Source organism: Staphylococcus sp. GDX8P114P-2, assembly GCF_017892945.1.
GTDB lineage: Bacteria > Bacillota > Bacilli > Staphylococcales > Staphylococcaceae > Staphylococcus > Staphylococcus arlettae.
Genome location: NZ_JAESMB010000002.1, coordinates 55,999 through 113,669, shown reverse-complemented (window position 1 = coordinate 113,669; position 57,671 = coordinate 55,999). Strand labels below are relative to the sequence as shown.

General features: G+C 33.3%; 56 protein-coding genes, 1 pseudogene and 1 riboswitch (2 of these 58 only partly in view). Of the genes and pseudogenes, 35 read left to right on the top strand and 22 right to left on the bottom strand.

Annotated features, from left to right (window positions below):
• The 4 genes from KA845_RS01200 to KA845_RS01185 form a co-directional block, all read left to right on the top strand.
• Positions 1 to 296: the 3' portion of a DUF805 domain-containing protein gene (locus tag KA845_RS01200; protein WP_100218114.1), read on the top strand. It extends 283 nt beyond the left edge of the window; 296 of the gene's 579 nt are visible here — the last part of the coding sequence; its start codon lies beyond the left edge, outside the window; it ends in the stop codon at positions 294 to 296.
• Positions 297 to 417: 121 nt separating this feature from the next.
• Entirely contained in the window at positions 418 to 1,317 is a 900-nt protein-coding gene (locus tag KA845_RS01195; RefSeq protein WP_103388524.1) for an ABC transporter ATP-binding protein, read from the top strand.
• Positions 1,310 to 2,545: an ABC transporter permease gene (locus KA845_RS01190; protein WP_002510295.1), complete on the top strand. Its 1,236-nt coding sequence runs from the start codon at positions 1,310 to 1,312 to the stop codon at positions 2,543 to 2,545. The genes KA845_RS01195 and KA845_RS01190 overlap by 8 nt, the downstream gene beginning before the upstream one ends.
• Before the next feature lie 316 nt (positions 2,546 to 2,861).
• Complete coding sequence (locus KA845_RS01185) at positions 2,862 to 3,881, top strand: aldose epimerase family protein (protein ID WP_021459706.1); 1,020 nt, start codon at positions 2,862 to 2,864, stop codon at positions 3,879 to 3,881.
• Positions 3,882 to 4,060: 179 nt separating this feature from the next.
• Here the strand turns inward: KA845_RS01185 and KA845_RS01180 are convergent, their stop codons facing one another.
• The gene (locus tag KA845_RS01180) at positions 4,061 to 4,714 is read right to left on the bottom strand and encodes an MOSC domain-containing protein (protein WP_031266797.1); all 654 of its coding nucleotides are present in this window, start codon (positions 4,712 to 4,714) and stop codon (positions 4,061 to 4,063) included.
• Positions 4,715 to 4,912: 198 nt separating this feature from the next.
• Here KA845_RS01180 and KA845_RS01175 point away from each other — a divergent pair, with 198 nt between their 5' ends.
• On the top strand, positions 4,913 to 5,596 hold the full coding sequence (locus KA845_RS01175; RefSeq protein WP_002510292.1) for a ribose 5-phosphate isomerase A: 684 nt from the start codon (positions 4,913 to 4,915) through the stop codon (positions 5,594 to 5,596).
• A 74-nt stretch (positions 5,597 to 5,670) separates the two neighbouring features.
• Here KA845_RS01175 and sdpC read toward each other — a convergent pair whose 3' ends face one another.
• The gene (gene sdpC, locus KA845_RS01170; protein WP_002510291.1) at positions 5,671 to 6,876 is read right to left on the bottom strand and encodes a peptidoglycan release complex CPBP-like subunit SdpC; all 1,206 of its coding nucleotides are present in this window, start codon (positions 6,874 to 6,876) and stop codon (positions 5,671 to 5,673) included.
• A 260-nt stretch (positions 6,877 to 7,136) separates the two neighbouring features.
• Here sdpC and hutG point away from each other — a divergent pair, with 260 nt between their 5' ends.
• The gene (hutG, locus tag KA845_RS01165; protein ID WP_167867844.1) at positions 7,137 to 8,069 is read left to right on the top strand and encodes a formimidoylglutamase; all 933 of its coding nucleotides are present in this window, start codon (positions 7,137 to 7,139) and stop codon (positions 8,067 to 8,069) included.
• Here the strand turns inward: hutG and KA845_RS01160 are convergent.
• Positions 8,059 to 8,934 (bottom strand): LysR family transcriptional regulator, encoded by an 876-nt coding sequence (locus KA845_RS01160; RefSeq protein WP_002510289.1) that lies wholly within the window; start codon positions 8,932 to 8,934, stop codon positions 8,059 to 8,061. The genes hutG and KA845_RS01160 overlap by 11 nt on opposite strands.
• Before the next feature lie 223 nt (positions 8,935 to 9,157).
• On the opposite strand from KA845_RS01160, the gene hutU reads away from it, so the two are divergent.
• The 6 genes from hutU to KA845_RS01130 all read left to right on the top strand — a co-directional run bounded on the left by hutU (position 9,158) and on the right by KA845_RS01130 (position 16,717).
• Positions 9,158 to 10,825, top strand: a complete 1,668-nt coding sequence (gene hutU, locus KA845_RS01155) for a urocanate hydratase (RefSeq protein ID WP_002510288.1) — start codon at positions 9,158 to 9,160, stop codon at positions 10,823 to 10,825.
• Entirely contained in the window at positions 10,818 to 12,056 is a 1,239-nt protein-coding gene (gene hutI / locus KA845_RS01150; protein WP_002510287.1) for an imidazolonepropionase, read from the top strand. The genes hutU and hutI overlap by 8 nt, the downstream gene beginning before the upstream one ends.
• Before the next feature lie 414 nt (positions 12,057 to 12,470).
• Entirely contained in the window at positions 12,471 to 13,592 is a 1,122-nt protein-coding gene (locus KA845_RS01145; protein ID WP_002510286.1) for an amidohydrolase, read from the top strand.
• Between the two features lie 295 nt (positions 13,593 to 13,887).
• Positions 13,888 to 14,499 (top strand): flavin reductase family protein, encoded by a 612-nt coding sequence (locus KA845_RS01140; protein ID WP_021459703.1) that lies wholly within the window; start codon positions 13,888 to 13,890, stop codon positions 14,497 to 14,499.
• Between the two features lie 83 nt (positions 14,500 to 14,582).
• Positions 14,583 to 14,686: riboswitch (SAM riboswitch) on the top strand.
• Between the two features lie 71 nt (positions 14,687 to 14,757).
• Entirely contained in the window at positions 14,758 to 16,059 is a 1,302-nt protein-coding gene (locus KA845_RS01135; RefSeq protein ID WP_002510284.1) for a Na+/H+ antiporter NhaC family protein, read from the top strand.
• A 142-nt stretch (positions 16,060 to 16,201) separates the two neighbouring features.
• Positions 16,202 to 16,717 carry an SRPBCC family protein gene (locus tag KA845_RS01130; protein WP_002510283.1) on the top strand — a complete coding sequence of 172 codons (516 nt, stop codon included), beginning with the start codon at positions 16,202 to 16,204 and terminating at the stop codon, positions 16,715 to 16,717.
• Positions 16,718 to 16,887: 170 nt separating this feature from the next.
• On the opposite strand, the gene KA845_RS01125 is transcribed toward KA845_RS01130, so the two are convergent.
• Positions 16,888 to 17,649, bottom strand: coding sequence for a MurR/RpiR family transcriptional regulator (locus KA845_RS01125; protein ID WP_002510282.1), 762 nt, complete (start codon positions 17,647 to 17,649; stop codon positions 16,888 to 16,890).
• 209 nt (positions 17,650 to 17,858) lie between these two features.
• On the opposite strand from KA845_RS01125, the gene KA845_RS01120 reads away from it, so the two are divergent.
• Entirely contained in the window at positions 17,859 to 19,454 is a 1,596-nt protein-coding gene (locus KA845_RS01120; protein WP_002510281.1) for an alpha-glucoside-specific PTS transporter subunit IIBC, read from the top strand.
• Between the two features lie 253 nt (positions 19,455 to 19,707).
• On the opposite strand, the gene KA845_RS01115 is transcribed toward KA845_RS01120, so the two are convergent.
• Complete coding sequence (locus KA845_RS01115) at positions 19,708 to 20,244, bottom strand: hypothetical protein (RefSeq protein ID WP_002510103.1); 537 nt, start codon at positions 20,242 to 20,244, stop codon at positions 19,708 to 19,710.
• A gap of 242 nt (positions 20,245 to 20,486) precedes the next feature.
• On the opposite strand from KA845_RS01115, the gene KA845_RS01110 reads away from it, so the two are divergent.
• The 3 genes from KA845_RS01110 (at position 20,487) to KA845_RS01100 (ending at position 22,387) form a co-directional block, all read left to right on the top strand.
• Positions 20,487 to 21,401 (top strand): bile acid:sodium symporter family protein, encoded by a 915-nt coding sequence (locus tag KA845_RS01110; protein ID WP_002510102.1) that lies wholly within the window; start codon positions 20,487 to 20,489, stop codon positions 21,399 to 21,401.
• 144 nt (positions 21,402 to 21,545) lie between these two features.
• Positions 21,546 to 22,181, top strand: a complete 636-nt coding sequence (locus KA845_RS01105; protein ID WP_103388522.1) for an HAD-IA family hydrolase — start codon at positions 21,546 to 21,548, stop codon at positions 22,179 to 22,181.
• Positions 22,182 to 22,195: 14 nt separating this feature from the next.
• Positions 22,196 to 22,387: a hypothetical protein gene (locus KA845_RS01100; RefSeq protein WP_002510100.1), complete on the top strand. Its 192-nt coding sequence runs from the start codon at positions 22,196 to 22,198 to the stop codon at positions 22,385 to 22,387.
• Positions 22,388 to 22,517: 130 nt separating this feature from the next.
• On the opposite strand, the gene KA845_RS01095 is transcribed toward KA845_RS01100, so the two are convergent.
• Both KA845_RS01095 and KA845_RS01090 read right to left on the bottom strand, forming a co-directional pair.
• A complete protein-coding gene (locus KA845_RS01095; RefSeq protein WP_002510099.1) occupies positions 22,518 to 22,703 on the bottom strand; it encodes a hypothetical protein in 186 nt (61 codons plus the stop codon).
• Positions 22,700 to 23,059 carry a hypothetical protein gene (locus KA845_RS01090; RefSeq protein WP_002510098.1) on the bottom strand — a complete coding sequence of 120 codons (360 nt, stop codon included), beginning with the start codon at positions 23,057 to 23,059 and terminating at the stop codon, positions 22,700 to 22,702. The genes KA845_RS01095 and KA845_RS01090 overlap by 4 nt, the downstream gene beginning before the upstream one ends.
• A 288-nt stretch (positions 23,060 to 23,347) precedes the next feature.
• On the opposite strand from KA845_RS01090, the gene KA845_RS01085 reads away from it, so the two are divergent.
• The 3 genes from KA845_RS01085 (at position 23,348) to KA845_RS13140 (ending at position 26,679) form a co-directional block, all read left to right on the top strand.
• On the top strand, positions 23,348 to 24,724 hold the full coding sequence (locus tag KA845_RS01085; protein WP_021459699.1) for an amino acid permease: 1,377 nt from the start codon (positions 23,348 to 23,350) through the stop codon (positions 24,722 to 24,724).
• A 227-nt stretch (positions 24,725 to 24,951) separates the two neighbouring features.
• Entirely contained in the window at positions 24,952 to 26,367 is a 1,416-nt protein-coding gene (locus KA845_RS01080; RefSeq protein WP_021459698.1) for an alkaline phosphatase, read from the top strand.
• Between the two features lie 186 nt (positions 26,368 to 26,553).
• Positions 26,554 to 26,679: a transposase gene (locus KA845_RS13140; protein WP_107376767.1), complete on the top strand. Its 126-nt coding sequence runs from the start codon at positions 26,554 to 26,556 to the stop codon at positions 26,677 to 26,679.
• 138 nt (positions 26,680 to 26,817) lie between these two features.
• On the opposite strand, the gene KA845_RS01070 is transcribed toward KA845_RS13140, so the two are convergent.
• The 5 genes from KA845_RS01070 to KA845_RS01050 all read right to left on the bottom strand — a co-directional run bounded on the left by KA845_RS01070 (position 26,818) and on the right by KA845_RS01050 (position 32,388).
• A complete protein-coding gene (locus KA845_RS01070) occupies positions 26,818 to 27,693 on the bottom strand; it encodes a MurR/RpiR family transcriptional regulator (protein WP_002510095.1) in 876 nt (291 codons plus the stop codon).
• Positions 27,694 to 27,695: 2 nt separating this feature from the next.
• A complete protein-coding gene (locus KA845_RS01065; protein ID WP_002510094.1) occupies positions 27,696 to 29,126 on the bottom strand; it encodes a PTS transporter subunit EIIC in 1,431 nt (476 codons plus the stop codon).
• Positions 29,127 to 29,148: 22 nt separating this feature from the next.
• Positions 29,149 to 30,036: an N-acetylmuramic acid 6-phosphate etherase gene (murQ, locus tag KA845_RS01060; RefSeq protein ID WP_002510093.1), complete on the bottom strand. Its 888-nt coding sequence runs from the start codon at positions 30,034 to 30,036 to the stop codon at positions 29,149 to 29,151.
• A complete protein-coding gene (locus tag KA845_RS01055) occupies positions 30,017 to 31,084 on the bottom strand; it encodes a MupG family TIM beta-alpha barrel fold protein (protein ID WP_103388521.1) in 1,068 nt (355 codons plus the stop codon). Before KA845_RS01055 ends, murQ begins: the two co-directional genes overlap by 20 nt.
• Positions 31,085 to 31,692: 608 nt before the next feature.
• Positions 31,693 to 32,388 carry a helix-turn-helix transcriptional regulator gene (locus tag KA845_RS01050; protein ID WP_103388519.1) on the bottom strand — a complete coding sequence of 232 codons (696 nt, stop codon included), beginning with the start codon at positions 32,386 to 32,388 and terminating at the stop codon, positions 31,693 to 31,695.
• 408 nt (positions 32,389 to 32,796) lie between these two features.
• On the opposite strand from KA845_RS01050, the gene KA845_RS01045 reads away from it, so the two are divergent.
• The 7 genes from KA845_RS01045 (at position 32,797) to KA845_RS01015 (ending at position 40,961) form a co-directional block, all read left to right on the top strand.
• On the top strand, positions 32,797 to 33,591 hold the full coding sequence (locus tag KA845_RS01045) for an inositol monophosphatase family protein (protein WP_021459693.1): 795 nt from the start codon (positions 32,797 to 32,799) through the stop codon (positions 33,589 to 33,591).
• 145 nt (positions 33,592 to 33,736) lie between these two features.
• Positions 33,737 to 34,663, top strand: coding sequence for an LCP family glycopolymer transferase (locus tag KA845_RS01040; protein WP_002510088.1), 927 nt, complete (start codon positions 33,737 to 33,739; stop codon positions 34,661 to 34,663).
• A gap of 337 nt (positions 34,664 to 35,000) precedes the next feature.
• Positions 35,001 to 37,955: a formate dehydrogenase subunit alpha gene (gene fdhF, locus KA845_RS01035; protein ID WP_103388518.1), complete on the top strand. Its 2,955-nt coding sequence runs from the start codon at positions 35,001 to 35,003 to the stop codon at positions 37,953 to 37,955.
• Positions 37,955 to 38,422, top strand: coding sequence for a helical membrane plugin domain-containing protein (locus KA845_RS01030; protein ID WP_002510085.1), 468 nt, complete (start codon positions 37,955 to 37,957; stop codon positions 38,420 to 38,422). Before fdhF ends, KA845_RS01030 begins: the two co-directional genes overlap by 1 nt.
• A gap of 288 nt (positions 38,423 to 38,710) precedes the next feature.
• Positions 38,711 to 38,929, top strand: a complete 219-nt coding sequence (locus KA845_RS01025) for a hypothetical protein (RefSeq protein WP_021459691.1) — start codon at positions 38,711 to 38,713, stop codon at positions 38,927 to 38,929.
• A 27-nt stretch (positions 38,930 to 38,956) separates the two neighbouring features.
• Positions 38,957 to 39,733 carry an N-acetylglucosaminidase gene (locus KA845_RS01020; RefSeq protein ID WP_002510083.1) on the top strand — a complete coding sequence of 259 codons (777 nt, stop codon included), beginning with the start codon at positions 38,957 to 38,959 and terminating at the stop codon, positions 39,731 to 39,733.
• Between the two features lie 103 nt (positions 39,734 to 39,836).
• Positions 39,837 to 40,961 (top strand): FAD-dependent monooxygenase, encoded by a 1,125-nt coding sequence (locus tag KA845_RS01015; RefSeq protein WP_021459689.1) that lies wholly within the window; start codon positions 39,837 to 39,839, stop codon positions 40,959 to 40,961.
• Positions 40,962 to 41,019: 58 nt separating this feature from the next.
• Here KA845_RS01015 and KA845_RS01010 read toward each other — a convergent pair whose 3' ends face one another.
• From KA845_RS01010 to KA845_RS00990, 5 genes are all read right to left on the bottom strand, one after another.
• Positions 41,020 to 41,976: a 2-hydroxyacid dehydrogenase family protein gene (locus tag KA845_RS01010; RefSeq protein ID WP_002510080.1), complete on the bottom strand. Its 957-nt coding sequence runs from the start codon at positions 41,974 to 41,976 to the stop codon at positions 41,020 to 41,022.
• A 61-nt stretch (positions 41,977 to 42,037) separates the two neighbouring features.
• Entirely contained in the window at positions 42,038 to 42,352 is a 315-nt protein-coding gene (locus tag KA845_RS01005; RefSeq protein ID WP_021458951.1) for a DMT family transporter, read from the bottom strand.
• Positions 42,352 to 42,675: a DMT family transporter gene (locus KA845_RS01000; protein ID WP_002510078.1), complete on the bottom strand. Its 324-nt coding sequence runs from the start codon at positions 42,673 to 42,675 to the stop codon at positions 42,352 to 42,354. Before KA845_RS01000 ends, KA845_RS01005 begins: the two co-directional genes overlap by 1 nt.
• Positions 42,676 to 43,119: 444 nt before the next feature.
• The gene (locus tag KA845_RS00995; RefSeq protein ID WP_002509324.1) at positions 43,120 to 43,587 is read right to left on the bottom strand and encodes a CHAP domain-containing protein; all 468 of its coding nucleotides are present in this window, start codon (positions 43,585 to 43,587) and stop codon (positions 43,120 to 43,122) included.
• Positions 43,588 to 43,905: 318 nt separating this feature from the next.
• Positions 43,906 to 44,250 carry a DUF4870 domain-containing protein gene (locus tag KA845_RS00990; RefSeq protein ID WP_031266534.1) on the bottom strand — a complete coding sequence of 115 codons (345 nt, stop codon included), beginning with the start codon at positions 44,248 to 44,250 and terminating at the stop codon, positions 43,906 to 43,908.
• 193 nt (positions 44,251 to 44,443) lie between these two features.
• Between KA845_RS00990 and KA845_RS00985 the strand changes: the two genes are divergently transcribed.
• Both KA845_RS00985 and nhaC read left to right on the top strand, forming a co-directional pair.
• Positions 44,444 to 45,514 (top strand): NAD/NADP octopine/nopaline dehydrogenase family protein, encoded by a 1,071-nt coding sequence (locus KA845_RS00985; protein WP_002509322.1) that lies wholly within the window; start codon positions 44,444 to 44,446, stop codon positions 45,512 to 45,514.
• A gap of 33 nt (positions 45,515 to 45,547) precedes the next feature.
• The gene (gene nhaC / locus KA845_RS00980; protein WP_002509321.1) at positions 45,548 to 46,948 is read left to right on the top strand and encodes a Na+/H+ antiporter NhaC; all 1,401 of its coding nucleotides are present in this window, start codon (positions 45,548 to 45,550) and stop codon (positions 46,946 to 46,948) included.
• Positions 46,949 to 47,400: 452 nt separating this feature from the next.
• Here nhaC and KA845_RS00975 read toward each other — a convergent pair whose 3' ends face one another.
• Complete coding sequence (locus KA845_RS00975; protein WP_021458953.1) at positions 47,401 to 48,138, bottom strand: CHAP domain-containing protein; 738 nt, start codon at positions 48,136 to 48,138, stop codon at positions 47,401 to 47,403.
• Positions 48,139 to 48,635: 497 nt separating this feature from the next.
• Between KA845_RS00975 and KA845_RS00970 the strand changes: the two genes are divergently transcribed.
• The 4 genes from KA845_RS00970 (at position 48,636) to KA845_RS00955 (ending at position 51,894) form a co-directional block, all read left to right on the top strand.
• Entirely contained in the window at positions 48,636 to 49,688 is a 1,053-nt protein-coding gene (locus KA845_RS00970) for an LLM class flavin-dependent oxidoreductase (protein ID WP_021458954.1), read from the top strand.
• A gap of 13 nt (positions 49,689 to 49,701) precedes the next feature.
• The gene (locus KA845_RS00965) at positions 49,702 to 50,061 is read left to right on the top strand and encodes a DoxX family protein (protein ID WP_002509318.1); all 360 of its coding nucleotides are present in this window, start codon (positions 49,702 to 49,704) and stop codon (positions 50,059 to 50,061) included.
• A 198-nt stretch (positions 50,062 to 50,259) separates the two neighbouring features.
• Positions 50,260 to 50,610: a transcriptional regulator, SarA/Rot family gene (locus KA845_RS00960; RefSeq protein WP_002509317.1), complete on the top strand. Its 351-nt coding sequence runs from the start codon at positions 50,260 to 50,262 to the stop codon at positions 50,608 to 50,610.
• Positions 50,611 to 50,814: 204 nt separating this feature from the next.
• Positions 50,815 to 51,894 (top strand): PTS sugar transporter subunit IIC, encoded by a 1,080-nt coding sequence (locus tag KA845_RS00955; protein ID WP_103388516.1) that lies wholly within the window; start codon positions 50,815 to 50,817, stop codon positions 51,892 to 51,894.
• 53 nt (positions 51,895 to 51,947) lie between these two features.
• Here the strand turns inward: KA845_RS00955 and KA845_RS00950 are convergent.
• The 4 genes and pseudogenes from KA845_RS00950 to KA845_RS00935 all read right to left on the bottom strand — a co-directional run bounded on the left by KA845_RS00950 (position 51,948) and on the right by KA845_RS00935 (position 54,932).
• A pseudogene (locus tag KA845_RS00950) lies at positions 51,948 to 52,649 on the bottom strand (amino acid ABC transporter permease).
• A gap of 11 nt (positions 52,650 to 52,660) precedes the next feature.
• The gene (locus tag KA845_RS00945) at positions 52,661 to 53,344 is read right to left on the bottom strand and encodes an amino acid ABC transporter permease (RefSeq protein WP_103388514.1); all 684 of its coding nucleotides are present in this window, start codon (positions 53,342 to 53,344) and stop codon (positions 52,661 to 52,663) included.
• A complete protein-coding gene (locus KA845_RS00940) occupies positions 53,344 to 54,186 on the bottom strand; it encodes an amino acid ABC transporter substrate-binding protein (protein ID WP_021458955.1) in 843 nt (280 codons plus the stop codon). The genes KA845_RS00945 and KA845_RS00940 overlap by 1 nt, the downstream gene beginning before the upstream one ends.
• A complete protein-coding gene (locus KA845_RS00935) occupies positions 54,183 to 54,932 on the bottom strand; it encodes an amino acid ABC transporter ATP-binding protein (protein ID WP_103388512.1) in 750 nt (249 codons plus the stop codon). The genes KA845_RS00940 and KA845_RS00935 overlap by 4 nt, the downstream gene beginning before the upstream one ends.
• 147 nt (positions 54,933 to 55,079) lie before the next feature.
• On the opposite strand from KA845_RS00935, the gene KA845_RS00930 reads away from it, so the two are divergent.
• The 3 genes from KA845_RS00930 to KA845_RS00920 all read left to right on the top strand — a co-directional run.
• The gene (locus KA845_RS00930) at positions 55,080 to 56,228 is read left to right on the top strand and encodes an acyl-CoA dehydrogenase family protein (protein ID WP_103388511.1); all 1,149 of its coding nucleotides are present in this window, start codon (positions 55,080 to 55,082) and stop codon (positions 56,226 to 56,228) included.
• A 209-nt stretch (positions 56,229 to 56,437) separates the two neighbouring features.
• Complete coding sequence (locus KA845_RS00925; protein ID WP_103388510.1) at positions 56,438 to 57,349, top strand: ABC transporter substrate-binding protein; 912 nt, start codon at positions 56,438 to 56,440, stop codon at positions 57,347 to 57,349.
• 293 nt (positions 57,350 to 57,642) lie between these two features.
• Positions 57,643 to 57,671: the start of a biotin transporter BioY gene (locus KA845_RS00920; protein ID WP_210127742.1), read on the top strand. The gene runs 523 nt beyond the window's last position; only the first 29 of its 552 coding nucleotides appear in the window; it begins with the start codon at positions 57,643 to 57,645; its stop codon lies beyond the right edge, outside the window.

Here is a 57,671-nt window from a genome sequence, read left to right as displayed (position 1 = left end):
TACAAGTAAGACGTTTTCATGACACGGATAGAACGATGTTCATACCTATTTTAGCGTCAGCACTAGGAATAACATTTTATATATTTGTTAATACTATCAATTTAATGGATCCAAATTTTGAAAACGTATCAAGTTGGGTTCTATTAAGTTTCATGTACATAACGATCCAGATACTAGCTATTTATCAAATAGTAATATGTTGTTTCGATAGCGTTTCGAAAAATAACAAATACGGCGTGTATCCGAAAGATATGATTAAACATGAGGCTAGTGTTTATCATAAGGATGACTACTAACTGGATTAGACAAAAGCATTTATCAACAAAGAATTCACTGTGATAAATGCTTTTTATTGTAAAAGTATAAAAATCAATAAGCTTAACATAGATAATAAAAAATAGAAGGAGTAGTTGCGTAATGACATTGCAAATCAATGGTGTCACAAAAAAATATAAATCGGTCACGGCAGTTAATGATATATCTTTAAAGTTAGAAAAAGGGAAGATGTTAGGATTTTTAGGTAGAAATGGGGCAGGTAAAACTACGACTTTTAGGATGATCTTAGGTTTGACCCCCATTACTGAAGGTTCCATCACTTACAATAATCAAATTATAGATAAAAAATTGTACGATAAAATTGGCTACCTACCTGAAGAACGTGGATTACATCCTAAAATGAAGGTATATGATGAATTGTTTTATCTTGCTACGTTAAAAGGTATGAAATCTCAAAAAATCAAACAAGCTATTGATTATTGGTTAACACGTTTTGATATTGTCCAAAATAAAGATAAGAAGATTGAAGCTTTATCAAAAGGTAATCAACAAAAAATACAATTATTGGCGAGTATGATTCATGAACCTGATTTATTAATATTAGACGAACCTTTTAGTGGGTTAGACCCAGTCAATGTTGAATTATTGAAATCAGCAGTACAAGATATGAACGACAGCGGCACTACTATCATTTATAGTTCACATAGGATGGAGCACGTAGAAGAATTATGTGATGATGTATGCATTATGAACCAAGGTCAATTAGTAGTTGCAGGACCGATTGATGAAGTGAAAAAAAATCATGGCAATAAGCGTGTGATAATAGAAACGGACGCTGAAATGTCTGAGATAGATAGTATTCCAGGTGTTAAAGAAGTTACGAGAACAAAACGAGATATCAAAGTTGAAATTGACAATGAAGCAGTGGCAACAGAAATTTTTGATATTGTAACTTCTTATGGCTTTGTGAAACGGTTTGAAGTGGTGGAACCATCATTAAATGAAATTTTCATTGAAAAAGTAGGTGATTATAATGGATAGATTTTTAGCTACTTTCAAGTTGACTTATATAAATAAAGTTAAAACTAAGTCATTTTTAATTTTTACTGGATTAGTAGTATTGCTTATTTTAGTAGCTGCTAACGCAAATAAAATTATAGATTTTTTCGATGATGGACCAGATGAAATTGGTGTTGCTACAACGAACAGTGACATATATAAAGTAATAAAAGAGCAAGGAGACCATATAAATAATGATGCCAAATTTACTCGAGTCTCTTCAGCAGATTTAAAAAAACAAATCAGGTCAGAAAAACTTAATATGGGTTATGTCATTACCGAAGAGAATAATAAATTGACCGCTAAAATTTTAAGTAAAGATTCTGTAGACCAAGAAGATAAACAAAACTTAGAGACAGTATTGACGACAATCCAAACTCAAATGACTGCGGCCCAACTTAATTTATCACAAGCTGAGTTAAAGGAACTACAAAGTAAAAGTAAAGTTGAATCAGAAATGGTTTCAACAAATAAAGATGATACAAAATTAAGTGAAGCACAAAAATCATTTAATATTATTGTAGTTTATGCTGGGCTTATGCTTATGTTCTTTATTATTATTAATTATGCTAGTCAAATTGCCATGGAGATTGCTACAGAGAAAACATCGCGTGTAATAGAAATGATTATCACTAGTGTTTCGCCCATCACACACATTTTAGCTAAAATTACAGGTGTCATTGCGGTAGCGTTAACTCAAATTGCGATATTTGTCTTAGTAGGTATTCTAGCCTTTTTCGCTTTTGATATGAGTGAGATGTTACAAGGTTTTGAAGTTAAACCTAATGAGTTAACACTTCAAATAGTTATTGTAGGAATTATTAATTTGATTATTGGTATACTATCATATGTCATCTTGGCCGCTATACTAGGCTCTATCACATCTCGTATTGAAGACATTAATCAAGCGTTAATGCCTATGACCTTAATAAGTATGATAGCGTTCTACGTTTCCTTATATAGTGTAATGAACAATGATACGCTATTAACGAAAATAACAAGCTTTATTCCGTTATTTTCACCATTTGTAATGTTTGTGCGTGCTGCTTCACCAGAAGTACAACTTTGGGAAATCGTTGTTAGTATTGTGCTCGCAATTATAGTAACTATTATTTTATTATGGATTGCTATTAAAAGCTATAAGGATTCTGTCCTTAGCTTTGACAAAAGTGCTGCTACGGCAATGAAAAAAGTGTTTGGTAAACGATAATTCAATTTATTAATTTGTAAAAATTTACAAATAGTATAGATTTATTTTGAAATTAATTGTTACAATGTATTTAACTAACAGTAAAGGAATATGAAGCAAAAATTAAGCTTTTACTTAGCATCTCGGTTTAAAGTCATCATTGTGAAATCGTTCAATACAGACGACATGTTTTAGGAAAGGGCATGTAAGTGTGTGTTAAGCTTGCTATAATAAGTATCATGATTTTATTGTTAAACAATTTCTATCTAATTATCGACGTCAACAAGTTGTCTTTAGGCATTGATGCAGGTGTTAGTCTGAAAGGGAGTAATTGAAGATGTTTGCTACAGTTGAAAAACAAAGAAATGGGATAGTACTAATTAATATTGATAATGAAGAAACCAAGATAGTCTTTACTAATTACGGTGCTCGTATAGTATCTTGGAAGTATGACGATAACAGCATTGTGTTAGGAAATATTGTGGAAGCGGATGAATTCTACGAACCTAATCCATTTTTCTTTGGGGCTACAGTGGGACGATACGGTGGCCGCATTGCTAACGCTACATTTGAGTTAGATGGTAAAACATATCATTTAGAGCACAATGATGGTGCTCACAATATTCATGGGGGTACTAACGGTTTAGATTCACGCTTTTTTGATTATCAAATTGAAGAACAAGTTGGTCAGATTAAAATCATTTTTACAACCCAAATTAAAAGTACAGATGATTATTTCCCAGGTGATATTGAATTAAAAGTTATTCATACTTATGATATGGATCATAAATGGACGATAGAATACGAAGCAACAACTACCGAAAAAACACTATTCAATCCTATGAATCATGTGTATTTTAATTTAAATAGAGACAATAATATGATTGATAATCATTATATAAGTAGTAATAAATTAGCAATGTACCCATTAGGTGAAGACAATATAGTTAACAGTACCGATACTATAGATTTGTCTACTATATTTAATAGTAATAAGATTCAATTTAAAGAGCTTTTTACAAGTGAAAATCCTAAAATCAAACAACAAATGGACATGTTTAATGGTGTTGATCATCCTTTTGAAGTTGAAAATGGTGAAATGGCAGTAGAAAATAAACGTTTTGTATTACAAGTAAAGACAGATATGCCGAATATTGTTATTTTTACTTTTAATGATACTAGTAGTTGGGATAGTGACTTCAATATTTATAAAGCACATTCTGGTTTTACATTGGAAACACAATGTATCCCTAATGATATAAATCTTTATGGTGACAAAGCACCGTCTATTATTACACCAGATCAACCATATTACTCTAAGACGTCATATAAAATATTTGAAAAAGCAGACATTTAATAAGTAAATGAGTATTATAAGACACGATTAAAATAAAACACTTTAAAAGAAGCTTGAGCAAAATGTCGCTCGAGCCTCTTTTTTTTATGCAATAAATGATATGTACTTTACATCAGCTTTCATTTAGATAAGTTAGCAGAACGGTAGCATTAATTAATAGTAACAATCGCGCAGTAATTTTATAGTTGTTGAGCTTTGGTTAATAATCGTTGTAATTTGTCGATACGTGCGGTTGTTAAATAAGGGTTTTGAAGTGCATAAGTTAATTTAGAAATATTATTGCGATCATTATACATAAGGTGATTGAGCTCAAAAACAGAAAGCAACGTATCATCAGGAGCTTGCTGAATTAAATGTAAGTTATCATCTGGAGCGACATAGCCCTCTTTTAACACTCTAAAATAAAATCCAGTTCTTCCTGAACTAGACATACGTTTTACTAAATCTGGAATTTGATATTTCGTTTGAATTTTCCAACAAGGTTCTCTTATTTCAGAAACTTCAATGATTGCAGAACCGAGTTGGTATTGATTACCAAAGTAAGTTGTCTTTTCATCCATATGTTTAGCAGTTAAATTTTCTCCAAACATCGCGTAATCTGGTAATTCTGTGATATCATCTTGCCACATTTGATAATTTGATTTACTGAATAAGCATAATGCTTTGTCTGGACCACCATGTCCTTTATAAGCTTGTTCATCGTCGCAAAAACCAGTTGTCGTAAGCCAGCATGTATCTGTGAATACTGTTTTGTTTAAAGCAGATTGCATTTGCTTTTTACCGTATGTGAGGGTTTCGATTTTACCAGTTGAAATGGCATTTAATTCATAAATCATAGTGTAACCTCCTTGTATCGTTACGCTTTATTGTATAGGAAGAAACGGTAAAATCATAGATGAAAAAAATAAACGCTTAAATTGAGTGAGCATCTACTGGAAGTTTTCAGTTGGCTGTTTTTAGTTTATATCTATATCTTTTAAAAATTCTAATGTACAATGATATTAAAAGAATGGTTATAAAGGGGCAACAATATGAATAAAAAACAGTTGAAGATAAGTACATTTAGTGATGCTTTAAGCCAAATTACAGATGGTATGATATTGGGTATTGGTTCTGGTTCAACGATTGAACTCCTTGTACCTAAAATTGCTGAAAAAATTGAGCATGAACAACTGTCAATTACTGGCGTATGTACTTCTAACAAAACTGCATATATTGCAAAAAATTTAGGTATGCATATTATAGATGTAAATGATGTCGACTATATTGATCTCGCTATTGATGGTGCAGATGAAGTGGATCCACAGCTTAATTTGATTAAAGGTGGCGGTGGAGCACTATTTAGGGAAAAAGTAATAGATGCTATGGCAGAGCGATTTATTGTTTTAGCAGATGATTCTAAGTTAGTGGATTATCTTGGTGAAACATTCAAATTACCCGTAGAAGTTGATAAATTTAATTGGTTATTAGTGGCTAAGAAAATAGAGGCTTATGGCCAATTACAAGTGGAAAGACGACTGGCTAATGACATTCCATTTGTTACGGATAATGGTAATTATATATTAGATATAACGCTAAATCATACAATCGATCCATATGAGATGCATGAGTTTTTAATTCACTTAGTAGGTGTATTAGAGACTGGATATTTCTTAGATGTCACAGACCAAGTAATTATTGGCACACAAAATGGTGTAAATATTATTAATAAATAAAGAAAGCATGTGTTTTGAATAGTTGTATCAATAACTATTTCAAAACACATGCTTTTTGTATTGTAACTATGAAATTATCTTCGATTACGTCGTTTACTTTTCAAAAAGAATGATGAACGTTGATTTTGAGTTTCTGTGTTGTCGTTTGTAGGTTCATCATCTGTTGATGTTTGACTTTCATCTTCGTTAAGCGAAGGTTCTATTTCTTCTGATTGATGCAGTTGATGAGATGTTGTTTCAGTATCATTAGCGACATTTTTCGCAATGTTGTTATCTTGGCTAGCAGTAGCTACTGTTGATGAAGTATCGTCATTTTCTTGATGAGTAGAATTCATTTCATCTTGCTCATCATGAACGGTAGACGATGTATCGGCAGAAGCTGGTTCATAGTCATTTGTTGCTTGTTCAGTTTCTGCTGGCGTGTCATTCACATCTAAATGTGACTCGTCATCTAGGTGATCCATATAGTTATTTTCTTCAATTTCATCTAAGTTTCTTTTCGTGAAGAAGTATAATATAACTCGTATAATCATAGTAATTAGTAAGTATACAACACCAACTGCTACAGTTGATAAGGCAATCACTTTCATAGCAAAGACATTGCCTAGCTCTTCATTAAATAAAAATACTAAGCCAAATGACATAACAAAGTGGAACAGTGTAGCAATATAAATTGTTCTACCTTTCGTACCTCTAATTAATTCGCCAATAATCATTGAAAAAGCGAATGTATATAAGAAGTTATATGCAGCGAATGTCATACCGAAACTAAGGTTTAAGTTCCAGATTGAATATAGAATCCCTACAAGAATTGATGCGAAAAAAGTATAAATACGATTTTCTACAATGTTTTGTAAGTAAGAACGGAAGCCAAATTCAATTAACATTGCTGTGATTAATTGTCCGATAATTACAGTAGTTAGAGAAACGGAAAAGTCTTCTGCTTGTAATAAAATAAAACTATCAGCAAGAATATTAAAACTAACCATTGCAACTGCTAAAATAGTTAACGGTAAAATTAATGCTAAAAGGATACGTTCTATTGTTTTTAAACCAATGGTAAATTTTAAACCGCCTAATTGAAGACGTTTATGTTTGAAAATTAATAAACAGAATAGAGCACCGATAAATGGAGCAATAGCTGTTATGTCAAATACGAAAGATTTATAAGGTAAACTACCTTGGAAATCTTTGAGTATAATAGGTAGTACGTATGCAATGATAAAGAACAGGAATACAATCATTGCCCACTGAAAACCTGGTATACGTTTATTATTCATTTATGTAACCTCCATAATAGGTATGAAAAAAATCATTTAATGGTAATTATACAGATTTAGCTGTTAGAAATAAATCATTAATCAAAAATATCATTGAAATGTAATAGTTCTGATGATTTATTCATATAAGTGAAACAATTTGTATTGTAATCAATGCATTAAACGCACATTGTAACGGGTAAAAGAAATTTAGGAATTGAATTCAAAAAAATGTAAGCGTATACTTTAATTGTTCATTTAGTTTTTAAAGGGGGAGAACTATGTATAAGTTACCTGATACTGAGCTTTGGACTGGCAGAACAGATAGTGCAACAAATCAAGAACACTTTAGGCATTTCCAAACAATAAAGTTTGGTGATTTAACACAACAATTAAATATTAATGAAAAACAAGGTGTTGGATTATTAGGTTACGCTGTTGATAAAGGTGTAGAGCTTAACAAAGGTAGAATGGGTGCTAAAGAAGGACCAGATGCTATAAGGAAAGCTTTTGCCAATTTACCTGATCTTAGTCAATGTTCCATTTGTGATTACGGTAATGTTGAGCATCATGAGAGTCAACTAATAAAAACACAACAAGAGTATGGCCATTTAGTTGCAGAATCTAATAGTCGCCATAAGCAAACGTTTCTCTTAGGTGGCGGTCATGATATAGCATATGCGCAATATTTAGGCGTGAGAGAAGCGTATCCAGATGCTTCAATCGGTGTTATTAACATTGATGCGCATTTTGATACAAGGGAAGAGCAGAGTTCTACTTCGGGTACAAGTTTTCGACAAATATTAGAAGAAGATGATAATACTGCATATTTGGTACTTGGTATTCAACAAGGGGGCAATACAGCAGCACTATTTAATTATGCGGATGCTAAAGGTATACAATATGTATATGCCGACGAGTTATTACACCAATTATCACCACCAATTAAAGATAAAATAGAACGTTTTATACATCATCATGATGTCATTATGTTCACAATATGTATGGACGTCATTGATAGTGCCTTTGCACCAGGAGTCAGTGCTACAGCAGTGCTAGGACTTTATCCGAACCTAGTATTAGAAATGGCCAAAAGAATTATACCTAGCGAAAAGGTTTCAACGATTAGTATCGCCGAAACCAATCCTCAATATGATGTTGATAATAGGACAGCAAAATTAACAGCTAACTTTTTCCATCACTTTATTTTATGACGTTCCAATAATCTTTACAGTGATCTACCAACGAAAGCACACGTTCAGAGTGCTTTCGTTTTTTGTAATAATTAATAAAAATTGTGCGCCCAAGTTTTGGTTTAATCTCAATTGCATCTAAATTGTTAGCATTGAATGACTGATAATAAAATCTTGGAATAACAGCGTAACCTAAACCACGATGTACAAAATTTGTAGCAGCTTCAAAACGGTCAGCCTCAATAACGATGTTAGGATGAATATTCATACGCATGAAATAATCATCTAAATGTTTGCGTACTTGTAAACCTTTAGAAGGTAATATTAGTGGTAATGATTTGATAATAATTGTACGTTGTTGTTTAAAAGCATTTTGTGGTGTAAGTAAGACATACGATTCTTCATATAATGGAATAGACTGTATGTCTTCATGAGTGATTTGTTCATTGGTTAAAGCTAAATGTGTTTCAAAATTTAACAAGTGCTCTAATATAATCGCTTGATCATGTACTTCCGAGATTTGATAAGTTTGGTTTGGAAAAGTTGAACGGTGTGTCGTTATGATTTGAGATACCCATTGATTTGTAGATTCCAGAATGGAAAATTTAATTTTAGGGACTTCACTAATATTTAAATCATGCATTTTCTCCATTGTTTGATGGTAGTTTTGTACTAGGTCAACAGCATAGTTATAAAATTGGATACCTTTTTCTGTAATTTTGATATCTTTTGTCGTACGCGTAAATAAATCGTAGCCTAAATCTGCTTCCATTTTTTTGATCGTAGCTGTTAAAGAAGGCTGGCTTATATGTAAAAATTGAGCAGCTTGTGTAAAGTTATTGTATTTTACTATAGCTAGAAAATACTCTAGTTGAATTATTTTCATATACATAACACTCCTAACGTTTATTTATAGTTTTAAGTTATGAATCATTAGTTTATTAATATTGGTTATCTATAAATAATCATAATATACTTAAGTCATAAGGTACATAAATTTTATCTGTTGTAAACACAAAGCATATTAATAAGGGGTTTGCTTTCTGTAGTCGCTGGACATGACTATACATGACAACTGTAATTAAACAGAGGAATGGAGTGGAATAAATATGAGAAAAATCCAAGCTAAAAAAGGGTTAGATATTGAATGTAAAGGTTGGGAACAAGAAGCGGTATTGCGTATGCTGTATAACAATTTAGACCCAGAAGTAGCAGAGCGACCTGAAGATTTAGTTGTCTATGGCGGTATTGGCAAAGCAGCTAGAAATTGGGAAGCATTTGAAGCAATTGAAGAAACATTACGTAATTTAGAAGCGGATGAAACTATGTTAGTCCAATCTGGTAAACCTGTTGCTGTATTCAAGACACATGAAGAAGCACCAAGAGTATTACTGTCAAATTCAGTATTAGTTCCTGAATGGGCGAACTGGGAGCATTTTAATGAATTGGATAAAAAAGGATTAATGATGTATGGACAAATGACAGCTGGTAGTTGGATATATATTGGCTCTCAAGGAATTGTACAAGGAACTTATGAAACGTTTGGTGAGTTAGCGAACCAACATTACAATGGTAAATTAAATGGAACGGTAACACTCACTGCAGGACTAGGTGGCATGGGTGGTGCTCAACCATTAGCAGTAACTATGAATGGTGGTGTCGTAATCGGTGTCGATGTCGATGAATCTAGAATCGATAAGCGAATTGAAACGAAATATTGTGATGTTAAAACGGACAGTTTAGACGAAGCGCTAAAATTAGCTGATGAAGCAAGAACGGCTGGCCAACCATTATCTATTGGTTTAATAGGCAATGCTGTTGATGTTCATAAAGCAATTTTAGATAAAGGTTTTAAAATTGATATTATCACGGACCAAACAAGTGCGCATGACCCATTAAATGGTTATATACCACAAGGGTATTCAATAGAAGAGGCAAAAGCACTTAGACAGAAAGATCCTAAAGAATATGTTAAAAAATCTGAACAATCTATGGCACAGCATGTAGAGTTAATGCTAGCATTTCAACAAAATGGTGCTATTGCATTTGATTATGGTAATAATATAAGACAAGTTGCATTTAATAATGGTGTAAGTAATGCATTTGATTTCCCAGGATTTGTTCCTGCTTATATAAGACCGTTATTTTGTGAAGGTAAAGGGCCATTTAGATTTGCAGCATTAAGTGGAGATCCAAAAGATATTGAACGTGCAGATGAGGAAATGAGAAAATTATTCCCAGATAACGAAAAATTAAATCGTTGGCTAGACTTAGCAACGGAAAAAATTGCGTTCCAAGGGTTACCATCTCGAATTGCATGGTTAGGTTATGGTGAACGTGCAAAAATGGGAGTTGCATTAAATAAATTAGTACGTGATGGCGAGATTTCGGCACCTGTTGTCATTGGTCGTGATCATTTAGACTCTGGTTCAGTAGCTAGTCCTAACAGAGAAACTGAAGGTATGCAAGATGGATCAGATGCAGTTGGTGATTGGGCTATTTTAAATGCACTTGTGAATACTGCTGCAGGCGGTTCTTGGATTTCATTCCACCATGGTGGTGGCGTAGGAATGGGCTATTCTCTACATGCTGGTATGGTCGTAGTCGCAGATGGTTCAGAACGTGCAGAAAAACGTTTAGAACGTGTATTAACAACTGATCCAGGCATGGGTGTTGTGAGACATGCAGATGCTGGATACGACAAGTCTGTAGAAGTGGCAAAAGAGAAAGGTATTCATATTCCAATGATTACAAAAGAGGTGACACATAATGAATGATTTAGTTATTCAAAATATTAAACAGTTAATTTTACCAAAAAAAACAGACAAACCATTAAAAGGGCAAGAGTTAAATGACTTAGAACTCATTGAAAATGGGACAGTTGTAGTTAATGATGGCAAAATTGTTTATTCTGGTCCTTATACTACTGAATATGAAGCGACAGAGACAATTGATGCTAGTGATAAAGTGGTATCACCTGCGCTTGTTGAAGCACATACGCATTTAGTACATGGAGGTTCTCGTGAGCATGAGATGTCTTTAAAAAGACAAGGTGTATCTTACTTAGAAATTTTAGAACAGGGTGGCGGTATTTTAAATACAGTAGATGCCACTAGACAAGCGAGTGAAGCGGAATTATTCTCTAAAGCTGAAAAAAACTTATTAACTATGGTTCAACATGGTGTGCTTACAATTGAAAGTAAAAGTGGATATGGCTTAGATAAAGAAAATGAATTAAAACAATTAAAAGTATCCAATCAATTAGCTGAGAAATATAATTTAACTATGAGACATACATTTTTAGGGCCACATGCAGTGCCTAAAGACGCAACGTCTAATCAAGCATTTTTACAAGAAATGATTGACTTATTACCAGAAGTTAAACCATATGCTGACTTTGCCGATATATTTTGTGAGACAGGCGTCTTTACTATTGATGAGTCTAAAGCATATATGGAAGCAGCTAAGCAACAAGGTTTTAAAGTGAAAATTCATGCAGATGAAATTGATCCATTAGGTGGTTTGGAATTAGCTATTGATGAACAAGCGATTTCTGCAGATCATCTTGTAGCATCTAGCGAAGAAGGCAAAGCAAAATTACGTGATAGTGATACTGTAGCTGTGCTATTACCTGGAACAACGTTTTATTTAGGTAAGGAACAATATGCAGATGCACGTGGCATGATTGACAATAATGGTGCGATTGCTATTGCTACTGATTTTAACCCAGGAAGTTGTGTTACTAACAATTTACAACTTGTCATGGCTATTGCTTCCTTAAAATTAAAGCTTTCTGCAAATGAAATATGGAATGCAGTAACTGTAAATGCGGCTAAAGCCATTGACGTTGATGCCGGAACTATTGATAAAGGTGACAAAGCGAATATTGTCATTTGGGACGCACCTAATCATGAATATGTTCTTTACCATTATGGTATTAATCATGCTTCTAAAGTTATAAAAGACGGCAAAGTTATTGTAGATAATCAATATCAGTTACAAAATTAATATAAAGAGCTATGGGACAAGCATAATCATAGCATGTTATTGAAGCAACGATAAACATGTAAATGATTTATGCCTGTCCTATTTTTAATGTTAAATTTTAAATTCCGCTAACTATGATAATATAAAGAACATAAATTAATTTACATAGTCTCTGTTTAAAACTACGAATGGGAGTAATTTAACGTTTTAACATGTGCTTGTTGGAAAAAATAGCTTAGCTTTTTAACGAGCAAGTTTAAACTATTCGTTATTACTTCTTGCTATAATAGGCTATAGTAAATAAAAGCGATTGATTTAGTCGGTTATTTAATAAAAGTAGTTATGTGTATAAATGGAAAGCTGTTTTAAGGCAGAATAAGAACTATATGTTTCTATAAAATATACACATCGACAATATCAAAGGAGTGAGAAGGGATGACAAGTTTTGATGATTATGTAAAATGGAGACGTCTTTTTCATCAATATCCTGAAGTATCAGATTATGAATATGAAACAACTAAAAAAATTAGAACTATTTTGGAATCATATGATATTAAAATATTAGATTTGCCGTTGGATACAGGTTTAGTTGCTGAAGTCGGACAAGGTGAGCAGTTTATAGCGGTACGTACTGATATAGATGCTTTACCTATAATTGAACAAGTTGAACATGATTTTAAATCGACTGCAGAAGGCGTAATGCATGCTTGTGGTCATGATATTCATATGGCAAGTATTTTAGCCGTAGCAATAAAACTTAAAGCTATGGAAACGCAATTAAATGGTCGTGTACGCATTATTTTTCAACCTGCAGAAGAAATAGCACATGGCGCATATAGTATTACTAATACTGGAGCATTGGAAGGTGTGAAAGCAGTATTAGGTTATCACAATTATCCTTCATTAGCTGTCGGTGAATTTGCTATCAAACAAGGAACGGTGACCTCAGCAGTAGACCGTTTTGAAATAACAATCCATGGTAAAGGTGCACATGCTGCTAAACCTGAACAAGGTAATGATCCAACAATCGTCTTAGGCCAACTCATTACTAGTATTCAATCAATAGTAAGTCGGAATTTATCTGCCTTTGATCAAGGTGTCGTGACTATCGGTGAAGTGTCTTCAGGTAATACATGGAATGTAATTGCTGACAATGCTTATGTACAAGGTACAGTACGTACGTTTGACGCGGAAGTACAACATTTAATAGAACAACGTTTACAACAAATATGTGATGGCCTTGCGCAAACTTTTGATGTGGAAATTGAGCTAACTTATCATAAACTACCGGGAGCAGTGGTAAATGATGAACAACTAACACAGGATGCTATCGATGTGGCTCGTAACGTTGGTTATAACGTCACAATAATGGATAAACCGTTAACTATAGGAGAAGATTTTTCAGGTTTTTCAAACCAGTACCCAAGTGTATTTGCATTTATTGGGTCAGATAGTATGTATGATTTACATCACCCAAAATATGATCCGAACGAAGAAATATTACGATTAGTACCTGATTATTTTGTAGCATTTGTCCAAAAATTATTAAACGAATGAATGGTATAATATGTAATTGCTACCAGCGTTTTGGGGTAAACAAAAGTATAAAAATTTAATAGGCGAGTGTGTTTATGTCTAATATAAATCTAAGAATTAAATTTTCTAATGCTGATTTACTACAACAAGAATAATTAGTACGGGAATACCCCTTGATTTATGGCGGTAAAATGTCTTATCAAGGTTATGAAATTCTATTGGTATACAAATAGATTAAACATAAGAGTAACTTGTATTAGCATTGAATTTTGTTAGTATTTGGAATCGCTTATTATTGAATTAGGAGTATGAACAAATGAAAAGAATTGACCCACAAGGATTAACTAAAAAACAGAATTATAAATTATTAAGTGGTAGTGTCATTCCGAGACCCATTGCTTTTGTCACGACTCAAAGCGAAACCGGCGTAATGAATGCAGCACCATTTAGTTTTTTTAACGTGGTGAATAGTGCGCCCCCAATGATAATGATTTCAACAACGCGAGCAAATGGGAAAAGAAAAGATACCTCAGTAAATATAGAGCAAACCGGACAATTTGTTGTTCATATTACAGATAATAATATTGTAGAAGAAGTAAATAAGACGGCAGCTCCTATTGCTATAGAATTAAATGAATTAGAAAGAACATCATTAAATCTTGTGGATTCTGAAGCAGTAGATGTACCAGGGATTGCACAAGCTAAAGTACGTATGGAGTGTAAGTTGGATAGAATCATCCCACTAGGTGATAAGCTTGAAGGTTCTGATCTTATTATTGGTGAAGTAGTCATGTTTCATATAGCTGATGATGTATATTTTGAAGACAGTAAAATAAACCCTGACACTTTACAAGCTGTTAGTAGATTAGCTGGTAATGATTATGCTCACATAGGTGAAACATTTACGATAATTAGACCAAACAATTAATTTTATAGTTACTCAGTTAATAGTTTAGCTACAAACTGTTGACGTACTATCTAAAATGTTGTAACGTAATAACGAATTTAAATAGCTTATCAAGAGAAGTGGAGGGACTGGCCCTAGGAAGCTTCGGCAACATGGTAATGCGTGTGCCAATTCCAGTAGCAGCAAACATACTGCTAGAAGATAAGATGACAAGGTCTAATGCCGCTCTTTTCTTCAATAAGGAAAGAGCTTTTTTAATATGAAGAAAGTAGGTTAGTTATGAGTAAATTACAACAAGGTAGTTTTTGGGCACTATCGCCATTAATAGTATTTGTACTATTATTTTTAGGCGTTGGTATTATTACAGGTGATTTTACTACGATGCCATTAAATGTAGCAATTGTCATTGCTTCAATTTTTGGTTTGGTACAAAATAGGAAAAAGCCATTTGGTGAAAAAATAGATATTTTTACAAAAGGTGCAGGTCATCCTAATATTATTTTAATGGTGTTGATCTTTATTTTAGCGGGTGCCTTTTCACAAACAACGGAAGATATGGGAGGCGTACAATCTACTGTTAATCTCGGATTAACATTGATACCTGAGAATTTATTAATTGTAGGGTTGTTTGTAATTTCGATGTTTGTATCGATTTCAATGGGGACATCAGTTGGTACTGTTGCAGCCATTGCCCCAGTAGGTTTTGGACTTAGTCAAGCGACAGACATATCTTCAGCAATTACTATGGCTACAGTAGTAGGCGGTGCCATGTTTGGTGATAATTTATCTATGATTTCAGATACTACTATTGCAGCAGTACGTACTCAAAAAACAAAAATGAGCGACAAATTTAAAGTCAATTTTAAAATTGTTCTGCCGGGTGCACTCTTAACTATTATCGCGCTATGGTTTTTGACACAAGGTACACAAGTTGCTGACACAAAAAATTATGATTTTAACTTTATTAAAGTATTGCCTTATCTTATGGTCTTAATTTTAGCGATAGTAGGGGTTAATGTTGTAATTGTGTTAATAGGTGGTACGTTATTATCAGCAATTATAGGTCTGATTGATGGTTCATTTAAGTGGACGAGTTTATTACAATCTATTTCTAAAGGTATTATAGGTATGGAAGATATTGCCATCATTGCATTAATGATTGGTGGACTTGTAGCACTTATCCAACATAATGGCGGCATTGCATGGTTATTGAATTTTGTTCGGAATAGAGTGAAATCAAAGCGTGGGGCAGAGTTAGGTATAGCTGGTTTAGTAAGTACAGCTGATATTTCTACAGCTAATAATACAATTTCAATATTGATGGCAGGCCCATTAGCAAAAGATATTGCTGACGAGTATGATGTGGATCCAAGAAAATCCGCAAGTATTTTAGATATTTTCGCTAGTTGTTTCCAAGGAATCCTACCATATAGTCCACAACTTATTGCTGCTGCAGGTGTAGCAAAAGTATCTCCATTAGAATTGGTGCCATATAGCTTTTATCCAATGCTATTAGGTCTTTGTGGCTTAGTTGCTATTTTCTTAAAACTACCAAAATTAAAACCAAAAACACAAAAGTAGCGATTACTTTGACGTTCTAGTGTTTTGACGATAAAATATATTAGTTAATAACTATAACTACTAATTTTATTTGAAACGTTACAGTTTTGAATTGATGAGTATTACGGTAAGATAAAGGTAAGATTAAAGGTAGGTGACTATTTTGGCCAAGTACAACATTGAGAATGATAATGTGCAAGTACAATTGGAACGATTGTTTAAAGTTGAACCAGAATTGGTATATCAAGCTTGGACTGAGCAACAATTTTTGAAACGTTGGTTTATGACTTCTGAACGGACGAATCAAAGTATAACAATTGATGCGCGTGAAGAAGGTAAATATGAAATTGTTGATGTACGCAAAGGGAAAGCAAATAGAGTCCAAGGGACATTCGTTACCCTTGAACCGCATGACTATATTGAAATGACAATCGGCATGCCAGAACTGAGTGATGGTGAAGATACTATTCAAGTTGAAATATTTGAGCGTGAAGCTGGTATTACACAAATGCTATTTACGTATAGTGCGATAGTTCCTAAAGAGCGACGATTGACGCAATTAGAATATAAGCAAAAGAAAAAAGAATATCATGATTCAACAGCTCATGGTTTCGAAATGTTATTCGATAGGCTACAGGAAACAATTGAAGACTATCGTGAAAATTATAAAAATATTTAAAGAATAAATTAAAATTATAGTGCGCGGAATATAAATACAACAATTTAGTATATATAAATAGGTGACTATATGCTGAACACATTTATATACTAAGTATTAGCAATCTAGTCACCTTGATAATAGACGAAGCAATATGGCAGACAGTAATGTTTGATATCGCTTCGTCTTTTTTATGTGAAATTTTGTTGCACCATACGTTCGTGGTATTTGCGTAGTACAGTTTCAAAAAATATATGATAGCTAATAAAGCTTGAATAATCGGTACCATCTGTTAAATAGAAAGTATTACTAGAAACATAAATATTATAATTGGCTTTTTGTGCTAAATTGTTATCTTTTAACGTTGTGATAGAAAAGAAATATTTTTGTCTCACTTGCAAATAATTGGTGATCTCGGTTAATTGCTGTGATTCACCTGATAAAGAAATAATGAAGAAAATATCTTTATTTGTCGATTTATTTAATATCATTTTAAATTCATGAATATCATGTAAGACTATTACATTTTTATGGATAGTTAATAGTATACGTCGAGCTTCCTGTGCTACGTTCATTTGAGCTAAACCTGTACCATATAAATAAATCGTGTCTGCGTGGTAGATTTTATCTGTAATTAAGTGATAATCCACACGTTCCAAGTATGAGAATGTATTGGATATTTCTTGTTTGAATTGGTCTATGGAATCGGATGGTAACTGTGAGGGATGTTCTGTTTCAAACTTTAAGTATGACTTGAAATCACTATAACCATCGAATCCTAATTTTTTAGTAAACCGGTGTATTGAAGCATTGGAAGCATGCGTACGTGCAGCAAGCTCTTGGATTTTCATAGTTTTACATTCTCGTATATGTGTATTTACATAATGTGCAATTTGTATATCGTTATCGTTTAACTTTTCGAAATTGTTATTTAAGCGTTCGTCTAGTAACAACGCATTCACCTCTTCATAATTGAAAATATTTCCTTCATTTGAAAATATAATCTGATTATACAAAAGATTTCAATTTTAAGTCAAACCCTTGTTTATATGTAAGCGTTTACCTTAAGATGTTGTTAAGACATACAACTTGTATACGGTCAAAGTTGTAAATAACAGTATTTGATTAATGAGATTTAATTTTATGAATTGGGGTGGCAGTAATGAATGCTATAAAACGTTTTGGTAGTGCCATGATTGTACCGGTACTTATGTTTGCTTTCTTTGGTATTGTACTAGGATTTGCTACATTATTTAAAAATCCAGCAATTATGGGAAGTATAGCAGAGGATGGAACAACTTGGTTTAAAATATGGTCAGTGATTGAATCGGGTGGCTGGACAATTTTCAATCATATGGAAATTGTGTTTGTAGTAGGTTTACCTATTTCACTAGCTAAGCGAGCACCGGGACATGCTGCGTTAGCTGCATTAATGGGATATTTAATGTTTAATACTTTTATTAATGCGATTTTAACGCAATGGCCACATACATTTGGTGCCAATTTAGAAAAAGGCGTAGAAAACGTTACAGGATTAAAAGCTATTGCCGGTATTGAAACATTAGATACAAATATTTTAGGTGGTATTATTATTTCCAGTATAGTGACTTGGATACATAATAGATACTACAATAAAAAATTACCTGAAATGCTAGGTGTCTTCCAAGGATTAACGTTTGTAGTAAGTATTTCATTTTTTGTTATGCTTCCTATGGCGTTGCTTACTTGTATTGTATGGCCTACGATTCAAGCTGGTATAACATCATTACAAGGATTTATTGTAGGCTCTGGTTTTATTGGCGTCTGGTTATTCCATTTCCTAGAACGGGTGTTGATTCCAACAGGACTACATCATTTTATTTACGCTCCAATAGAAGTAGGACCAGTAGTAGTAAATCATGGTTTAAAAGCAGAATGGTTTAAACACGTTAATGAATTTGCCAATAGTACTAAACCATTAAAAGAACAGTTTCCATACGGCTTTATGTTACAAGGTAACGGTAAAGTATTCGGATCAATTGGTATAGCGTTGGCAATGTATTCAACTACACCTGCTGAAAACAAGAAGAAAATTGCAGCTTTACTTCTTCCAGCAACATTAACAGCTGTGGTAGTAGGTATTACTGAGCCATTAGAATTCACATTCTTATTTATTGCTCCATATTTATTTGTATTACATGCAATCCTATCAGCATCAATGGATACAATTATGTATGGCTTTGGTTTAGTAGGAAACTTTGGTGGCGGACTTATTGATTTCTTTGCTACAAATTGGATTCCACTAGCACAAAACCATTGGTTAACTTATGTTATCCAAATAATTATTGGTTTAATCTTTACAGGTATATATTTTGTAGTATTTAGATTTTTAATATTGAAATTTAATATACCATTACCAGGTCGTGATAAAGAGAAATCAGAAGTGAAGTTATATAGTAAGCAAGATTACAAAGAAAAACAAGGTGCTAATGATTCTGTTTATGCAGCTACAGGCGATGAATATACTGATAAAGCGAATTACTATTTACAAGGATTGGGTGGCGCAGAGAACATTAAAGATGTCACAAATTGTGCGACGAGATTACGCTTAACAGTGAAAGACCAAGAAAAAGTAGAAGATAATGATTACTTTATTCATAATCAGATGGCACATGGATTAGTAAAAAGTGGTAAAAACGTTCAAGTTATTGTTGGAATGTCAGTACCACAAGTAAGAGAAGCATTTGAAAATATGGTATTTACTGAAGATGAAGCATAATAAAAGTAGAGTGAGACAGAGATCTAATGGTAATAAAAAGTTTTCGTGGTCTCCTCTCCGTCTATAATGACTAAAGTAAAAAGATTAAGTTAAGCATATTTTCAGTTCGGTCATCTATGGGCATTATGAAAAGAGACTGGGACGAATTAATTTCGTCCCAGTCTCTTTTTGTACTTAGTTTTTAGCACGGTTACGTTAAAGTTCAAGTAATTAATGTAACTTTAAATTGATGTTATACAATAAACGTAAATTATTACGATATATGTGATTTCATTTTGTGTGCAACGCGTGGAAAATAAATTGCTTTAAGTATATCAATATTACGGATAGCAATGTGATAAATAATTTTTGAAAATGTATCAGCAGAACAGTGTAAGTTAATGCGATTTTTTGTGAATGTATAGGATAGAGCTTCTGTATTGTCTAACACGTTAATAATATCTATAACTTTATCTTTGATGAATGCATCATTTAAACCATCAATTTGTAATTCAAAGCGCTTTGAAGATAATGGCAATTGAGTTGAATCGAATAATGTATCGAGTTCTGATGAAGTTAAAATTTGAAAGATTGTGTAGTTGTGCAGACTGAGATAAGTGATAACATATGGTAACTGTTGCTTCGGTAAAATAATTTCTACTGTGTAAATTGAGTTATTCTTTTTTATTGAGTGTTGTATGGACTTACAAAAAGTAATCTGGCGCAATAATTTTAATAACTTATTACGTTGTTTGCGCTTTGTTAATTCCCCAATATTTAAGATATAAGTCTCAGTTTTATCTATAAACATCAAAACCCTCCGAACTGAAAAATAATATATGAAGTGTAATTAGCATAATATTTTAATGGAGTTTTATTTTTTACCCATTTCTAATTCTATTAAATTGTACCACTCTTTTTTCTTTCTGACACTAGGTCTTTGGAATGAACAATATAAATCTAAATCTTTGCAATTTTCTGAAAACGTATTGTGCTAAATTCTAAAATGTGATACATTTTTCTTTATTACTATTAAAAGGGAAGTGTTGAATGATGTTAACAAAGGTAAGTAGATTCGCAACCAACACATTCTTGTTCTGGATGTTACTCGCTGCCATTATAGGTTTTGTCTTTCCAGCGCAATTAGCGACAGTGAGTCAATTTGTACCTTATTTATTAGGGATTGTTATGTTGGGGATGGGGTTAACTATTGACCCTAAAGATTTTAAAATTATTTTTCAAGCACCGCGTGCTGTTATTATAGGCGTCATACTGCAGTATACAATTATGCCCATAACTGCATTTGCCATTGCTAAAATATTTAATTTACCACCTGAGATAGCTATCGGCGTCATTTTAGTAGGATGTTGTCCGGGGGGGACTTCGAGTAATGTTATGAGTTATTTAGCGAATGCCAATGTAGCATTATCAGTAGCGATAACAAGTGTCTCTACATTATTAGCACCCATTATCACACCAGCTTTAATCTTTCTATTTGCTAATCAATGGTTAGAGGTTTCATTTGGAAGTATGTTGTGGTCAGTGGTACAAGTAGTATTAATACCTATTATTATTGGTTTTGTTTTACAGAAACTATTTAAGAATCTTGCTACAACTACTGCTACTGCATTACCCATTGTCTCTGTGGTAGCCATTTCGCTTATTTTGGCCTCTGTTGTCGGTGGCAGTAAATCACAAATATTACAAACTGGCTTACTGATTTTTGGAGTAGTTATACTGCATAATATTATTGGCTATGCTTTAGGTTATACATTTGCTAAACTATTTAAATTAGATAGAGCTGATAAAAAGGCAGTATCGATTGAAGTAGGTATGCAAAATTCTGGATTAGCTGTATCTCTGGCAACAGTCCATTTTAATCCGTTAGCAGCAGTACCTGGAGCGGTATTTAGTTTGATACATAATATATCGGGTCCTATTTTAGCTAGATATTGGTCTAAAAAATAACTAAGTGACTTTATACTAAAATAATGTATGTTTGTGAGACGCTTTTTACTTAATAGGGAGAGAGCGTCTTTCGTTTTGCTAGAGTGTTACAAAATAAAATATGATAGACTAAATTAAGAAACATATCATTAAGGAGGTATGACCATGTATAAAGCTGTAGTATTTGATTTTGATGGCACAATTATAGATACTGAGAAACATTTATTTACAATTATTAATAAACACTTATTAGCACATGAATGTACACCTTTATCACTTGATTACTATAGGTCTTCTATAGGCGGTGCAGCTACTGAATTACATGACTACTTAGAGAAGGAATTAGGTAAAGAGGCTAAAGAGGCAATCTACACAGACCACAATCGTACGAGTGTCGATCTACCTATCGATGACGAGATTGAACAACTAATGATCTTTTTAAAACAACATCATATTCCAATGGCAATTGCTACTAGTAGTTATCGCGCGGATATTCAACCAACATTCGATAAGCTAGGTTTAGAGCAGTATATAGATGTGATAGTAGGGCGAGAAGACGTTGCAGAAGTTAAGCCTAATCCTGAATTATATTTAACTGCAGTACAACGTTTAAATTATAACCCTGTGAACTGTTTAGCAATAGAGGATTCCGTTAATGGTGCAACTGCAGCAGTTACAGCTGGATTAGATGTCGTTGTAAATACGAATGATATGACAGTAGCACAAAATTTTAGTTCAGTCCCATTCATCGGTAAAAATGTAACCGCACGTGAAATTATTGCTGATTATTTTACTAAATAAGAAGGTACGTCATTATGAATTTATATATTTTACTTTTGTTTTTAGGAGGTCCATTAATACTTGCTATCGGTAATTTAGTGTTGGGCCCAATTTTTAACAAAACAATACCATTTCATATTCAAGTGAGATCATTTTTTATAGGTTCAGTTGTATATCTATTAGGTGCAACTGCATTGTATTATTTGATATTGCAATATCAGTTTTAATCATAAGCGACCATTGTTAACGAGACAACTAGTATTCAATCGTTGATACAACAGTGACACATAAATAAAAGCAACCCAATTGCTAAATAATTTAGAAATTCGGTCGCTTAATAGACATGTATATTTTTAGTTACTTAAAAAATTGAAAAGCTAACGTTACAATTACTAGGACCAGTAAAATTGCATCTATGCCAATCATAATTGCAAATCTAGGATTTTTTTCACCAGTTTGCTTACTGTTTTTAACTGCTTTGAGGTTAGGAATGAGACTCACAATTAATAAAATGATAATAACGATACCTAAAAAGATACTCACTTCGAATCACCTCCGTTACGCTTTGATTCGATAAAGACCCAAATATAACCAGCAATTACGCCTATAAGCAAGCCTGCTATGATACCAATTTTGATAGCTCCAAACAGACTACTTATTAAAATACTAAGCAACATTGCAATGGGTATGGTTGTACCAAATTTGAACTTTAATTCAGGTGTATGCATCATAGAAAATAATGTGAAGTATAAAATTGCTAGCACACATGTTGCTAATATTGATTTACCTATAAGTGGCGCTACATTGACATTTTGAGAGCCAAAGTAATTCAAAAAGAAAAATAGTAAACCAAAAACGATTGATGTATATATTGTACGGCGTAGTAATTGTTTATTCATAAGGGACTCCTTTAAGTTAAAGCTAAATTGAATTATAACATATCATATTTAAGTGCAAGTGTATTGTGTAATGCGACTGTGCGTTGATTATTACATTTTGTAAGAATCCAATAATTAAAAAAATACATTTTGCAATTATTGTAAAAATATTATAGAATAAATAGCGGGAAATGAAAACGCTTTCATATACAAAAAATATTGTTTAAATTTTTAGAATTTATAGTATAATAGCGACATGCATAGGTGTTGTTTCTCACTTATATTTGAAAGAGATGGGGTTTAAATAAAATGAATGAAGAACATGAATTACATAGGGGGCTAAGTGCACGTCAAATTAGAATGATTGCACTTGGTGGAACTATAGGTGTTGGACTATTTATGGGGGCTACAAGTACAATTAAATGGACGGGACCTTCAGTAATATTTGCATATTTAATTGCAGGTATCTTTTTATTTTTAGTAATGAGAGCTATGGGTGAGATGGTTTATCTATATCCAACTACAGGTTCCTTTGCAAACTTTGCGAGTGATTACATACATCCGGTCGCAGGTTATTTGACTGCTTGGAGTAACATTTTCCAATGGGTAGTCGTCGGGATGAGTGAAGTTATAGCTGTAGGACAATATATGAATTATTGGTTCCCGGATTTACCACAGTGGATTCCTGGAGTCATTGTCGTAGCATTGTTATTATGCGCAAATTTAGTTTCGGTTAAAGCTTTTGGTGAATTTGAGTTTTGGTTTGCAATGATTAAGGTAGTAACAATAATTCTTATGATTATTGCAGGTTTCGGCATTATCTTCTTTGGTTTAGGTAATGGTGGCGAAGCGATTGGCTTATCTAATTTATGGGCTAATGGTGGGTTCTTCCCAAATGGATGGCTTGGATTCTTCTTTGCATTATCTATCGTTATCGGTTCATACCAAGGTGTAGAATTAATTGGTATTACTGCTGGTGAAACAAAAGATCCACAAAAAAATATTAAAAGCGCTGTAAACGGTGTAATTTGGCGTATACTTATTTTCTATGTTGGTGCTATCTTTGTTATTGTAACTGTTTATCCTTGGGATGAACTTGGTAATCTAGGAAGTCCTTTCGTAGCAACATTCGCTAAAGTAGGTATTACTATTGCAGCTGGTTTAATTAACTTTGTTGTATTAACTGCAGCGATGTCAGGTTGTAACTCTGGTATATTCAGTGCTAGTCGTATGGCGTATACATTAGCACAGCGCGGTCAAATGCCTAAGATTTTCTTGAAAGTAATGAAAAATGGTGTGCCTGTTTATACTGTAACAGCAATTGCTATCGGTATTTTAATTGGTGCATTACTTAACGTAATCTTGCCAATGTTTATCGAAGGTGCAGATAGTATTTTTGTTTATGTATATAGTGCATCAATCTTACCAGGTATGGTACCTTGGTTTATGATATTAATCAGCCATTTACGCTTCCGTAAAGGGAACCCTGCTTTATTAGAAGGCCATCCTTTCAAAATGCCTGGAGGCGCGTTATCAAATTATATAACAATGGCATTTTTAATTATTGTACTTATCGGTATGTTATTTAATAAAGAAACAGTTGTTTCAGTAGTAATTGGTATTATTTTCTTAGCGTTTATGACAACTTTCTATTTTGTGAAAGGTTATCATAAACAACAAGATTAAATTTAATAATTTTCTCGTTTGTACTTTAAGACTACTTTAAAGGCGAACTATGAAATTAAAAACAAGTGAGTTGATAAATCGAAGTAATGCTTCGATTTATCGCTCACTTGTTTACATTAAACCGTCTTATTTACACAAACTTAATGTTATCTCAATAGTATCTCAAAAAAAGTTTATTAAAATAAACCATAGATTAACAAATACATATCCTAAAGGAGTTTTTTAGCATGAATATGTGGAAGAAAATTGCGACATTATCGTTAGCGACTTCTATAGCTGCTAGTTCTATTGGAACGTCTTCAATCTCTCAAGCGTCAAGTAAAGAATCAGCAAAAAACAAAGACGAAGTATCATACGTTGGGAACACTAAAAATCCTAAAAACGTGATTTTCCTAGTGGGCGATGGCATGGGACCTTCGTATAATGCAGCATATCGTTATTTTGCAGATGACCCAAATACAAAAGAGATGGACAAAACAGCTTTTGATGAACATTTAGTCGGTACACAACGTACAAATCCCAATGATCCAAAAGAAAATGTTACTGACTCCGCAGCAGGTGCTACAGCATTCAGTTCTGGTCATAAAACATTTAATGGTGCTATTGGAGTAGATGCCAATAAGCAAAAAGTTAAAACTGTATTAGAACAGGCTAAAGAAAATGGTAAATCAACTGGATTGGTGTCAACTGCTGAAATTACAGATGCTACACCGGCAGCTTATGCTTCTCACGTAGATGATCGTGATAAAAAAGACGAAATCGCACAACAATTTTATAATGATAAAATAAATGGTGAACATAAAGTAGATGTCTTACTAGGTGGTGGCTCAGAATACTTTGGTAAAGATAACGGTGATTTAACTAAGAAATTTAAAAAAGATGGTTATGATATTGTTAAAAACAAAAATGACTTGAAGAACTCTAAAGGAGATCAAGTATTAGGATTGTTTGCTAAAAATGATATGCCATTAAACATAGATGCACCTAATAAAAATCCAGAACTTGTAGATATGGAAAAAAGTGCATTAGACCGTTTATCTAAAAATGATAAAGGTTTCTTCTTAATGGTTGAAGGTGCTTCAATTGATAAAGCAGGACATCCTAATGATGTTACAGGTGTAATGTCAGAAATGGGCGGATTTGAAAAAGCATTTAAACATGCAACCGAATATGCCAAATCTAACCCTGATACACTTGTCGTAGCTACAGCTGACCACTCTACTGGTGGCATGTCAATCGCTAAGGGCGAAGATTATGAATGGAATCCAGATGCGATTCATAGTATGAAGCATTCTGGTAAATATATGACAGAACAAATTGCAGATGGTAAAAATCCAGAAAAAGTAATTAATGAAGGTTACGGCTTCGATATTTCTAAAGATAACATGTCGGATATTAAAGAAGAAGCTGAAAATATGAAAGGGTTAAAAGAAGACGATTCTGAATACGAAGATCAATTACAAAAATTACAGGACGCGATTCAAAAACCTATCAATGATAAATCTAATACTGGTTGGACAACTTATGGGCATACTGGTGAAGATGTAAATACCTATGCAATGGGTCAAGGTTCAGAAAAATTCAAAGGTAATATTGATAATACAGACAATGCCAAAAATATTTTTGAATTCTTCCAACAATAAACAATGAAGTAATAAAAGCAAAGTGCTAATTACAGCACTTTGCTTTTATTTTGTTGGCAGTTTTTTGTGCACGCTTTCCGCGATCACTGCCTTAGCCTGTAGTCTTCGGCTAGTGCTATTCCCGCAGGAGTCCGCCCAAATCACTGCCAATAATATATAAATTATGCACTCCAACAATAGAAAAAAATCAGTGATGCAAAAAAGCAACATGGTCGGAAAGGGAAACGATACAGAGGAATTATAAAAGTTTCCATGGATACTACACTAATTTGTGGAATCATGAATCTTAAAAAATGGCAATGTGGTTATTAAAAGGAGTGGTAATGCTCTGAAAGACTACTGGTATTTAATAAAATCATCCAATAGATATAAATAGAGGAACCTTAGTCACGTTCACCTAAAGTTTGTCTACATTTTGAAAGCAAAGTGCTTATTACAGCACTTTGCTTTTTAATGTTTGAATTTAATTTTTGAGATATGTTTATGATAATTATTAAGTGCCATTTTTGACTGTGTTATAGCATCTAAAACTTCATTATAATTCAAAGCGATAAAGCGATAATATAATATATCTACAGTGAATAATTGGGCAAATAATGAAGTAGTAGCAGCCATACGTAATTCATTTTCATCGGTTGTACCATAGATGATTGTAAAATTAGCATGTGAAGCAATGTAATTATTATAAGAGCTTGTTATTGTAATAATATTAATATGATAATCATTGGCGACTTTAATCATTGCTTGTAACTCACTATGATTACCTTGATTGGTAATAAAAATAATACAGTCTTGTTCACCGTGTGTTGCGAGTGTAGTCATAAACAAATGTGTTTCTTTAATTAATCTGACCGGCAATCCAATTCGCGAAAACTTTTGAAACAAATCTTCTGCTGTAATGGAAGAAGCACCATAACCAAACAAAAAGATTGTCTTAGCATGTTTTAATGCATAGCAGACTTGATCAACGATATTGGCGTTAATATGTTGTGCTGCAGCGTGCATTGTACTTGTTGCGCGCGAAATCATTTTATTGGTGAGTGTTTCTACTGATTCTCCAGCTTTCAGTTCGATATGATGATTACTCATATTATCAGTAGGTAAGTATCTAGAAATAGCAATTTTTAAGTCTTGAAACCCCTGAGTAGACATTTTCTTACTAAATCTTACGATGGAAGCGGTGCTTGTATTTACAGTTTCCGCTAAATCTTGTACTGACATGGAAATAATGTGTTGCGGTGATTGTAAAATATAGTCTGCAATTTTCTTCTCGCTTTTGGTTAATTCAAAATATTTGTTATCGATTTGATGGAAAATATTTGTCATAATTAATCACCTAAATGGTCAGATTCTCGCATAGCTTTTGTCGTTCCGAGTAAATAAGTGAAAACAAATCCACCTAAATAAGCAGCGAGTAAACCAGCTATATAGCCTAAATACATGTGATCAGAAATGAGTGGTAATAATGAGATACCACTAGGTCCAATAGCGGTAGAACCAATATGTCCGATGCCACCTATGACAGCACCACCAATACCGCCTCCTATACATGCTGTAAAGAAAGGTCTACCTAGTGGTAATGTAACACCATATATTAAAGGTTCTCCGATACCTAAAAATCCAACTGGTAGTGCACCTTTCAATGTATTGCGTAATGTTTGATTTTTGCGACATCTTACCCATAATGCTAAGGCAGCACCTACTTGACCGGCACCAGCCATTGCTGCTATTGGTAATAAATAAGTTGCGCCAGTTTGGTTAATCATTTCAATATGAATAGGGGTGAAGATATGATGTAAACCGAGCATCACAAGTGGTAGGAAAAAGGCACCTATGATAAATCCACTGAAAATACCACCTATACCAATAATCCAATTAATAACAAAAACTAAACCAGATGAAATAAAGCCAGCCAGTGGCATTATGATAAAGATTGTTAATAGACCAATAATAAATAATGTAACAGTTGGTGTCACTATAATATCGACTGCATTTGGTACGATTTTATGCAATCTTTTTTCTACTATACTGAGTAACCATACAGCGAAGATAACTCCAATAATACCACCTTGTCCTGCTTGTAGTGGCTCTCCGGTAAAAATGTTAGTAATCATATTTTTATCGGTTAGTCCTGTTAGCAATGTAGTACCACCGATTACACCACCAAGACCAGGAGTTGCGCCAAATTCTTTTGCTGCATTAATACCGGTGAATATCGCTAAGTAAGCTAACATACCATCTTTAATGACATTGAAAACTGTCACAAGTTGTGTTATCCAATCACCTGAAATTTGACCAGCTTGCATTAAATTACTTAGAACAGCGGCTATACCACCAATTAAACCTGCCCCAATAAATGCTGGTATTAAAGGTATAAATATATTAGCAATAGTTTTGAGGAGTTTGTTGAATTTACCACGCTTTTGTTTTTGTTGATATGATTCCTTATTGATCTTTGCTTTTGCTTCAGCTGCAGCTTTATAATCGTGCGGTATCGTGTCACCTAATGGCACACCACTCTTAGCTGCCATTTCGTTAGCTACTTTATTTACGGTTCCTGGACCGACAATGACTTGGATGCGGTCATCATGAACAACTCCCATTACACCATCAATTGCTTTTAAATTATCGAATTCTACTTTACTTTCGTCATGAACTTTTATACGTATGCGCGTCATACAATTAATTATGTTGTCTATATTTTCCATACCACCGACGTTATCAATAATTGAATGCGCTAATTTTTTTTCATTTGCCATACTATCACCCGCTTTGTTTAATTTATGATTGTATTGCTTGTTTAATTACACCGTTATGTGCACTTAATTTCGCTTCAGCTGCAGATTTATCTATATTACATAAATGCATTACTACTGCTACTTTTAAATTTTGATTAGCTTTGTCGTATAGTTGCTGTGCTTGTGTTGAATTAATATCACAAATATCTTGAATGATACCGATTGCTCTGTGTACAAGCTTTTCATTTGTTGGTCGAACATCAATCATTAAATTATCATAGACTTTACCACAACGTACCATCGTAATCGTGGAAATCATATTCAATATTAACTTTTGTGCAGTTCCAGATTTTAAGCGTGTAGAACCAGTTAATACCTCGGGACCAACATTAACTTCTAGGGGATAATCAGCGTGTTTACTAATTTCACTTGCTGTATTACAAGAAATTGCTACGGTTTGTGCGCCTATAGATTGTGCATATTGCAAGCCGCCTATAACATACGGTGTTCTACCACTTGCTGCAATACCAATGACGACATCCATTGAAGTTAAAGCTAAATCTTTTAAATCTGTTGCTCCTAATGTCTCGTTATCTTCGGAACCTTCAATTGCAGTTGTCATAGCTTTTTCGCCACCTGCGATAAGTCCGATGATGTCAGTAGGTTCAGTGTTGAAAGTAGGAACGCATTCTGCAGCATCTAATACACCTAATCTGCCACTTGTGCCAGCGCCCATATAAATTAATCTTCCTCCTTTACTAAATTGTGTTGCCGTCAAGTTGATAATGTTACTGAGCGTCGGGATAACTTGTTTGATTGCTTGAGGTACACGTTGATCTTCTTCATTCATAATAGTTAGTGCATCTTCAATGCTCATTTCATCTAAGTGCATCGTAGCTTCATTTCTATTTTCAGTCGTTAAATGTTTCATTGTCTGCAACTCCTTTTTGAAATTCAAATGTATCATTTGGCTTTATCAATGGTATGAGAGGGTGATCTGCTGCAGAGATACGTGCCACGCAATTCACATGTGGATGTTTTGGTAAATCTTCTTTGATAATTTGCAATTCACCTTCATAACGCCCATTTAAATGATTATCTAATGTTATGTCACCGAACACTCTGTTTAAATTATTATTAGGTGCTATTTGCTGAGATTTGTACAATCGAGCTTCTTGCGAGCGTATAGCACTTTCTGGATTATCTGGCCGTGCAGTATGCGATTGAAATAAAATGTCTTCGCTATATGGTTCAATATGGGCAAGCGACAAGATAAAATGACGGTCATGTAACAGTTTTATTAATCTTTCTGCATGATGATTGACTAATGATGTATCTCCAATGATGACACCATCAATACCTGTATCGATTAGGTTTTGTGCACTACATAACGGATGAGTCCATCTCGTTTTTTCAATTGTAGGTAACCCTTTGTGTAAAGGACTACGTTTTTCTGTACCGGCGATAAATCCAAAAATTTCTGCACTTGGATTAAATGTTTTAATAAGTGAATTTTGTGCGGTTACAAACTGTGAACTTAAACCAGTATCTGGACGTGGATAATAATTATGACAATAACTAATTGCTTTGAAGTTAACGACATGGTTGGAAAGGTGAACAAGCAAGGTTGCATCAATTGTGCTGGCATTTAGACAACATTCAAAGTTATGGCGAATGATCTCGTTGACAGTGGTTAATGATGTTTCTGTGTCAATGCGTATTAAAAAACGAGAATTTTGATATTGATGCAATAAGTCATAGAGTTGTTGATTGAGTAACGTAGGTTGTACATCGATAATGTAAGTAATTGAACAATCTTGTAAGTGAGACAATAATTGTTGTAAATATATTAGTTTAGTAGTTTCATCTTCTTCAGGAATTTGAATAGAAGTGAAGATAGTATCATAGCCTAGGCTAATCAAATTATCTATGTAACGTTGATTGATAGGCTGTCCTAAATAAACAGAGAAACCATGCATAGCTATCCCTCCTGATATTTGTAATCGCTTACATTATATTATATTTGAAAATATATTACAATATGAATAATAAACTCATTTCAATATGTAACAATATTTCAGAAATGCGCAAATTGTTCGTAGAGTTTATATACACATATTTGATAATTATCAATATAACTATAAGTATTACCAACAGTCAGTAGGGAAATGGGATTTTGTTGTAAGTCAGTTATCATGTGGAGGTAATTTCGGATGAGTGGGCATTGGTTTGATTGAAAATGAATTGTGGCATAATTATATGCTTGATTAATAAATTGTTGGAGTTCTGTTTGAGTAATTATTATATCTGTATCTTCCATTACTAGTTTATATTTAAAAAGTTCTAATAAAGTGAGTAGGTGCTTGAGTTGATTCTTAATATGACTGTAAACTTGTTTTGACATGAGGCACTCCTTATGAAAATGTAATGAAGTGTTTAAAAGTAAGAAGTATAACTGAAGAAGTGGAAAGGATTGATAATATAAATAAACTAAAGACGCATATTTACATTATCAATCAGATGGATGTTGATTTGGTGTGCAAATATGCGACTTTACTAATAACTAGCGTTTAGCTATATTATGAATTTACATTTCAGCTGGGTTTAAAAACTCTTTATAATTTTTAATTGATATATCATGTGTTTTGATCTTTTTTTCAAAAGAGTATGCGATATCTTGAATAGCAACAATTGGAATTTCATTTGTACGGCCAGATCCTATTTCAAAGACAATCGCTTTCCATAGGCCTTGTTCGCACAGTAATCCAATAAAAATGACATTTTCTGTCTGCGTATGCTCATTAGAATGTGAGTATTCCATTGCCATAACATTACGTTCGGTACAATAAATTAGTAAATCAGAAAATAAGGTTGGTAATATTTCGTGATGTTGGTCATCAAATTTAATGTAACGGTCTAATTTTTTTAAAGTTTTACGCAATTTATTATATGGTAAATTTAAGCATTTTTTTATAATTGCATGAATTTCTTCTTTATATGGAAGAGATGAAATAGATTGGCTTTCATTTAATACTAAAAATAATGCAGAAAGTTGACTTTCTGTAAGTTCAATGGCGTAATTTTGCTGTGCTTCTTGTAACTGGTAACCACCCAATTTACCATGTTTAGCTAATATTTTGACACCTTGGTCTTCTAAATCTTGAATATCTCTTAAGATTGTCCGCTTTGAGACGTCCAAATGTTTAGCTAAATCAGATGCAGAAATTTGTTTATTATGATGAATGGCATTAACAATCTTATTTTGTCGCTCACGCTTATTCATAGAAAGTCACCTCCCATTGATTACATATTACATTTATTATAGCATAAATACGATGGTGACGACATTCTTAGGCATTTTACAAAAAAGTTACAAATAAATTTTTAGAAAACGCTTACATTTTACGAAAGGTTATGTTAATATATAGACAGTAACAAAAGGGGATAGCGATTTAGATTGCAAAGGGGTAGGCTATTACATATAGTTTTTGTTACATATCTAATCGCGCAAGTTACTATTCAAACATCTTCAATATTTATTACTTACTTTCCTTTCTAATGCCGACTAGTATTGCTAGTCGGTTTTTTTGTTTCTACTTTAGCAAACTAAGCTATAAGCATATCAGTCATCTGTGGTAGAATAGAGAAAATTATACATAACTAAAATAGTGAATTACGAGAGGTGTATTTTATGAATAAAGAACAACTAATCGAACTAGATAATGCAATTAGGTCGTGGTTATTAACGTTAGATCAAGTGATACCAAATTTAGTTGGAGAGATGGAAACATCAACAAAACGCAATAGATTTGATTTAGTGACAAATGTTGATAAAACAATTCAACTACAATTCCAACAATTTTTAAATGATAACTATCCTGACCATCAATTATTAGCAGAAGAAAAATCGAATGACGAAGTAACTCCAAAAGAGGGACATGTATGGATTATGGATCCGATTGATGGCACAACAAACTTGGTAAAGCAGCAAGAGGATTATTGTATTATATTAGGTTATTTCGTTGATGGCGTGCCAACATTATCTTACATATATGATTATCCACATCAACAGTTACATAAAGCAGTAAGAGGTTATGGAGCTTATACCAATGGTGAACCTATTACACCACCAGAAACAATGGACTTGGCAGATGCAATTATTTCATTCAATTCACAAGTAATGAATAATGACACGATTAATGATTTATACGATGCTGCTTTTAGTTATCGTTTTATCGGTTCATGTGGGCTTGATTCAGTAAGAGTGATACAAGGACAATTTGGTGCACATATCAATACCAATCCTAAACCATGGGATATAGCTGCACAGTTTTTATTCGCAGAGGAACTTGGTTTGACAATGACAACATTAAGCAATACACATTTAGATTATGCCACAAGTGGCCCATTTATTATTAGTAATCCAGGGTGCCATGAGGAAATATTGCAAATAATAAATAGTGGAAATGGATATGCGAAATATTAAATTTCTGTAAATATAAATAGGTCTTAAGCACTATGTCAAGGGACATGGTTTACTATATAATAATTCATTGAATGAACTTAAACTCATAGAATAGAGAATTGGAGTGATACAATTGAGCCGCTCGGAATATAAAAGAAGTAAAAAAATGGGGTTGCCTACAAAAATACTGTTATGGTTGATCGGTATTTTAGTTATTTTAGCCATAGTAGCAGTTATTTATTTAGCTTTTAAAATCTTTTCGGTAGGAAATTCAATTCATAACCCATTAGATAGAAACAAATCAGAATTAAGAGATAAAAAGGTAAATTTAAATAATGGTGATCCATTTACAATTGCACTATTAGGTGTAGATTCAGATGCTGAAAGAAATGCTAATGGTGGTGGGCAGAGAAGTGATTCTATAATGGTCATTTCGATGAATCCAGACAAAAAAACATCAGAAATAGTAAGTATTCCAAGAGATACGCAAGCTGAAATTGTTGGCCACGGATCTACAGAGAAAATCAACCATGCGCATGCCTATGGCGGGCCAGATATGGCTGTGAAATCACTTGAAAAATTATTAGATGTGCCAATTGATCACTATGCCACAATTGATATGGATGGTATGAAAGATATGATTGATACACTTGGCGGTATAGATGTTGTGAGTAATGCAACATTTAGTTATAATGGTGCTTCATTTGTAGAAGGTGAGAAATCGCATATGGATGGTGAGCAAGCAATGGCCTTCATTAGAAGTAGAAAAGAAAGCGGTGCTGGTGGCGATTTCGGTAGACAAGAACGTCAACAGCTAGTCATGCAAGGTATTGCGAATAAATTGACAAGCACTAAATCTATTACACACTTTAACGGTATCATGGATCATATTAAAGATAATGTGACGACTGATTTATCACTAGGCGATTTAACAAAAATTAGAAGTAAGTATAAAGATGCAAATGAAACAGTTAATAGAAATCAATTAGATGGACAAGGTGGTATTCAAGATGATGGATTGTATTATTTTATACCAAGTGAAAGTTCATTAAGCGATATTCAAAATAAAATTAAAGATAATTTAGAAATTTAACACCGAGAGGCTGGGACGTCATTGATTTGTCCCAGTCTCATTTCATATTGTCAGTAGTTGAAGGCGCTTCAAATCAAGTTTTGTTCAGTTCTAGTTATCCTTGGCGGAGTGTTACGACGAAATCTTTTTAATAAAATTAGATTTCTATCACACTCCGTTTTTTAGTGTTTTGAAATTATAAATTAAGGAATATAATAGAAAGCCTTAACATTTTGAGCAGTAAGATTTACAATTAAAGCAATGCTACTTTTGGAAGCGTGGGGCTTCTAAGACTAGCAAGTGAATCACCATAGATATAAAGAATAATGGGCAATAATAATATTGAAGGGGTGATTTAATGCAGGAGCATTTAATCGTGACGTTAGATGGTAAGGACTATCTTGCTGAACCAGGTACTAATTTACTTGAGTTTATCAAGGGTCAAGAAACATTTGTACCATCGATTTGTTATAACGAATCGTTAGGTCCAATTCAAACTTGTGATACATGTACAGTTGAAATCGACGGTAAAATTGAACGCGCATGTAGTACAGTTATAAATCGGCCTATGGTTGTCGATACGCAAAATAATAAAGTTCAAGACAGTCAAAAAGAAGCGTTAGACCGTATATTAGAAAAACACCAATTATATTGTACAGTTTGTGACTACAATAATGGTGATTGTGAAATTCATAATACAATGGATCAATGGGGCTTAGAACATCAAACCTATGAATATAAAGACAAACCATATGAAAAAGATTATGGACCATTTTATCGCTATGACCCAAATCAATGTATATTATGTGGGCGTTGTGTAGAAGTTTGTCAAGACGTGCAAGTCAATGAAACGTTAACAATTGATTGGGAACGTCAAGAACCACGTGTTATTTGGGATAATGATGTCTCAATTAATGAATCATCATGTGTTGGATGTGGTCAATGTGCCACTGTATGTCCATGTAATGCCATGATGGAAGTGGATATGGAAGGTAATGCTGGCTATATGACTGACTTAGAACCAGGTTCATTAGCAGCAATGATTGACTTGACGAAAAAAGCAGAACCAGGATACGGTCCGCTATTTGCAGTTTCAGATTCTGAAGCGGCAATGCGAGAAGAGCGTATCGAAAAAACTAAAACAGTATGTACATACTGTGGTGTAGGATGTTCGTTCGATGTTTGGACAAAAGATAGAGAAGTTATAAAAGTCCAACCACAACCAGAATCACCTGCTAACAAAATTTCGAGCTGTGTAAAAGGTAAGTTCGGTTGGGATTATATCGATTCAGAAGAACGTTTAACTAAACCATTGCTTCGTAAAGGTGATGCTTTTGAAGAAGTTGAATGGGATGAAGCGTTAAAAGTTGTAGCTGATAACTTTACAAAAGTTAAAGCTGACAAAGGCGCAGATGGACTAGCATTTATATCTTCATCTAAAGCGACTAATGAAGAGTCCTATTTAATGCAAAAATTAGCGAGACAAGTTATTGGAACAAATAATGTCGATAACTGTTCTCGTTATTGTCAAGCACCTGCAACAAAAGGTTTATTTAGAACTGTAGGACACGGAGGAGATTCCGGTTCTATAGAAGATTTAGAGCAAGCGAGTATGGTCGTACTTATCGGAACAAATACAGCCGAAGCACATCCGGTTATTGCTTCCAGAATTAAACGCGGTCATAAGCTTTATAATAATACACTTAACGTATTTGATATTAGAAAGCATGAAATGGCAGAACGTGCTGATAATTTCTACCAACCTAAACCAGGTACAGATTTAGTATGGATATCAGCAGTAACAAAATATATTATTGATCACAATCTACATGACCAAGCATTTATTGATGAATGGGTAGATCATTTTGAGGAATATTATAACTCACTAGCACTATTTACTATGGAATTTGCTGAAGAAACAACTGGTATTCCGAAAGAAGATTTAATTGATTTTGCGCATCAAATGGCAGCAGCTGAATCTGTTTCTATTTGTTGGGCTATGGGTGTGACACAACAAGACATTGGTAGTGACACATCTACTTCAATTTCCAATCTGTTACTAGCTACTGGGAACTACAGAAGACCTGGTACAGGTGCTTATCCATTACGTGGTCATAACAATGTTCAAGGTTGTAGTGATATGGGAAGTATGCCTGATCAATTCCCAGGTTATCAAAAGGTAGCAGATGATGATATTCGTGCTAAATTTGAACGTGAATATGGCGAAGCTTTACCAGCTGAACCCGGTAAAGACAATCACCAAATGATGGAAGGTATCCATAACGGAGAAATTGATTCACTATATCTTTATGGTGAAGATACAGGTATTGTAGATTCTAATATTAACTTTGTACAAGCGGCATTGGAAAAAGTAGGATTCTTAGTAGTACAAGATGAATTCTTCACTTTCACAGCTTCTTATGCAGACGTGATATTACCTGCAAGTCCTTCATTAGAAAAAACAGGTACGTTTACTAACACTGAACGTCGAATCCAACGTTTATATCAAGCATTAGAACCTAAAGGAGAATCAAAACCAGATTGGCAAATTATCCAAGCTGTAGCTCAAACATTAGGCTATGAGTGGAATTATACACATCCAAGTCAAATTATGGATGAAATCGCTAGATTAACACCATCTTATTCAGGTGTGAATTATGAGCGTTTAGCAGGTTATAATAGCTTGCAATGGCCAGTTGCAGAAGATGGCACTGATGAACCGACATTATATTTAAATGGCTTTAACTTTGACAATAAAAAGGCTAAATTCTTCCCACTGACTTTTGATAACTTCTTTAAACAAAACGATGTTTATGATTTGCATGTGAATAATGGTAGATTGTTAGAACACTTCCATGAAGGCAATATGACATATAAAGTGCCTGGATTAGAATATAAAATGCCAAATGCATTTGTTGAGGTATCACCAGAGCTTGCAGAGGACAGAGGTATACATGAAGGTGCCGAAGTAAAATTAATCTCTGACACTGGAGAGGCGGAATTGGTCGTTCATGTAACAGATCGCGTTAAAGGCAAAGAAATATATATTCCATTAAATAATAATGCGATGAAACACGGTGATCATGGCGCAATTAACTTACTAACTAATAGTGACGTTGATAAAGATACAGATACGCCGTCATACAAACGTACAAGTTGTCGTATGGAAGTGAAAACGAGAAGAGGTAAATCACCTTTAAATCCAACGAATTTCCGTGTCGACAAACATCGTAAGCCACAATATAGTGTCCAAGTAGAAAATAAATGGGCACGTGAAGATTATGTCTTTCCAGGAAATCAGGTGGATAAATAATGGCTGAGAGAATTACTAAAATTAACCGTATTCAAAAAACAGACGAACAAATCAAACAGGAAAGCTTAGATGAAGTGACTACAGCAATTGCAGAAAATAAAGAAAGCATTTTAAAAGCTATTAATATAATTAGCACTTTGGATGATGCCAAGTTACTAGATGCACTATCAGGTGCAGTCAAAGGTCGCGGCGTCATTGCTAATAAATTTGCAGTTGAGCTAAATAAAGACCAATATTCTGGCTTAATTTCAAATATGGCATCACTAGTATTTTTATTAGGTGATTTAGACGTTGATGATTTAAGCACTACACTTAATAAAGTCAATAAAGGTCTGCGTGTAGCTAATCAAGCCAATCCAAATCAAAAAACATCCATTACAGGATTGATGGGTATTTTAAAAGATGATGAAATGAATCGTAGCTTGACGTACATGTTGAACCTCTTAAAAGGTATGTCGAGAGGTTAATATTATTTAGCCATCATACAACTTATAGGAGCCGGGACACTAATTATGTCCCGGTTCTTTTTGTGTTTGCTTAAATTTTAAAAGTGAAATTTAACTGTCTATTAACATAAGTGATTAGTTATTGTTAATGTATGCCAATTATAAAACCTTGGGTATGAACGTTTGTTGTAAAGAATTGTGCTATAGCTTTCAACTGAAAATATGATACAATTTTGAAAGTTAGAAGTATATAGTTAAACTGATTCAGTTGGGAGTGAGTCGCATATTAATGTGAAGATGATAAAAGTAATGGCAATATGTTCTAATATCTTTTTAGTATTAGGGATTATATTCTTAGTTATGATGAATTTTATTATGGCTATCACTATGTTTGCAGTTTCATTAGCGATTAGCTTAGTCATATTTAATTCAATGTTTAGAGATCGTACGGCAATGAAAATAATTATTAATGTATCATTTGCTATTGTGGTCTTAGCAGTGATTCTTGCTTATTATGTATTAACCTAATTAAATGCTACAAGGAGTTTTTAGAGCATGAATGAAAAAGTGAAGCAGCGATTGCCTATGATTTTCTTGACTATAATTTTAGTGATATTTGCCATTTTACTTATTATTAATGAAACAGAGTTATTTGAAAATAAACAAAAATATACATTTGATGAAGCTGTTAATCGACAGTTAGCTGAAGGAACATTGAATATGAAAGAAGAGAATCAACAATTCGTTGATGCTTCTAGAGCAGAAGTAGCAGAAGCAATGAAAATTGAAAATAGCAATGATGATTTAAATCATATGGACATTTCAGAACCTGTATACTTATCAGAAAAAGAAGTGAATCAGATATTACGTGATAAGGGTGTTTTTAAAGATAAAGGGAAAGCATTTCTAGAAGCACAGGAAAAACATGATGTAAATGTTATTTATTTAATAAGTCATGCATTAGTAGAAACGGGTAATGGTAAGTCGAACTTAGCGAAGGGCATTAAAGATAATGGTAAACATTACTATAATTTCTTTGGCATTGGTGCATTCGATGAAGCGGCCGTCCAGACAGGTAGTAGTTTTGCCAAACAGCAAAAATGGGACTCGCCTGAAAAAGCAATTGAAGGAGGCGCTAAGTTTGTACGTGGTAATTATTTTGATAAAGACCAAATATCATTGTATCAAATGCGCTGGAATCCCGAAAACCCAGGAAAACATCAATATGCTAGTGATATAGAATGGGATGAAAATATTGCTCGAATTATGAAACGTTACTATGATAAACTAGGTATTAAGAAAGACGATATTAGTAAGCATTATTATAAATAAAATATATAGAATAAGGGATGACGTTGTGCGTATACAGTCGCGTTATTCCCTTTTTCATGTTGATATCAGAGGCTTACAATTTTAGATATGAGGTGCAAATAAAGTGAAAATAGCAGTAGTAGGTGCAGGAATCGGTGGTCTAACCGTGGCTGCATTATTACAAGAACATGGACATGAAGTAAAAGTATTTGAAAAAAATCAGGAACTTAGTGAAGTAGGTGCAGGAATCGGTATCGGCGGTAATGTCATAGATAAATTGCATAACCACGATTTAGCAAAAGGCATTAAAAATGCAGGACAAATTATCGATACACTAGCAATAGCGGATAATTCTGGCACAGCTTTATCAAAAATAAAATTGAAACGAAATACTATAAATTTAACGTTAGAACGTCAAAGTTTATTAGAAACAATTCAATCGTACGTGCAATCGTCTTCTATTTATACAGGATATCAAGTACTTAGCATTGAAAATGAGGCTAATAAAGTAACAGTTCATTTTGAAAAACACGAGGCAGAAACATTTGACCTTTGTATCGGTGCAGATGGGCTTCACTCAAGTGTTAGAGCTAGTGTAGCACCTAATACTAAAGTCAATTACCAAGGTTATACAGTGTTCAGAGGTTTAGTCAATGATGTGCAATTAAAAGATGCTAATACTGCGACAGAATATTGGTCGAAACAAGGTAGAGTTGGCATTGTGCCATTATTGAATAATAAAGTATATTGGTTTATTGCCATTAATGCTAAAATCCACAACACTGAATATCAAACGTATGGTAAACCACATTTACAAGCACGTTTTAATAATTTTCCTAATGAAGTAAGGGAAGTATTAGATAAACAAAGTGAGACAGGAATCTTATTGCATAATATTTATGATTTGAAACCTCTCAAAACCTTTGTGTACAACCGTACAGTATTGTTAGGTGATGCAGCACATGCGACTACGCCAAATTTAGGACAGGGTGCAGGGCAAGCGATGGAAGATGCTATCGTTTTGGCTAACTGTTTAGAAACTTATGATTTTGATCAAGCATTGGAAAGATATGATAAATTACGTGTGAAACATACGAAAAAAATCATTAAAAAGTCACGTAAAATAGGAAAAGTGGCACAATCTACGCAACGTTTATTTATCAAAGTAAGAAATGCTATTGCCAAACGTATACCTAATAGTTTATTAGCAAGACAAACAAAGTTCATTTATAAAACAAAAGATAAATAATATGACATATATAAAGAGACTAGGACGAACCAATTTTGTCCTAGTCTCTTTTCATATTTTATTTATTTACAATATATTGTGGTTGCTCACCTGTTAATTTAAGAATCGTATCATTAGCGACTATTTTCGACATCATATCACGTGATTCAAATGTGGCATTACCGATATGAGGGGTAATTACGACATTGTCTAATGTTTTAAGTTCGTCGTTAATTTTAGGTTCAAATTCAAAGACATCTAGTGCGGCGCCTTCAATGTCTTTAGCTTTCAGTGCATCGACTAATGCTTGCTCATTTACGATAGGGCCACGTGCAGCATTAATTAAATAACTTGTAGATTTCATTTGTTTGAATTGTGGTGTATCTATCATGTGATGTAATTGTGGGCTATACGCAGCATTGATTGTTACAAAATCAGCATTGGCTAACAATGTATCTAAGTCAACATATTTTGCACCGATTTCTTTTTCTTTATCAGGTTTTTGGTTAGGACCAGTATATAGAACATCCATATCGAATGCTTTAGCTCTTCGTGCGACGGCGCTACCAATTTCACCTAATCCTATAATACCTATAGTCTTGCCTGATACTTCACGCCCTCTAAAGAAGAGTGGTGCCCAGCCATCGAAGCCTGTAGTGCGACATAATCTATCACCTTCTGCGATTCTACGTGCTGTTGCTAATACTAAAGCAAAGGTTAATTCCGCAGTTGAATTAGTAGAAGCTTTTGGAGTGTTAGTAACATCAATATTCAATTGACGTGCGTAATCAACATCGACATTATTAAAGCCAGCTCCATAATTTGCGATAATTTGTAACTTACTACCAGCATCAATAATATTTTTATCTACATTTGTAGATAATAAACTGATGAGTGCATCAGCATCTTTGACACCTTCTTTTAATGTTTGTTGATCAATAAGGCCTTCACCTTCATACATTTCAACATCAAATTGAGCTTTAAGTAAATTAAGCCCAGCTTCAGGTATTGCTCCTGCGATAAATACTTTTGTCATATGTATCACTTCCTTTAAAATAAGTATATTAAAGAATAGCATAAGTAACAAATGGAAACGCTTAGCTAATCATTTTTAGTCCAATTACGGCAACGATAATCATGCCGATATAGAAAACGCGTTTTTTATTTTTTGACTCATTATAAAACAACATCCCAACTACAGTGCCACCACCTGTACCCATACCACTCCATATAGCATAAGCAGTGCCCATGGGAATGCCATTCATCGCCAGTTTTAAAGTACTAAAACTACAAATAAATGCAATTGCTAAACACACGACTAACCATTTATTTTTAGTTCTAGTTATTTCATTTAATAAAATAACACCTATTATTTCTAAACAACCAGCTATTAATAAAATTAGCCATGCCATTATGTTTCACCTTCTTCTTCTGTTGAAAGTTTTAACCCAATAATACCTATGATTAAAATAATAATGAACACCATTTTTGTGAAATTAAATGGATTATTAAATAACACCATTTCGACAAGTACAGTACCAACAGTACCTAGGCCAACAAAAATGGCGTATACTGTCCCAACTGGCAAACTTTTGCAAGCTGAGATTACCAAATAAAAGCTTAAGCCAATAAATAATATGACGATAATCCAAGCAAAAGTTGAGTCAGCAATATTAAGTCCTGTTACCCAAATTACTTCTATGATACCTGCTAAGATAACTTTTAACCATTGCATGTTTGCATCTCCCTTTTAGTAATAAACCACTCCATTTTCTCAAATTTTAAATAGAAGTGCAAAGTGCCCATTCAGTTAGTAAATGCATATATTGTAGTAATCAAAGGGAGTGGGACAGAAATCTGATTTTGAAAAAATGATTTCGTTGTCCCACCCCGGCAAGGATGACTAGCATTGAAGCAAGCTTGGTTTAAAGCGCATTTTCAATGCAGTCAGCTACTGCCAATATGAAAAAAGGTTTCGAATAAAATATGGAGTGGGACAGAAATCTGATTTTGAAAAAATGATTTCGTCGTCCCACCCCGGCAAGGATGACTAGCATTGAAACAAGATTGGTTTAAAGGGCATTTTCAATGCAGTCAGCTACTGCCAATATGAAAAGAGGCTAGGACAATCAATATTGTCCCAGCCTCTTACAAAATATTTGTTAATTTATTTGTCTTATTAGTTAACGTGGATGTAGTTATATGAACTAGCTTCACCAGCAGGAATAGTACGTTCACTTACTGAGTAAGGTCCACCGCTATAGTTCATTTCAGATACTTCAACTGAACCATCGCTATTTACATTTTCAACGTATGCAACGTGGCCCATTGGACCTGATGAAGATTGTAAAATTGATCCAGCTTCTGGTGAATTATTTACAGTATAACCTGCTGAAGATGCTGCTGAAGCCCAGTTATTTGCATTTCCCCATGTAGATCCAATATCTCCGCCTACTTTATCAAATACATACCAAGTACATTGTCCAGCAGTGTATAAGTTACCACTTGAACTTTGTGTTGTAGTTGATTGTGTAGTTTGAGTTGATTGTGTAGTTTCTGCGGCATTTGCTTCTTGTCCGTGATCTAATCCTACGATTGCTGCTCCAATACCTGCTGTTAATGTTGTAGCTGTTACTAATTTTTTCATAATTAAAATATCCTCCCAAGATTTTGTCTAACTTATATAGTAATTCGTTTGATTGTCTGAGTTAAAATTTTTAGCCGCGAATTCATTTTTTTCAACGACAAGTCATACTGTATCAGATAAATTTACGTTTGTGTGGAATGTTATTGTTTTGTAAAGTAATTAAAAAAACCTCACATATCGTTGTAATAAACGATGTGTAAGGTTACAAAATTAAGACAAGGCGCAAAGCCCTATATTAGTTGCTTTACATTGAAAAAATAATGTAAATGCGTTTTTACTATTACAATGGCTGTAAAATATCACAAAATTGTGTAACTATTATTTGAAAAATCTAATAGATAATGGTGGTAAATAATCTTCGCCATTATTTGCTTTCACAATAGCTACAATTGTAAAGATAAGCGAAAGTATTCCTAAAACAAATGAAGTAATAATACCAATAATAATAAAAACTAAAATACCACTAATGATTCCCCAAATAAAGTAAGAGAGAATAAAATTAAAATAATTCTTGCCAGCGCGATCAACAAAAGCTGATTCTTCTCGTTTGATCAACCAAATAATTAACGGCCCAATAAAACCAGTGAAAAAACTCAAGATATAAATAAGCATTGCCATCAGTCTATCATCCTTGCTAGACTGGTTAAGGCGATTTTTATCCATGTTAAATTCAGTATCCTCATGCACGTGTTCAGTCACGAATATCACTCCTTTTCAGTGTATTATAGCAAATACTTAGTATTATATATATAAGAAATAAGTTGAATTTGGTTTTTACTATAGTTTATAAACAACAGAGTTAGGTTATAAAGATGAATAAAGCCTAACAAGTATTTTTATAGAAAGAAGGGAAATTATGAAAATAGCAATTGTTGGATCAGGCAATGGTGCTGTTACTGCAGCGCTAGATATGGTTAATAAAGGACATGAGGTTAAATTATATTGCCGTAATCAATCGATACACAAGTTTGATAAGGCGATGGAACGAGGTGGCTTCGATTTTAAGAATGAAGGCAGTGAACAATTTGTACCATTTACAAATGTTAGTGATGATATGGAATATGTGCTAGAAGGAGCAGAAGTGATTCAAGTTATTATTCCGTCATCGTTTATAGAGCATTATGCACAAACTATGGCGCCTTTTGTGACTGACAAACAACTGATTTTATTTAATATTGCAGCAGCTATGGGGTCTATTCGATTTATTAATGTTTTAGAAGATATGCATATTGATGTAATGCCTAAATTTGCAGAGGTAAATACTTTAACTTATGGTACGCGTGTTAATTTTAATACAGCAGAAGTAAACTTATCACTCAATGTTCGTAAAGTACATTTTACTACGTATGATGCTGAGTATTTATCAGATTCATTTAAGTTAATAGAAAAACTTTATCCATATATAGTGAAAGAAGAAAGTTTATGGAAGACTAATTTAGAAAATGGAAACCCTGAAGTTCATCCAGGTCCTACATTGCTCAATGTAGGCCGAATTGATTATGCAGATGACTTCTCATTATATAAAGAAGGTATCACTAAGCATACGATTAAATTGTTGCATGCAGTAGAATTAGAACGTTTAGCATTAGGTAGAAAACTAGGTTTTGAACTTAATACTGCTAAAGGTGCCAGAATTGAAAGAGGTTATTTATCACAAGAAGATGAAGATGAACCTTTAAATCGTTTGTTTAATACGAGTCCAGTGTTTTCACAAATAAATGGTCCGAATGAAGTGAAAAATAGATACTTAACAGAAGATATAGCTTTTGGTTTAGTTTTATGGTCAAGTCTAGGCAGACTAATAGATGTGAGTACACCGAACATTGATGCAATTATCGTGCTTGCATCTACTATATTAGAAAGAGATTTTTTTGAAGAGGGACTTACAGTAGAAGAGTTAGGGGTCGATAAACTCGGTTTAGACTAATAACCGTAACTAATTGAATAAGGGGGACTGTGTATGGTAAGACAACCAACATTTTTGGAAGCAATATCAACTATTATTGTAATGGTTATTATTGTGATTACTGGATTTGTAGTATTTGAAATACCGATACAGGCATTATTGATAATGTCTTCAGCTTATGCTGCGTGGATTGCTAAACGTGTTGGATTGAAATGGTCAGACTTAGAAGATGGCATTACTAAGCGCTTATCTACAGCAATGCCAGCATTATTCATTATATTAGCAGTTGGTATCGTTGTCGGAACTTGGATGTATTCCGGTACGGTACCAGCATTAATTTATTATGGTTTAGAATTTCTTAATCCGCATTATTTTTTAGTGTCTGCATTTATTATTTGTGCAATAACATCAGTTGCGACAGGTACAGCATGGGGTTCTGCTTCCACAGCAGGTATTTCGTTAATGGCTATAGCACATCAATTAAATATAGATGATGGCATGGCTGCTGGGGCTATTATTGCAGGTGCTGTGTTTGGGGATAAGATGTCGCCGTTATCAGATACAACAAATTTAGCTGCACTGGTTACAAAAGTTAATATTTTTAGCCATATTAGAGCGATGATATGGACAACAGTACCAGCTTCAATTATTGGTTTAATCGTTTGGTTTTTTGCAGGCTTAGGCTTACAGCAGACAGCAAATACTTCACAAATAAATCAATTACTGAATGAATTGGAAAATATTTATAACTTGAATGTTTTTGTATGGCTACCGATCATTATTATTATTATTTGTTTGATTTGTAAAATTGCAACCGTACCAGCGATGTTGATATCGAGTTTAAGTGCGATTTTAGTTGGAACGTTCAATAATAAATTTAATATAGTTGATGGATTTAAATCTACATTTGATGGCTTTAACCAGTCTATGTTGATACATAGTGATGGTTTATCTGAACGTACTATGACTCTCATTCAGCAGGGGGGAATGATGAGTATGACAGAGATACTCGTCACAATATTTACGGGTTATGCATTTGCAGGAATTGTTGAAAAAGCAGGTTGTTTAGATGTTATTCTTCATAGAATTTCTAGTAATATCCATTCGGTCGGACAACTAATTTTAGTAACAATTATTGGTAGCTTAATTATGGTATTAGCTGCTGGAGTTGCCTCTGTTGTTATTATCATGGTTGGTGTATTGATGATGGATATGTATAATAAAATGGATTTAGATCGTTCAAATTTATCTCGAACTTTAGAAGATTCAGGAACAATGATTATTCCATTGATTCCATGGGGGACTTCCGGCATCTACTACACGCAACAATTAGGAGTGACTGTTGACCAGTTCTTTATTTGGACAGTGCCGTGTTATCTATGTATCATATTTGCGTTGTTTTATGGTTTTAGTGGCATAGGTATTAAGAAGCGTAAAGATATAAAAAATGTATAGTTGACTGCGTTATTTTGGTAAAAGTGTAAATAGTATGTAATTAATTTGTTTATTTTAAGTTTTAGTAGTAGTTAAAACGGTTAAATATAACTATGGATGAGATGTATCATTATGTTACATAGTAATACTTGTAGCGATATTATTATGAAGATAACTAATGAGTAATCGTTCACTTTAAATTTTTATAAGAGAAAATATCCTTCAATTTTTTGTCTTATTTTCAGTTTTGTATTGTATATTGTAGCGATACTACAGTACAAAACTGTTTTTCATGAAGCGTAAATTTTAATAGTAAACGTTATGATACTTAACTACTATAATATAAGATAATAAAAATAGGCTATGACCAGTATAGTTGCTGTACTGATTATAGCCTATTAATTATGCTAAGTAAGAGTAAATAAAAAAGGCTAGAACATACTATGTCCAGCCTTTAATAATAAACATCAATCTTAGTGAATGTAGTTGTAGCTTGAAGCTTCGCTTGCTGAAATTGTACGTGAAGTAACAACACCAGCACCTTGGCCGTAGTTCATTTCTGAAACTTCTACTGAACCGTCACTGTTTACATTTTCAACATATGCAACGTGTCCCATAGCACCTGTTGAACTTTGTAAAATTGAACCAGCTTTAGCTGTGTTATTTACTGTGTAACCTGATGAAGCAGCAGCGCTTGCCCAGTTACTTGCGTTACCCCATGTAGAACCAATTTTTCCGCCTACTTTGTCATAAACATAATATGTACATTGACCAGCAGTGTACAAGTTACTTGATGAACCTGAAGCACTTGAAAGTGAAACTGAAGAGCTTGAAGGTGCACTTTGAGTAGTTACTTTAATGTTACGGTCTGAAGTAGAGTTAGAAGCAGCTCCGCCTCCACCAGTTGTGTTATTTGAAGTATAAGATTGGTTAGAGTAGTTGTTATATGAACCACTATTATTTGAATAACTATCATTACTATATGAGCTATAGTTATAGTTATAAGTGTTATGTTGATTTGGGCTCCAATTACCTTGCCAAGTGTAGTTGTAGTTACCTTGTTGGTCTATAGTGTAAGAGTAGCTGTATGAAGTTGGATCATTTGGATTGTATCCACCTTGGTTATTTTCTGCTGCATCAGCTTCGTTTTGAGCAAAAGCAAACGTAGCGATTCCAGCTGTAGCGATAGTAGCTGTAGCGATTTTTTTCATTTTAAAATATCCTCCTAAATTTTTTCTTAATAATAAGTTTTATTTGTATGTCTCTATCGACGATTGTTTATATTTTCTTGGTTGTTTTTACGACAAGAATTAATATATCAGAAAATCATTCATTTGTGCTCAATGTTATTGATTTGTAATTTAGTTCTAATAAAATCGAGTCTTATGTAACAATTCGAAATATAAGAAATTCTTCTAAAAGGCTTGATAGACGGGCATTGAAGGAATTTATAGAGAAAAATTACACGCTAATATATTACAAAGCTGTAAAATAACAGAAAATTTAAAATCAATTGTAAACACATAAATTCAGTAATATGAATATTTAAAAACATATGTATCTTCATATTAATAATAAAAATAACTAATTAATAATATATAAGAGCTTCGAGAAACAATCGAGGATTTGAAGCAATGATATTGACAACAATAAAATAATAGATTAATATCTAAGTATAAAAAGTATACTTATTTAGAGGGAGTGCGCTATGAAAGTTGAATTGGGAATCACATCATTTGCAGATAATAATGACATCATTACAGAAGAAGGTAGACAACCTGCTCTATCTGCAGCACAAAGAATACGCAATATTATAGAAGAAATTGAAACGGCAGATGCTCTAGGCTTAGATGTTTATGGTTTGGGAGAACATCATCGAGCAGATTATGCGGTTTCTGATCCAGTATCAGTATTAGCATCTGCAGCGCGTTCCACTACCCATATAAAATTATCAAGTGCAGTGACGGTATTATCTTCAGATGATCCTGTTCGTGTATTCCAACGATTTTCAACTCTTGATGCACTTTCTAACGGGAGAGCTGAAATTTTAGTAGGTAGAGGTTCATTTATTGAATCCTTCCCATTATTTGGACATAATTTACAAGATTATGAACAATTATTTAATGAAAAATTAGACCTATTAATGAAGATAAATGCACAGACAATTGTTAACTGGGACGGTAATTTTCGTCCTAATATAGATAATTTAGGTGTGTATCCACGTCCTGAGCATGGTAAGTTAAAAATTGGGATTGCAACAGGAGGTACACCAGAATCATCATTAAGAGCAGGGGCATTAGGTTTACCAATAACTTATGCTATAATTGGTGGAGATCCAAAAAGATTTAAGCGCAATGTTGAGATGTACAAATCAAGTGCCTTATCTTATGGACACGATGCTAATCAACTATCTGTTGCTACTCATTCGTGGGGCTTTATAGCGGATACTGATGAAGCAGCAATGCGTGCCTTTTTCCCTTCGTTAAAAGCAAATCATGATATGTTAGGTCGTGAGCGTGGATGGCCACCATATAATGAGTATACTTTTGAAAGAGAAATAAGCCAGCATGGTGCATTATATGTTGGTAGTCCAGAAACAGTAGCACAAAAGATTATTAACACGGTAGAAACTCTAGGTCTTAATCGCTTTATGTTGCATACGCCGGTAGGTTCAATACCTCATGAAGATACACTTAAAACAATTAGGTTATTAGCAACACAAGTGAAACCTATTGTAGATAAATATTTTGAAGATAAATAAGGAGAGAAAGTACATGATTTTACGTTATTTAACAAATTTGAAATTAGCGAAAGAATTATTTGATTCAGCAAAACCTAAATTAAAAGGTGACCAAACAATGAAAGATACATTTGAAAATGTATTTGGTCTACCGGCAAATTCAGTACCTTTAGCTGGTGCTATTGAAGCATTAAGTGCATTATTTTTTGTATTAAGCTTTGCAAGTAAAAAATTATCTCGTTTAGGTTCATTATTTACTTTTGCAGTATTAGGTGTTGCAATTGTAAAACACTTTGAAGCTGGTCATGGTAAGCAAGGTGCTAAACATGCATTAGACTTAACAGGTTTAGCAGCATTAAGCTTTTTAGATACATTTAATGGTAAACAAAAATAATTTTGTGTTGAACGATATTCCAAAAATTTTGGAATATCGTTTTTTTATTTAAGTTTATTTTGGTGTTAGATCTTGTTTTAGCAATTTAACTGTTGAATTTTGATAACACAGTAGTATAAAATAAATATATTAATAATTGTTAAAATTATTATATTGTGAATTATGAAACCTAGAATTAACAACAAAGGAGTGATTACTATGGAGGAAAAAGTATTTAAATCACTTGATGAATTATTTTTGATAAACCAACAACTAAAAGGATTTTTCAAAGTTGTAAAAGCACATTTTAAACTAAATTTTGAAGAAATATATATTTTAAATATTCTTAACAACTGTCAAGGCCATGAAGTTACTGCAAAAGAAATAGCACAACAAACACATTTAAAACCTTATTATTTAACTAAAGCATTACAAAAATTAAAAGATTTAGGGTACTTAAATAAAAAAAGAAGTGACTTCGATGAACGCACAGTTATTGTATTTGTAAATGATCAAGAGAAAGCAAAGATAAGGCATACTATTGAAGAAGTTAAAAAATATTTTATATAGCTATATATTGAGAATACTTACTATCATTGGTTTCATTCGATGAAACGACGTAGTAGGTATTCTTTTTTGTGATTATTCGCAAAATTCAGATAACACTATTTTATTCTATTTAATAAAAAATTGTTCTAATAATAGTTGATATACAAGGTAAAAATGATATAATGAGTTCGTTAATGAAAGCGTATACATAAAAGGAGTTATATCATGAATTTGATTTTAGGTGTCATTTTTTTAGCATTAGTATTATGTTTATTTACTTTATTTACGAGTAAGGCTCCACAAGGTGGAAAAGCTATGGGTGCGTTAGCAAATGCAGCAATAGCTTCGTTTTTAGTCGAAGCATTTCAAAAATATGTAGGTGGAGATTTATTGGGTGTAGATTTTTTAGGTACACTTGGTGAAACGACAGGCGGATTAGGTGGACTTGCTGCAGCAGGCTTAGTAGCATTAGCAATGGGTGTAAGTCCTGTTTATGCCTTTGTGATAGCTTTAGCATGTGGAAATTTAGATTTATTACCTGGGTTTATCGCAGGTTATCTTATAAGCTTTGTTATGAAATGGATTGAAGGCAAAGCGCCAGCAGGTGTAGATTTAATTTTAGCAATAATCGTCATTGCACCGTTAACACGTATTATTGCAATGGGTGTATCGCCATTAGTAGATGCAAGTTTAATGCAAATCGGTAATATTATTAAAGAATCTACTACATCGAGTCCTATTCTCATGGGTATTGTTCTTGGAGGTATCATTACAGTAGTAGCTACTGCACCACTAAGCTCTATGGCATTAACTGCATTATTAGGATTAACTGGCACACCAATGGCAATCGGTGCTTTAGCTGTCTTTGGATCATCATTTATGAATTTTGTGTTATTTAAACGCATGAAGTTTGGTGATCGTAAAACTACGATGTCAGTAGCTATAGAACCATTATCACAAGCTGATATTGTTACTGCCAATCCATTACCAGTTTATGCAACTAATTTTGTTGGTGGCGCTATTTCTGGCATTATCATCGCATTATTTGGTTTAGTCAATGATGCAACAGGAACGGCTACACCTATTGCGGGATTAATGGTAATGTTTGGCTTTAATAATCCGGTAACTGTTATCATTACTGCATCATTATGTGCTATTAGCAGTGCTACATGTGGATGGTTAGGTTCTATGGTGTTTAAAAACTACCCTATAGTAACTAAAGATGAATTGCAGTCAGGCAACATTCCTAAAAAAGTAAAGCAATATTATGCTCGAAAAAAATATTTTGCAGAAAGTTTAGCATAAAATAACACGCTTATTTCAATTAAAAATGAAATAAGCGTGTTTTATTGTGTATGTTAAATAGAGCTTTGAGTGCTTAAGTGGTTTGTAGAATTACTTTCAATTTTATGAAATACTTTTTCTAAAATAATAGCTAATATCCAATAAAATGCGGCTGCAATGGAATAGACTGTAATAAATTGATATCCTTCATTTGCGATAATCCGGCTTACTGCCATAATTTCAGTTACTTGAACTGCGAACGCTAAAGAAGTTCCTTTGATAAGCATAATAAATTGGTTTTCGATATTAGGTAAAGCATAATTAAAAGCTTGAGGTAAAACGATGCGCGTATAAATATGACGATTAGACAAACCTACTGTTTTTGCTGCTTCAATTTGTGAGTAGTCAACTTATAGCAAACCACTTTTCATCGTTTCACTAAGGTAAGCAATTGCGTGTAGAGAAAATGCAATTAAAGCAATCAACATCGGTGAAAACATATCGGGATTGATTTTCAAGCCGAGTGTAGCATTTAAGTATAATATCAAATTAGGTATGCCATAATATAAAATAAATAACTGTATTATGAGGGGCGTACTTCTAATAAATGAATTATAGACAATAATTAACTGTGAAAAAATGGGTGTTTTTCTAATCTGAATGATGGCAAATAACGTCCCTACACTGAGCCCTACAGTCATTGCTACTAAAGATATAATAATTGTATTTGGAAGACTTTTGAATATTTCCCAAATTGTTTGAAAGATAAAGGACAAAGTTTTACCTCCTATACTTGATAAGGTTTTTGAGTAGATTTATTCAGCCAAGCTAAGCTGCCTTGAATGATAAGCGAGATGATCCAATAAATAATTGAAATAACTATATAGACTTCTAGCATGCCCAAACCATAATTGTTACCAATAATTAATTTAACTTGTCCCATCATATCGATAATACCGATTGTAAAAGCCAATGAAGTATCTTTAACGAGTTCAATGATTTGAGTAGTTAAATTTGGAATGGCATTACGTAGGGCTTGAGGTACTATAACTGACAAGAAAATTCTTACAGGAGATAAACCTACTGTTAAGCCTGCTTCAATTTGGTCATAGTCTACAGATAAATAACCTGCTCTAAAAATTTCAGCTAAGTATGCGCCAGTGTGCATTGAAAACGCTAGAATTACAAAAAACAATCTACTAAAATGATTTATATCAATATTAATAATCATAAGTACTTGCGGTAAGGCAAAATACACTAGAAATAATTGTAATATTAACGGTGTGCTACGAATAAAAGAAATATATACACGCACGAGCGAAGATAAAAATTTTATGTGCTTAAGACGTATAGTACATAATATGAGACCTAATATAACGGCAAAAATCAAAGCTAACACAATCATCAATAATGTGAGGGGCAATTTTTGTAATACTTGATTAAAGAGATTTAGCCATTGTTCTAGAGACATTATTGCACCTCCAAGTTATTTTTTTGTTCGTTAATATCTGTTAAATTGTCGAAAACATTAATATCAAAATATTTTCGAGATAATTGTTGTAATTTACCTTCTTTTTTTAATTCAATAGTTGCTTTATCGATATCATCATGCAAACGTTGTTGTTTTTTGTTATAAACGATATGTAAAGGTTCCTTTTTAACAATGCCACCTATTTTGACATCTGCATTTATTTCACTTTGTATGGCGTGGTATGTGTTCCAATTTAAAAACATAACGTCACGACGTTGGTTACTTACAGATTTTAAACTATCACCGTTTGAAGGTTCTTGAATGGTGTTAATATCAATCTTCTGACTATGTTGTTTATTATATTGGCTTAGTATTGAATATAGTCCTCCACTTGGCGCCATAGGTGTTAATGTTTTGCCGGGTAAATCACTTAATTTTTGAATATCATTCGTATCTTTATGTACTGCTAACATCGGTAACGCATAACTATATGGAACATCTTGATATAGAAATTGTTTTTCGCGTTCAGGAGTTTTGAAAAACCAATTAATCCCCATATCAAATTTACCTGCTCCAATACCAACAAGGTTAGACTCTTCTTCTCCAACTTCGTAAGTGAATTTATATTGAGGTAATTTTTTTTCTAATAATTTGAGATAATCCATATCTAAACCAACAAATTCATTATGTTTATTCGTATATAAATAAGGTGGGTTCACTTCTGCTGAGAGTGCGACTTTTATTTCTTTTTTGTTATTATTGTCGGTGTCGTTATTACAAGAAGCCAATAGCAAGCAACTACATGCAATGGTAATGAAGAAAACAATGTGTTTTAACGTCATTTATATACACCTTCAACTTCTACTCTGTTTAAAAAGCGATTCAGTCGCTCAGAATGAGTGTGTTCTAATACTTCTTCTGGACTACCTCTATGTAAAATTTCTCCATTATCTATAAATAAAATTTGATCTGCTATTGCTTTAGCGAAGTTGATTTCATGAGTGACTAAAACCATCGTCATGCCTTCTTCAGCGATAGATTTAATAAGTGATAACACACTTTGAATTGATTCAGGGTCTAGTGCTGAAGTTGGTTCATCAAGTAATAATACATCTGGATTTAGCGCTAATGCACGTACAATGCCAACGCGTTGGCTTTGGCCACCTGAAAGTTGGATAGGATATTTATGTTTATGCTCTAACATATTCACTTTCTTTAAATATGAGAGTGCAATTTCTTCAGCCTTAGCCTTATCATAGTTTTGACCATAAATTAAACCTTCAGTGATATTTTCTAAAATTGTTTTGTTTTTAAATAAATTATAGTTTTGAAATACCATTGCCGATTTATTGCGTAATTGTTTAATGTCCTTTTTGGAATGTTGTTGGGTATTAAATTGGAAGTCGTCTATAGTAATAGTGCCACTCCATGGAGTGGCTAATAAATTAAGTGAACGTAGTAAAGTCGTTTTGCCTGAACCACTCGGTCCGATTATCGCTGTAACTTCTCCTTTACGCTGACTGAAACTGACATCGTTTAATACAGAGTTTGAATTATATTTTAATTTTAAATTATTTACTGTAATCATTGTTATCCTCCTCAATTGCTTGATTTAAAATTATCATATTAATTCTTATCGGTAAAGTAAGATTTTGGGCTGTGAAAGGTTTCAATTGAGTAAATCGAGTGTTAAACTAGGAAAGAATGAAAGATAAGTAAATATGAGGTGATTATATTGAATCGTTCCGCATTAATACATACGGATATTCAACGGAAATGGATTGCAAAATTTGAGCAAGTTAAAGGGCAATTTAGAGAAAATGCCGAATACAATGATAAGAACTCAGACTTTCCATATAAAAATATACAATGGCTAGTAGATGAAGGATATACGCTACTATCCTTACCTAAAGCATATGGTGGTGAAGGTGCCACAATTGAAGATATGGTGATTTTACAAAGTTACTTAGGGTCATTAGATGGTGCTACTGCATTATCCATAGGTTGGCATATAAGTGTTGTAGGTCAAATTTATGAACAACAACTATGGGCGCCAGCTATGTTGGATCAATTTGCACAGGAAATTAAAAATGGTGCATTAGTTAATAGAGCAGTTAGTGAAGCGGAAACTGGAAGTCCAACAAGAGGTGGTAGACCCAGCACGTATGTAACTAAAAATGAACATGGTTATCTCATTAATGGTGTAAAAACATTCACATCGATGAGTAAACGTTTATCCCATTTTATTGTGGGTGCATTTGATTCGGAATCACAGCAAGTAGGCTTTTATTTGGTTGATAAAACTATGCCAGGTGTAGAAATAGCTAATAATTGGAATATGGTAGGTATGCGTGCCACTGAAAGCCATGATTTAGTACTAACTGATGTACAAATTCCAACAGAAAATTTTGTGGAAACACGCGCTGGTAAACCAAGTTCTCCTAATGGTTGGATTTTACACATTCCAAGTACATACTTAGGTATAGCACAAGCTGCAAGAGATTATGCAGTTGATTTTGCCGCAACATATAGTCCGAATAGTGTCGATGGCACAATTGGTGATATTGCTACCGTACAACAAAATATCGGCAAAATGGAATCATTATTATTATCTGCACGACACTTTTTATGGAGTACGGCAAGTTTGTACAATAATCCAGAAAATAACAATATGTGGAACGAAACCTCTGCAAGTAAAGTATTGGTTATGAATCAAGGGTTAGAAGTTATAGATTTAGCAATGCGTATTGTTGGGGCTAAAAGTTTAGAAATGGAGCGCCCATTACAGCGTTATTATAGAGATATGCGTGCTGGTTTGCACAATCCTCCAATGGAAGATATGGCATATACTAATATAGCTAAATCAGTTTTAGGGAAAATTTAATAGCTTTTAAGCGTATTTAGTTATGATTGTTCCACACGGGCAGGCAGAATAAGTTTTATAATTTTGCGTGCGCTAGTATAAGTATAATAGCTGCGGTCAAGTTACTGTGAAAATAATTTTTCTGTTGCCTCTATTTAGGTATTGTAATTAAAAGCGTAAAATTTTATAATATATTGGAAGTGATAATCATTTTCAATGGAGGGTAAATTATGAAGAAATTATGGTTAGTATTAATAGCTTGCGTACTTGTATTAGCAGCATGTGGGAATGGCTCAGACAGTAATTCAGATAAAAATAAAAAAGAAACGAAGTCATATACATTAGATAGTGGTAAAAAGGTGGAAATTCCTAAAAATCCTGAGCGTATTGCATCTGTGGCACCAACTTATGCACCAGGTTTGAAATATTTAGGTGCCAATTTAGTGGCTGTTAGTGATCAAGTAGAGCAAAGTGATGTTATTAAAGATAAATTTAAAGGAGTAGAAAAAGTCGGAGAAAATGATGTAGAAAAAGTTGCTAAAACAAAACCAGATCTCATCATTGCTTATTCTACAGATAAAAATATCAAAAAATATAAAAAAATAGCGCCAACAGTAGTTTTTGATTATGGCAAACACGATTATTTAGATCAACAACAAGAACTTGCTAAAATTGTCGGTAAAGAAAAAGAACAACAAAAATGGGAAAAAGAATGGAAAGCTAAAACGAAAAAAGACGGTGAGCAAATCCAAAATAAAATTGGAAAAGACTCAACTGTAACTATTTTCGATGAGTTTGATAAAAAACTATATACTTACGGTGAAAACTGGGGACGTGGTGGCGAAGTCCTTTACCAAGCGTTCGGCTTGAAAATGCCAGACAAAGTAAAATCGTTAACTGAAAAAGAAGGTTGGGCGGAAATTAAGCAAGAAAAAATGGCTGATTACGCTGGTGATTATATAGTTTCAACGAGTCAAGGAAAAGCAGAGCCAAGTTATCAATCGACTGACTTATGGAAAAACATTCCAGCAGTTAAAAATGATCAAGTCATAAAAATTAATGCCACATCATATTGGTATAATGATCCATATACGTTAGAATTTATGCGTAAAGATTTAAAAGAAAAACTGTTAAATCAATAATTGTAATTCTAATAATAGTGAACACGATGTTTAATAACTTAAAAACATACTGCTCAACGGTTCACTGATGAAAGTAGAACGAGGGTGGGACATAAAGCCCCATGCTCAAAATAAGAGGACCAATCCTTAATATGGATTGGTCCTCTTTAAATTTGACATTTATTATTAGTTAAAGATTTTTATTTTCCGGACTTGTATTTTCATTTTTATAGAAGTAAAAAACATTTGTAAACTTTTTATTTTTTGTAGTTAACATTTATGGTATAATTTTGCTCATATAAGGAGGAATGAGTATGTCAACGAAATATCTTGTTTATACTGC

Coding starts and splice junctions, on each gene's coding strand:
- KA845_RS01195 (WP_103388524.1), top strand. CDS start 418: ATGACATTGCAAATCAATGGTGTCACAAAAAAATATAAATCGGTCACG.
- KA845_RS01190 (WP_002510295.1), top strand. CDS start 1,310: ATGGATAGATTTTTAGCTACTTTCAAGTTGACTTATATAAATAAAGTT.
- KA845_RS01185 (WP_021459706.1), top strand. CDS start 2,862: ATGTTTGCTACAGTTGAAAAACAAAGAAATGGGATAGTACTAATTAAT.
- KA845_RS01175 (WP_002510292.1), top strand. CDS start 4,913: ATGAATAAAAAACAGTTGAAGATAAGTACATTTAGTGATGCTTTAAGC.
- sdpC (WP_002510291.1), bottom strand. CDS start 6,876: ATGAATAATAAACGTATACCAGGTTTTCAGTGGGCAATGATTGTATTC.
- hutG (WP_167867844.1), top strand. CDS start 7,137: ATGTATAAGTTACCTGATACTGAGCTTTGGACTGGCAGAACAGATAGT.
- KA845_RS01160 (WP_002510289.1), bottom strand. CDS start 8,934: ATGAAAATAATTCAACTAGAGTATTTTCTAGCTATAGTAAAATACAAT.
- hutU (WP_002510288.1), top strand. CDS start 9,158: ATGAGAAAAATCCAAGCTAAAAAAGGGTTAGATATTGAATGTAAAGGT.
- hutI (WP_002510287.1), top strand. CDS start 10,818: ATGAATGATTTAGTTATTCAAAATATTAAACAGTTAATTTTACCAAAA.
- KA845_RS01145 (WP_002510286.1), top strand. CDS start 12,471: ATGACAAGTTTTGATGATTATGTAAAATGGAGACGTCTTTTTCATCAA.
- KA845_RS01140 (WP_021459703.1), top strand. CDS start 13,888: ATGAAAAGAATTGACCCACAAGGATTAACTAAAAAACAGAATTATAAA.
- KA845_RS01135 (WP_002510284.1), top strand. CDS start 14,758: ATGAGTAAATTACAACAAGGTAGTTTTTGGGCACTATCGCCATTAATA.
- KA845_RS01120 (WP_002510281.1), top strand. CDS start 17,859: ATGAATGCTATAAAACGTTTTGGTAGTGCCATGATTGTACCGGTACTT.
- KA845_RS01115 (WP_002510103.1), bottom strand. CDS start 20,244: ATGTTTATAGATAAAACTGAGACTTATATCTTAAATATTGGGGAATTA.
- KA845_RS01110 (WP_002510102.1), top strand. CDS start 20,487: ATGTTAACAAAGGTAAGTAGATTCGCAACCAACACATTCTTGTTCTGG.
- KA845_RS01105 (WP_103388522.1), top strand. CDS start 21,546: ATGTATAAAGCTGTAGTATTTGATTTTGATGGCACAATTATAGATACT.
- KA845_RS01100 (WP_002510100.1), top strand. CDS start 22,196: ATGAATTTATATATTTTACTTTTGTTTTTAGGAGGTCCATTAATACTT.
- KA845_RS01090 (WP_002510098.1), bottom strand. CDS start 23,059: ATGAATAAACAATTACTACGCCGTACAATATATACATCAATCGTTTTT.
- KA845_RS01085 (WP_021459699.1), top strand. CDS start 23,348: ATGAATGAAGAACATGAATTACATAGGGGGCTAAGTGCACGTCAAATT.
- KA845_RS01080 (WP_021459698.1), top strand. CDS start 24,952: ATGAATATGTGGAAGAAAATTGCGACATTATCGTTAGCGACTTCTATA.
- KA845_RS01070 (WP_002510095.1), bottom strand. CDS start 27,693: ATGACAAATATTTTCCATCAAATCGATAACAAATATTTTGAATTAACC.
- KA845_RS01065 (WP_002510094.1), bottom strand. CDS start 29,126: ATGGCAAATGAAAAAAAATTAGCGCATTCAATTATTGATAACGTCGGT.
- murQ (WP_002510093.1), bottom strand. CDS start 30,036: ATGAAACATTTAACGACTGAAAATAGAAATGAAGCTACGATGCACTTA.
- KA845_RS01055 (WP_103388521.1), bottom strand. CDS start 31,084: ATGCATGGTTTCTCTGTTTATTTAGGACAGCCTATCAATCAACGTTAC.
- KA845_RS01050 (WP_103388519.1), bottom strand. CDS start 32,388: ATGAATAAGCGTGAGCGACAAAATAAGATTGTTAATGCCATTCATCAT.
- KA845_RS01045 (WP_021459693.1), top strand. CDS start 32,797: ATGAATAAAGAACAACTAATCGAACTAGATAATGCAATTAGGTCGTGG.
- KA845_RS01040 (WP_002510088.1), top strand. CDS start 33,737: ATGGGGTTGCCTACAAAAATACTGTTATGGTTGATCGGTATTTTAGTT.
- fdhF (WP_103388518.1), top strand. CDS start 35,001: ATGCAGGAGCATTTAATCGTGACGTTAGATGGTAAGGACTATCTTGCT.
- KA845_RS01030 (WP_002510085.1), top strand. CDS start 37,955: ATGGCTGAGAGAATTACTAAAATTAACCGTATTCAAAAAACAGACGAA.
- KA845_RS01025 (WP_021459691.1), top strand. CDS start 38,711: ATGGCAATATGTTCTAATATCTTTTTAGTATTAGGGATTATATTCTTA.
- KA845_RS01020 (WP_002510083.1), top strand. CDS start 38,957: ATGAATGAAAAAGTGAAGCAGCGATTGCCTATGATTTTCTTGACTATA.
- KA845_RS01010 (WP_002510080.1), bottom strand. CDS start 41,976: ATGACAAAAGTATTTATCGCAGGAGCAATACCTGAAGCTGGGCTTAAT.
- KA845_RS01005 (WP_021458951.1), bottom strand. CDS start 42,352: ATGGCATGGCTAATTTTATTAATAGCTGGTTGTTTAGAAATAATAGGT.
- KA845_RS01000 (WP_002510078.1), bottom strand. CDS start 42,675: ATGCAATGGTTAAAAGTTATCTTAGCAGGTATCATAGAAGTAATTTGG.
- KA845_RS00995 (WP_002509324.1), bottom strand. CDS start 43,587: ATGAAAAAATTAGTAACAGCTACAACATTAACAGCAGGTATTGGAGCA.
- KA845_RS00990 (WP_031266534.1), bottom strand. CDS start 44,250: ATGGATAAAAATCGCCTTAACCAGTCTAGCAAGGATGATAGACTGATG.
- KA845_RS00985 (WP_002509322.1), top strand. CDS start 44,444: ATGAAAATAGCAATTGTTGGATCAGGCAATGGTGCTGTTACTGCAGCG.
- nhaC (WP_002509321.1), top strand. CDS start 45,548: ATGGTAAGACAACCAACATTTTTGGAAGCAATATCAACTATTATTGTA.
- KA845_RS00975 (WP_021458953.1), bottom strand. CDS start 48,138: ATGAAAAAAATCGCTACAGCTACTATCGCTACAGCTGGAATCGCTACG.
- KA845_RS00970 (WP_021458954.1), top strand. CDS start 48,636: ATGAAAGTTGAATTGGGAATCACATCATTTGCAGATAATAATGACATC.
- KA845_RS00965 (WP_002509318.1), top strand. CDS start 49,702: ATGATTTTACGTTATTTAACAAATTTGAAATTAGCGAAAGAATTATTT.
- KA845_RS00960 (WP_002509317.1), top strand. CDS start 50,260: ATGGAGGAAAAAGTATTTAAATCACTTGATGAATTATTTTTGATAAAC.
- KA845_RS00955 (WP_103388516.1), top strand. CDS start 50,815: ATGAATTTGATTTTAGGTGTCATTTTTTTAGCATTAGTATTATGTTTA.
- KA845_RS00945 (WP_103388514.1), bottom strand. CDS start 53,344: ATGTCTCTAGAACAATGGCTAAATCTCTTTAATCAAGTATTACAAAAA.
- KA845_RS00940 (WP_021458955.1), bottom strand. CDS start 54,186: ATGACGTTAAAACACATTGTTTTCTTCATTACCATTGCATGTAGTTGC.
- KA845_RS00935 (WP_103388512.1), bottom strand. CDS start 54,932: ATGATTACAGTAAATAATTTAAAATTAAAATATAATTCAAACTCTGTA.
- KA845_RS00925 (WP_103388510.1), top strand. CDS start 56,438: ATGAAGAAATTATGGTTAGTATTAATAGCTTGCGTACTTGTATTAGCA.